This window comes from uncultured Ruminococcus sp. (assembly GCF_947301925.1).
Taxonomy (GTDB): domain Bacteria; phylum Bacillota; class Clostridia; order Oscillospirales; family Ruminococcaceae; genus Ruminococcus.
This window is the reverse complement of sequence record NZ_CAMYUE010000004.1, coordinates 57,672-114,032: the sequence shown is the minus strand read 5'-3', so window position 1 is coordinate 114,032 and position 56,361 is coordinate 57,672. Positions and strand designations below refer to the sequence as shown.

The window sequence follows — 56,361 nt, the reverse complement described above, 5'->3', positions numbered from 1 at the left end:
AATGCTCACGGGCAGTATCACCTATGAGGGGATATCCACGGCTTTTGACGTTAAAATGTCCGTGCTGCTGCTGGGCGGATACGCCGTTCAGAGCTCCGCGGAGGAATTCCTTTGCAGAGGCCTCGTTTTCGGCTCACTGAAGGACAAGGTGTCTCTTCCGCTTGCTGTGGCAGCAAATACATTTGCGTTCATTATCCCCCACCTTTCAACGCTGAGCGCCTCGGAGCCCGTGTATATGATCTCGGGGATACTCTGCCTTATTGTCATATCATGCGTTTTCTCGTTCATCACCCTGCGCACGGGGAGCATATGGGCAGCCTGCGGACTGCACACTCTCTGGAATTACTTCCTTGCCTGCGTTCTGGGACTCGATCTCAGCGGAAGTCAGGGAACAGCGTCATCGGTAATAAATATGCGTACAGCGGGCGAAAGCCTTCTCAACGGCGGCAGATACGGCATAGAGGCAAGTCTGCCCACCGCCGCTGTGACAGCTGCTGCGGCTGTACTGCTGTGGTATTCATGCAGAAAGAACAATACAGAAAGACAGGAGGGGTAAAAATGGAATTCAACAACAAGCTTTACGAACTCAGGAAGCAGAAGGGCTTTTCACAGGAGGAGCTGGCAAACCGTCTGAACGTGTCAAGGCAGACCGTCTCCAAATGGGAGGTTGGCGATTCCACCCCCGATATGGAAAAGCTGGTGGCTATAAGCGATCTTTTCGGCATATCCCTTGACGAGCTGGTGCTGGACAAGGCTCCCGAAAAAGCCCCTGAGCCTGCCAAATCAGAGCTTTACACGGATATAAAGGAAAAGGTCCTCACGGATCAGAACAGGAAAAGAGCAAAAAAAGGCCTGAAGATAGCTGCGGCCGTTCTCGGCGGCATACTTCTTGTGGACCTTGTAACTATGATAGTATATTTCAGCCTTCACGGCTTTCCGCAGTAATAAATCCGCAAATAAATCATGACAGCGGCAGACCGCGCTGTCGGAAGAGGTGTGATCTATGGATCAGTATGTAATAGGAGTTATAGTAGCCAACGTATCGGGCGTACTTTCAAGAGTATCGGGTATGTTCACACGGCGGGGTTTCAATATCGACAGCCTTACGGTGGGCGAGACCGAGTCAAGCGGCTTTTCCCGCATAACCATAGCCTTTCACGGCGATGATGACATCAAGGAGCGCATACTCCAGCAGCTCCAGAAGCTCCACGACGTAAGGGAGGTAGAGGTGCTGGACAGCAAGGACACGGTCATACGCGAGCTCCTGCTCATAAAGGTGAGGAACAGGACGGAGATACGTCAGGATATAATGACGGCGGTGGAGATATTCCGCTCAAAGATAGTGGACTACTCTCCTACGGCGCTGGTCTGTGAGCTAACAGGCGAGACCTCCAAGATAGACGCATTTATCGAGCTTCTCAAGCCCTTCGGCATCATGGAGATGTGCCGCACGGGTATAGTTGCTATCGAGCGCGGCGAGAACTGCCTGAAAACAGTTAAATAACCTGCAAAGGAATGATAAAAATGGCAATGACAATGACGCAGAAGATACTTGCGGCTCATTCGGGCAGGGAGTCCGTCAGCGCAGGAGAGCTTATCCTGGCTGACCTTGATCTCGTTCTCGGCAACGATATCACCTCTCCCGTAGCTATAAAGGAGTTCGCAAAGCTCGGCAGGGACAGCGTGTTTGACAGAAACAAGATCACAATGGTCATGGATCACTTCGCACCAAATAAGGACATAAAGGCGGCGGAGCAGTGCAAGATGTGCCGTGATTTCTGCGCGGAAAAGGACATCACCCATTTTTACGACGTGGGAGAGATGGGCATAGAACACGCCCTGCTCCCCGAAAAAGGACTTGTCACCGCAGGAAATGTTGTCATCGGCGCAGACTCCCACACCTGTACCTACGGCGCTCTGGGAGCCTTCTCAACAGGCGTAGGCTCTACGGATATGGCCTGCGGCATGGCAACGGGCAAGGCCTGGTTCAAGGTGCCCTCTGCTATAAAAATCGAACTTACAGGCAGTCTACGCAGATATGTTTCGGGCAAGGACGTTATACTCCATCTTATCGGAAAGATCGGCGTTGACGGCGCTCTCTACCGCTCCATGGAGTTCACAGGCGAGGGGCTTGCCTCCCTCACTATGGCAGACCGCCTCTGCATAGCCAATATGGCCATAGAGGCAGGCGCCAAGAACGGCATATTCCAGGTGGACGATATCACTCTCGGTTATATCCGCGAGCACGGCGGCGCAGAGCCCGTCATATACAAAGCTGACGAGGACGCAGACTACGACGAGGTCATAAACATCGACCTCTCGCAGACAGAGCCCACCGTGGCTTTCCCCCACCTCCCCGAAAACGCCAGAACATTCGGTGAAATAGGCGATATCAGAATAGATCAGGTAGTTATCGGCTCCTGCACCAACGGCAGACTTGAGGACCTTATCTCGGCTGCCGAGATAATGAAGGGCAGAAAGGCCGCGAAGAACGTCCGCGTCATAGTTATCCCCGCAACTCAGCAGATATACCTTGACGCAATGGAAATGGGACTTCTCCGCACCTTCATCGAGTTCGGCGCAGTTGTGTCCACACCTACCTGCGGTCCCTGTCTCGGCGGATATATGGGCATACTTGCCGCAGGCGAGAGAGCTCTGACCACCACCAACCGCAATTTCGTGGGACGCATGGGACACCCCGAGTCGGAGGTATACCTTGCCAGCCCTGCAACTGCCGCAGCAAGTGCGATAACAGGCAGGATAACAAGTCCATGGGAGGTAATGGAGATATGAAATACACAGGAAACGTTATAAAATACGGCGACAACGTTGATACCGACGTTATCATACCTGCGCGTTATCTCAACACCAGCGACCACAAGGAGCTTGCCGCCCACTGTATGGAGGATCTGGACAAGACCTTCGTAGCCCGCGTAAAGCAGGGAGATATCATCACCGCAGGCCTGAATTTCGGCTGCGGCTCCTCCCGCGAGCACGCTCCCATAGCCATAAAGGCCAGCGGAGTCTCGCTTGTCATCGCCAAGAGCTTTGCGCGTATATTCTACAGAAACGCCATAAACATAGGCCTTGCCATTGTGGAGTGCCCTGCGGCTGCGGAAGAGATATCCGAGGGAGATACCGTGGAAGCCGACCTTGACAACGGCATTATCCGCAATATCACCACGGGCAGGGAGTACAGAACAGCTCCTTTCCCCGAATTTGTACAGAAGATAATCGAAAACGGCGGACTTATGGAGTCTATTGTGAACGGAGCTTTCTGAGGCGCAGGAAATGACAGCAAAAATAATCGTAAAATGTATCATATACAACCCGAAGCTCAACAGGTTCCTTCTGATAAAGCGCTGTAAAAATGACGATATCGGAGCTGATTCATGGGAGAATGCAGGCGGAAACATCGAAAGCGGCGAAACTCCCGAGGACGCTGTTATGCGCGAGATACAGGAAGAAACAGGCATTACGGATATCAGGATAGGAAATATCGCTTATGTTGCCGTTCTGGAACGGGAGCTCCCCGACCTGCTCATAGTATATCTGTGCGAAACCCCGACAGAAGCCGTAAAGCTGAGCTTTGAACATCAGGAATATGTATGGGCGGACGAACAGCAATGCAGGTCGCTCCTGCCAAAAGCGATAGTCCGCGATTTTGAAAAGAACAGTATATTTGATATCCTGCACCGTATGGAGAAATGAAAATGCAGATCAGAAAATACAATACAGCCGATCTTGAACAGATGATCGCAATATGGAACGAAATAGTTGAGGAGGGCATTGCTTTTCCCCAGGAGGAAACGCTGACCCCACAGACAGGAGAGCAGTTCTTTGCGTCACAGAGCTACTGCGGAATTGCCGCAGACGATAACTCCGAGGTCGTCGGACTGTATATCCTTCACCCCAATAATGTAGGGCGCTGCGGACATATATGCAATGCCAGCTATGCCGTATCCTCCGCCTGCCGCGGACAGCATATCGGCGAAAAGCTCGTAATGGACTGCATACGGCAGGCAAGAGAAACAGGCTTCAGGATATTGCAGTTCAACGCCGTTGTGGAGACCAATATCCACGCAAGACATCTTTACGAGAAGATAGGCTTCAGACAATTAGGTGTGATACCCGGAGGGTTCAGAATGAAGGACGGACACTACGAGAATATCTGCCCGTATTATATAGAATTATGAATCGAAACAGAAAGGCGGTATTATGGAACTTAAAATAGCACTGCTGAAGGGCGACGGCATAGGTCCCGAGATAGTGGACAGCGCCGTTGCCGTTCTTGATAAGATAGCCGATAAATTCGGCCACACATTCGACTTCACACCCTATCTCATAGGCGGCTGCGCCATAGACGAGACAGGTATCCCCCTCCCCCGTGAAACTGTGGAGGGCTGTCTGGCTTCCGACAGCGTTATACTGGGAGCCGTGGGCGGTCCGAAGTGGGACGGCATGGCAGGGGATATGCGCCCCGAAAAGGCTCTGCTGGGCATACGCTCCGCCATGGGACTTTTCACCAACCTCCGCCCTGCGAAGCTATATCCCGCCCTGCGAAACGCCTCTCCCCTGAAGGACGAGATAGTGGGCGACGGCTTCGACCTTCTCATAGTAAGGGAGCTCACAGGGGGCATATACTTCGGCGACCGCGGCTACCGGGAGGGTAAATACGGCACCGAAGCCTTCGACACCGAGGCCTACAGCGTCACCGAAATAGAGCGTATAGGCAAGGTGGCCTTTGAAGCGGCCATGAAGCGCAATAAGCGCCTTTGCAGCATAGACAAGGCAAACGTGCTGGAGTCCTCACGGCTCTGGCGCAGGACCATGCACGAGCTGGCAGAGCAGTACCCCGACGTGGAATACAGGGATATGTTCGTGGACAACGCCGCCATGCAGCTGGTACGCGATCCCAGACAGTTCGACGTAATAGTTACCTCCAATATGTTCGGGGATATACTGTCAGATGAAGCCTCACAGATCACAGGCTCCATAGGTATGCTGGCTTCGGCCTCGCTGGGAGCCTCGAAACGCGGCCTGTATGAGCCCATACACGGCTCCGCCCCGGATATAGCAGGGAAGAATATGGCCAATCCCATAGCCACCATACTCTCGGGAGCAATGATGCTGCGCTACTCCTTCGGCCTTATACAGGAGGCCGAGACCATAGAGAAGGCAGTTGACAGCGTGCTGAATTCAGGCCTGAGAACCGCCGATCTTATGGGCACGGACAAGGGAACTCCCCTCAGCTGCACGGAAATGACGGAGGCTATATTAAAGGTTATATAAACCTAAGCGGAGTTCATATGAACTTCACAGAAAGTTTAATTTTTACTTCTTGACTTTGTGCGGAAAAAATATTATTATAAACTCGTAAAATATTTGCGCAATTAAAACCGCAAAAAATCAGGAGGTATAAAATGAAAAAAGGATTATTGGGACTTTCTGCATTCATCTTTGCAGCAGCGCTTGTGGGGTGCAGCGCTGACAAGGACAAGACCGACGACAAGGACGGCAAGTCTGCAAAGACAGAGGCCACAACAGTAGGCGACACAACTGCCGAAAAGGAAACCGGGTCAGAAACTGACAAGGACTCCGATCCTGCCGATAGCCTTTCCCTCAAGGAGCTGGCAGGTCCCTACCACAAGACAGGCCATATGGCTATGGGCGAATATCCCGACGAGCTTAGCCCCGACAATATCGAGGAGACTCTGAAAAACGACCCCATGACCATATCCGAGGACGGTACTCTCCACTTCTGCGGCAAGGACTACAAGCTCATCGCAGAGGGCATGGACGGAGAGGACACCGTATTCAGCGTTGAGGGAAGCGGCTTCGATATGGATAAATACAAGAAAAGCTCCTTCTCATGCAGCGACAAGGACTATGAGGGACCCTGCATGTTCTTATGCACTGTACAGCATATGACAGTAAATGACGAGGATTACCCTTATACCCAGTATAATGTTTATCTTACCAGCAAGGGCAATGAGTCGTACTTCGGCTACATCTCGGTAGATCAGGGCGAGGCCGACGAAGATGACGACCGGAGCTTTGACGACCGGGACCGGGACGACGAAGAGACCGACGAACAGGCCTGAAGCTGAAAAAAACATCAAGGAGGAAAAAATCATGATAAAGATACACACAGAAAAGGCTCCTGCCGCAGTAGGCCCCTACTCGCAGGCCATAGTTTCAAACGGTATGGTATATACCAGCGGACAGATAGCCATTGACCCAGTTACAAACACTGTAAAAGGCACTACCATTGAGGAGCAGACCGAGCAGGTCATGCAGAACCTGGGAGCTGTTCTCGGCACGGCAGGCTCTTCCTTCGAGAAGGCTGTAAAGACTACCTGCTTTCTTGCGGATATGAACGATTTTGCCGCATTCAACGAGATATACGGCAAGTACTTCACCTCGCTCCCTGCAAGGAGCTGCGTAGCGGTAAAAACACTTCCCAAGGGCGTTCTTGTGGAGGTAGAGGTCATCGCGGAAAGCAGTATCTGACTTATGACATGAAAGCTCTGCTCTTAACGGGCAGGGCTTTTCTTTTTATCTTGCAATATCATCGCATATGTGGTATAATTGATAAAATGGGTAAATTATAGTTTTGCGCAGCTAATCTTGATTTGCGAAAGGAGATCATTATGACAGTACGTGAATTACAGGAAAATATACTAAAGCTCAAAAAGGAAACAAATACCGCTATCCTCGCCCACTGCTACCAGGCAAGGGAGATCTGCGAGATAGCCGACTTCGTAGGCGACAGCTACAAGCTCAGCGTTGACGCCAAGAATATCTCACAGGAGAACATCCTCTTCTGCGGCGTTCACTTCATGGCCGAGACCGCTAAAATGCTCTCCCCTCAGAAGCGTGTATTTCTCTCCAACAAGAATGCAGGCTGTCCCATGGCAGAGCAGATGGACAAGGACCTGATAGGCGCTGTCCGCTCACAGGATCCCACACGCACTGTTGTGGCCTATATAAATACCACGGCTTCACTGAAAACAGTATGCGACGTCTGTGTTACCTCGTCAAGCGCCCTGCGTATCGTAAAGGCTCTTGAAAATGACAGGATACTCTTCATTCCCGACTGCAATCTGGGAGACTATATAAAGAGACAGTGCCCCGAAAAGGATATAAAGCTCCTTCAGGGCGGCTGCCCCACTCACGCAAGGATAACTCCCAAGGAGGTACTGGCTGCAAAGGAGGAGCACCCCGGCGCTCTGTTCCTTGTACACCCCGAATGTACTCCAAAGGTGGTAGAGCTGGCTGACTATGTGGGCTCCACCACGGGCATAATGGACTACGCAAAGAAGTCAGACAGCAAGGAATTCATCATCGGCACGGAGAACTCCATCGTGGAGCATTTACAGTACGACTGCCCCGAAAAGAAGTTCTACCCCGTAAGCCGCGACCTTGTCTGTCATAACATGAAGCTCACCACGCTTCCCGACGTATACAATACCCTTGTGGGCATAGGCGGCGGAAACGGCGACGCCTTTGAGATACTCATGGACGACGAGCTCATCGCACAGGCAAAAAAATGTATAGACGAAATGATAAGGCTGGGCGGCTGATATGACGGAAACAGTCGAAAAGCTTTACAATACGGGCGACCTTCCCGACGGAGAGCTGAAAGCCCTCATAGAGACCGATGACGAAGCCGCCGCGGAGCTCCTCCGCAGATATGCCGACGAGACAAGGCAGAAAAACTACGGCAAAAAGGTGTTCCTCAGAGGCCTCATAGAGGTGTCCAGCTATTGCAGGAACGACTGCCTTTACTGCGGTATCCGCCGCAGCAACAGGGACGCGGAGCGCTACCGCCTGTCCCGCGAGGATATACTAAGCTGCTGCGAAAACGGCTACGGACTGGGCTTCCGCACCTTTGTCATGCAGGGCGGCGAGGACAGCTTCTTCACCGACGACTTCATGTGCTCAGTCATATCCGAGATAAAGGAAAAATACCCCGACTGTGCAGTCACACTATCACTCGGCGAGCGCTCCTTCGAGAGCTACAGGCGCATGAGAGAGGCAGGCGCCGACAGATACCTGCTCCGCCACGAGGCTGCGGCAGACGAGCTTTACAGGAAGCTCCACCCCGAGGAAATGAGCCTTGCAAACAGAAAGGAATGTCTTTTCGCCCTGAAGGAGCTTGGCTATCAGGTGGGCGCAGGCTTCATGGTGGGAGCTCCCTTCCAGACCGCGGAGCATATCATTGCAGACCTGCGGTTCTTGCAGGAGCTCCAGCCACAGATGATAGGCATAGGCCCATTCGTGCCCCATCACAACACTCCCTTTGCGGAGGAAAAGGGCGGAACTCTCGGCCTTACGCTGAGACTTCTGGGTATACTGAGACTGATGTTCCCGAAGGTGCTGCTGCCTGCCACAACTGCACTGGGCACTATCGCACCAAACGGCAGGGAGCTGGGACTCCGGACGGGCTGCAACGTTGTAATGCCCAATCTGTCGCCTGTAAGGGTAAGAAAGAAATACGACCTTTACGACAATAAGATATGCACAGGCGAGGAGGCTGCGGAATGCCGCGGCTGCCTGCAAAGAAGAATAGAGTCCGCAGGCTACGAGATAGCCTCGGAGCGCGGAGACTGCATAGGATAAATCAATATTCAGCTTCGCTGTATACGGTCATTTACAATACCCCCCGCGCCTGCGGACGGCCAATGGCCGTCCCTACAGATATAAATTATGGTTTATTTCAAGAAAAAACGTTATATAAGGAGAATAAAAACATGAGAGTACGTTTTCACCTTCCCGATTTTTCAGGGAACTACAAGCTTAATCTCCTCTTTGCGGAAATGCTGAAGCACCGTCCCGAATTCTTCCGCGAGGGCGTTGAGATAGCTTCATTCTACGGCGTTTTCCCGCCCTCCATATGGAACGGCGGCAGAACTCAGGGCGGCGTCTGTGACAAGAACTTTGTCAGGAGCGTCATAAAGTCCTTCAACGAGAGAGGCATACCCCTGCGTTTTACCTTCACCAATCCCGCGCTGGAAAAAAAGCACCTCAGCGACCAGTTCTGCAATATGGTGCTGAATATGGCCAACAACGGTCTCAACGAGGCCATTGTCATGTCACCCCTCCTCGAGGACTATATCCGCAGGAATTTCCCCGATTACAAGCTGACCAGCTCCACCTGCAAGCGCCTGGATACTCTGGAAGGCCTTCTGGCAGAGCTGGACAAGGATTACCATATAGTGGTCATGGACTACGACCTGAACAATCGCTTCGACCTGCTGGAGCAGATACCCATGGAAAAGAGAGCAAAGATAGAGTTCCTTTCCAATGCCTGCTGCGAGCCCGGATGTCCCAGGCGTTCAGCCCATTATCACTCCATAGGCGTCCAGCAGATAGCCTATAACGAGCATATCAGGAAGTACCCCAATCTGCCCTTCAACGTCGAGAAGTACGATCCCGACCACTTCCGCGACTGTCCCTTCTCCCAGAGAGGCATATTTGAGATAAGAAATCTCCGCACACATATCTCCCCCGAGGATATCTGGGAGAAATATGTGCCTATGGGCTTCGAGCAGTTCAAGATAGAGGGAAGGACTGCAAGCCCCATAAATGTACTGGAAACATATATGTATTACATGGCAAAGCCCGAGTGCCGCGACGAGGCAAGGTTCACCCTGCTGAAGTCCATGGAGAACTCAGGTGCGCTGTCATTCAAGTAAGGAGGATTTTCATGCGAGTAAGATTTCATCTCCCCGATTTTACGGAGCATTTCCGCTTCAATCTGGTTTTTGCACATATGCTGAAGAACCGCCCCGATTACTTCCGCGAGGGCGTTGAGATAGCCTCATTCTACGGAGCCTTCCCCCCTTCTATCTGGAACGGCGGAAGAACTATCGGCGGGCAGTGCGACGACAGCTTTATAAAGGGCGTCGTAAAGACCTTCAACGATCTGGGCATACCCCTGAGATTTACATTTACCAATCCCGTGCTGAAGGAGGAGCATCTCTACGATCCCTTCTGCAACAAGGTCATGCAGCTTGCCAACAACGGCTTCAACGAGGTAATAGTCAATTCTCCCCTGCTGGAGGACTATATCCGCAAGACCTATCCCGATTACAAGCTGACCAGCTCCACCTGCAAGCGTCTGGACACCGCAGACGGCTTCCTTGAGGAACTGAAAAAGGACTATCACATCGTGGTTATGGACTACGACCTGAACAATAAGTTCGATATACTTGAAAGAGTACCCGTGGAGGACAGACCCCGCATAGAGTTCCTGTCAAATGCCTGCTGCAACCCGAAATGTCCCAACCGCAAGCTGGAATACGACCTCATCGGCGAGCAGATGATATACTACAACAAGCACCTGAAGGAGCACCCCGAGCTTCCCTTTGACATCAACGACTATACAGAGCGCAATGTCAACAAGCTCATAAACTGCCACTGCCGTCAGCGCACACTCTACGAGATAAAGGATCTGCCCACACATATCTCTCCCGACGCTATCTGGAACAAGTACGCCCCCATGGGCTTCGAGCAGTTCAAGATAGAGGGAAGAACGGCAGGCAATCTCTACCTCATAGATATCTATATGTACTACATGACAAAGCCCGAATGCCGCGACGAGGCGAGAATGATGTTCTTCTACAACCTCGATTCAAACGGCGTTATACAGTACGAAAGCTAAGGAGGTCCTATCATGAGAGCAAGATTTCATCTTCCGGGACTTACAAAGAATTTCTCCTTCAACTACATCTTCGCACATATGATGAAGAACTGTCCCGATTACTTCCGCGAGGGCGCAGAGATAGCCTCATTCTACGGCACCTTCCCCCCTGCGGTATGGAACGGCGGACGCTCGGTTACGGGCAGATGCGACGAGAGCTTCATAAAGCAGGTGATCGGCGCCTACAACGGTCTGGGCATACCCGTCAGATTTACCTTCACCAACCCCTGCATAACCGACGAGATGCTGAAAGACCCCTTCTGCAACAGGATACTTGAGCTGGCCTACAACGACCTCAACGAGGTGATCGTCAATTCCCCCCTGCTGGAGGACTATATCCGCGACAAGTACCCCAATTACAAGCTGACAAGCTCCACCTGCAAGCGCCTTGACACCATCGACGGCCCCATAGGCGAGCTGAGCAAGGATTACCATATAGTGGTTCTGGACTACGACCTGAACAATCAGTTCGACCTGCTGGAAAAGATCCCGCGGGAGGAAAGAGGCAGATGCGAGATCCTCTGCAACACCCTGTGCAACCCCAAGTGCAAAATGCGTAAGGAGCATTACAGGCTCATCGGCGAGTATTCCATCGCATACAACGAATATGTCAACAGCGGCAAAACCACTCCCTTCAACATTGACGACTATTACAAGGTGAACGAGAATAACGTCATAAACTGCGGCTGCTTCACAAGGAACGCCTACGATATCAGGAAGCTCCCCACCCATGTGAGCCCCGACGATATCTGGAACAAGTACTTACCCATGGGCTTTGAGCAGTTCAAGCTGGAGGGCAGAACGGCAGGAAGGATATTCCTCACCGAGAACCACCTCTACTACATGGTCAAGCCCGAATGCCGCGACGAGGCGCGTCTCATGCTCCTCTACAATCTGGAGCGCAACGGCGTTATCCGCGTTGACAAATAAGAGGTAGGACTATGAAAGCAAGATTCCATCTCCCGGGCATAGCCACTCATTTCAGGTTCAACCTCATATTCGCCACCGTGCTGGAGCAGTACCCCCAGTACTTCCGCGATATAGAGATAGCCTCCTTTTACGGAGCCTTCCCCCAGTCCATATGGAACGGCGGCAGGACTCAGGAGGGACTTTGCGACAAGAATGACGTCAAAGCGGTGCTGAAGGCCTTCAACGACAAGGGCATACCCGTAAGGTTTACCTTTACAAACCCTGCGCTGGAAAAGAAGCACCTCAACGACAAATTCTGCAATATGGTCATGAGCCTGGCAAACAACGGCCTCAACGAGGTCATAGTGGTATCGCCGATACTGGAGGAGTATATAAGGAAATACTATCCCGATTTCAAAATAACCAGCTCCACCTGCAAGCGCCTTGACGACGGCGAAAGACTTGCCCGGGAGCTTGAAAAGGACTACAATATCGTGGTGGTGGACTACGACCTGAACAATAAGTTCGATATACTTGAAAAGCTTCCCCACAAGGAGAAGTGCGAGTTCCTGGTCAACTCAAACTGCCGCCCCGCCTGTCCCAACAGGAAGCAGCATTACTACAATGTGGGCGTTCAGCAGATAAACTATGCCAACCATATGCGCAAGTACCCAAATCAGCCCTATGATCCCATAATCTTCGGCGACGGCGCCAATCAGAACTGCCCCTTCTTCACCAGAAACCTCTTTGAGATAAGAGACCTTAGCACCAACATAAAGCCCGATGATATCCGGGACAAGTACCTGCCCATGGGCTTTAACCAGTTCAAGATCGAGGGCAGGACAGCCTGGCTGTTCAACCTGATAGAGACCTATGTCTACTATATGGCAAAGCCCGAATATGCAGATATAGCAAGATACACACTCATCGACTTCTGTCATGAGAACAACGTCCTTACAGTCAATGAATAAAAGGAGATAAGATACTATGAAAGCTGCTGCTGTTTTCAGCGATAACATGGTGCTCCAGCGAGGCAGGAACGTCCGCATATTCGGCACCTGTACAGACAACGAGAAGATAATAACGGTAACTGTACGCGCAGATGACCTTACGGTATCCGCACGCGCCGTCATAAAGGACGGCCGATGGGAGGCTGTGCTGCCGCCTATGAAGGAGTGCAGCGAATGCAGCCTTGAGATATGCTGCGGCGCCATAAAGAAAGTGTTCCGCAATGTGGCCATAGGCGAGGTATGGCTGGCAGGAGGCCAGTCAAATATGGAGTATGAGCTCCGCAACGACAAGAACAGCGTCCGCGAGCTGGTAAGCTGCTCAGAGGAGAACGTAAGATTCTACTATACCCCCAAATGCACCATGGCCGAGGAAGTGGCCGAAGCCGAAAGGGGTACCTGCTGGAGTCTTCCCTCGGCAGACAATTCCGCTTCATGGTCGGCTGTGGGCTATTACTTCGCAAAGGAGCTCAGCCGCAGACTTGGCGTCACTGTGGGCATCATCGGCTGCAACTGGGGCGGCACCTCCGCCTCTGCATGGATGAGCCGCGAATACCTTGAACAGGACAGCCGCCTGCGCCCCTATACCGACGAATACGACAAGGCGACCGAGGGCAGGTCCCGCGAGGAAATGATAGCCGAGTACGACGAGTACGTCTCCTATCAGGCAGGCTGGGACAAGCGTGTGGCTCAGTGCTACGCCGAACAGCCCGATATCAAATGGGACAGGGTACTGGAAAAATGCGGCGAGAACCGCTATCCGGGCCCTATGGGCATAAAGAACCCCTTGCGTCCCTGCGGCCTCTACGAGACCATGGTCAGCCGCATATCACCCTATACTCTCCGCGGAGTGCTCTGGTATCAGGGCGAATCCGACGAGCACCGCCCCCGCACCTACGGGCATCTGCTGAAAGCTCTTATCGAAAACTGGCGCAGGGACTGGAAGGACGACGAGCTGGCCTTCATGATAGTACAGCTCCCCATGTTCAGATACGAGGATGTCCCCGACGATATGAGCTGGGCATATATCCGCGAGGCTCAGGAGAAGGTGTTCCGCACCGTGAAGAATACAGGTCTTGCGGTATGTCTGGACTGCGGCGAATTCAACAATATCCACCCCGTTTCAAAGGAGCCCGTAGGTCACAGACTGTACCTTCAGGCCATGAGCGAGGTCTACTCACAGATGAGCAGAGGAGAATCCCTGCCCCCTATGTACGACAGCTTCGAGGTGAAAGACGGCACCATGCTCATACACCTTGAAAACTGCGAAAGAGGCCTTGGCGGCAAGGACGAGAACTGCCTTGAGGGCTTCGAGATCGCAGGAGCGGACGTAGTTTACCACCCTGCAAGGGCTAAGGTGGCTCTGCCATATATTGAGCTCAGCTGCGACGAGGTGCCCTGTCCTGCCGCAGCACGGTTCAAGTGGACAAACTATGCCGATGTGGGGCTTTTCGGCGTCAACGGACTGCCGCTGCCGCCCTTCCGCACCGAAAAAGACTGAATCTGCGGGCTGAAAAAGCGCCTGCGGTCAGCTGAATAATATATAAAAGGAGTTTTAATATGCTTTTAGCAGTAGATATCGGTAATACAAATATAGTTTTCGGCTGCGTCGATGATAATGACAAGGTAGTCCTCTTTGAGAGGATAAGCACCGATCATAACGCCACAGCTGCCGAATATGCCGTACTCATCAAGACCATACTTGAAATGAACAGCTTCGACCTGTCGGATATACACGACGCCATAATGTCATCGGTAGTTCCCTCGGTGACCGCAACGGTAAAAGAGGCCATACGCAAGCTCTTCGGCGTTGAGGTCATGCTGGCAGGCCCCGGAGTAAAAACAGGCCTGAATATACTCATAGACAACCCCGCTCAGCTGGGAAGCGATCAGGCTGTTGACGCAGTTGCTGCCATAAATCAGTATCCCGTGCCCCTTATCATCATAGATATGGGCACAGCCACAACCCTTTCCGTTGTGGACAGCAGCAAGAATTACCGCGGCGGCCTTATCCTCACAGGCATGAAGGTGGCAGCAGACGCCCTTACCGCAAGGACAGCGCAGCTCCCCAAGGTAAACTTTGAGGTTCCTTCCCACGTTATCGGCACAAACACCGTAGACTGCCTGAAAAGCGGCATACTCTACTCCAACGCCAGCGCTCTGGACGGCATAATCGACCGTATAGAGGACGAGCTGGGCGAGAAGTGTACCGCAGTAGCTACAGGCGGACTTTCCGAGCTGGTAGTCCCCCTTTGCAGGAGAGAGATAATCCTCGACAATAACCTTCTCATCAAGGGTCTGGCTATCATATACAAAAAGAACAGGAAGTAAAAGCAAAGCTCCTCAGATGTTCATGTCTGAGGAGCTTTTTTCAGTTTTTCTTCTTGTCCTTATCCTTTTCCTCTTCCTTTTTCTTGTCAGCCTCGGTGTTGAAGCTGTCTGTGGTATTGAGGAAAAGCTCGGGATCGAGGCATATGCCCAGGTGTCTAACCTCGAAATGGCAGTGTGAACCGTAGGAATTGCCTGTATTTCCCACCAGACCTATGAGCTGGCCTCTTGACACATACTGTCCCTCGTCAACGAGAACAGCGCTCATATGGCCGTATACCGTCTGATACTCGTCGGTATGTCCGATCTGCACAAAATAGCCGTATCCGCCTGTATTCCAGCCTGCGGAAACTACCTCGCCGTCGGCAGCCGCATATATCTCCGTACCCGTAGAGGCCGCGATATCCATACCCTTATGGTTTCTCTCGCCGCCGAAGCCGTCGCTTACCCAGCCGCCGTCAACAGGCCAGCCGAACTCGCCCGAGCCCGTGAGTATAGTGCTGGGACTGTCAGGTCTTGCGGCATAGATGCCTATGCCTATCTTTTCAACCACAGGCTCCTTGGTGATCTTGGAGCTTATGGTCTTTCTTGAGTATTCCCTGCCGTCGACGTAGGTTATCTCGATATGGCTGGTCTTTTCACCTCTCCTGCCTCTTACGAGAACGTCCCTGACGCCTACGTTGAGGGAGCTGGTCTCCACCTCTATGGTCTCATAGTCCAGGAAGGTAATGGGATCCATCTCGCGGATATACTGTATAGGCAGATAGCTCTCGGTCTCGATGACATTTACCAGCATACCCTTTCTGCACTTCTGGGATATGCCTTTGTTGAGCTCCTCCAGCTTGTCAAGATCCATATTGTACTTCTGGGCTATAGTAACGGCGGTATCGCCTCTCTGAGCGATGTACACCGCATTTTTCTCCTTTGACGAGGTCAGCAGGTCTATGGCGGCCTTGGTGTCCATTACGCTGCTTGCAAGGTATACGCCGTGGGAATACTCGATATTGTTCTTGTAGGATATATCCTTTACAACGCCGTCAACGCGGTAATTGAGTATCCTCTCGTTGAGGGCGTCCTGAACAGGGGACTTGTCCTTTACTGCGCCTATGAACTTGCCGTCGATGTAGATGCCGTAGGCCTCCGTCAGAGCCTCGTCCGAGGCGGCCAGCATCTCGTTGGCAAGCTGTGACGCGGACACCACCTTGTCGTTCTCGTTTATGATACGCAGGGAATACTTTGCGGACAGGTCTATATTCACATCGCTGTCCGCATAGGCTATTCTCTGCTGGACCTCCTGCTCGGCGGCCTCAAACTCGGCCTCCGCGGTGATAATGCCTATCTCTCTGCCGTTGTACTCCACGCTGAGGCCGTATTCAAGTCCCGAGCCGTAGCGTATGATACCTATAAGGAATGCAAAGGATATGACGGGAAGAACGTAATTGAAGGCGGTGTAGAACACTCCGTCCTCGCCGAACAGGTAGGAGAACCAGAACTCAAAGAGCGCCTTGTTGTACTCCTCCCTGCCCTCCTTGCGGGCCTTGAAGACCTTCTTCTGCATATCCTTGTTTATATTGAAGCGGTTCCTCAGCGGAGACGTCAGCTCCCTGAGCACCCACAGGAGCGCCTTCAGCAGGGATACGGCAAGGTCAAGTATCTCGGCAAATATGAACTTTGCGCCCTTGATGAGGCCCAGCAGCAGGGCAGCTCCCACCTTTACGGAGAAATGTCCCGCTCTTGCGAAGAAGTTCAAACCTCTGCCGTCCGTATGCGGAACGGAGGCACCGGCGGTTTCCCTGCGCTCAGTATCTTCCGTATCCATAGCAACGCTCCTTTCTCTCATGATCTCAGTGCGGTCTGCGGCTGCGAACCAACATATAATATTATATCAAATATTTGTGATAATACAACGAAAAAATCCCCTCAAATCGGTTTTTGAGGGGGTATTTCATCACTATGCACAAAATTATGCTCAGTTTTTATCAAAATGCCATGTATAATCAAGCATCTCAACTGTATAGTCCTGAAGCTTTTCAAGCAGCGGGACCACGTCCTTCTTTGCGGAAGCAAGATCATGCTCGCGGTAGTTTCCGCACTCCACCTCTGTACAGCCGGGGATCTCGTCATTATAGTCCCTGATGAAGGTGTAGGCGTCCTTTACCAGCTTTATGGCGTTCTCGTGGGAAAGGCCTCTTGTGAGGAGATAAAATCCCGTGCGGCAGCCCATAGGTCCTACATATACGATATTTCCGCCGAACTCGGAATTTCTTGCGAAGGTGGCGAAAAGGTGCTCGATTGTGTGCATTGAGGGAGTCTCGAGGTATACGCCGCCGTTGGGCTTCACCATGCGGACGTCATATGTAACGATATCGCCGTCTATGCGCGAGATGTACATACCTACGCTGAATTTTGTGTGGTCTACCTGAAAGCTTGCTATTTTTTCCATATTGTACCTCCTGTTGGAAATAATTCTCTGATATCCTCGGGGATCTCCGAGGATACGGTGACGGGCTCTCCCGTAAGCGGGTCGCTGAAGCTCAGTCTGCCGCAGTGCAGAGCCTGTCTTGATATATCATCACGGAGCCCTCCGTAGAGGTCGTCTCCTGCAAGGGGAGCTCCGATATGAGCAAAATGCACCCTTATCTGGTGGGTACGTCCCGTTTCAAGGTCTATCTCCGCAAGGGAGTACCTGTCGTTGCACAGCAGCCGCCTGTAATGTGTGACGGCACGCTGTCCGTCTCCGCGGACGCAGCGCAGGATTATGGACTCCCGCTCCCTTGCTATGGGCGCGTCGATGGTGCCCTTTTCGGGTATGACACCGTGAACCGCCGCATAGTACACCTTTTTGCAGCTCCCCTGTAGGAGCTTTGCCGCAAGGGCGTCCTTGGCGATGATACACAGTCCCGAGGTATCGCGGTCAAGTCTGTTGACGGGACGGAAGGTGAGCTGAGGATAGAGATATGCGAAGTAGTTGCCAAGAGTGTCCCCCTGATGCTTTATTGAGGGATGAACAGGCATACCGCCTGCCTTGTCGAAAACCACAAGGTTGTCGTTCTCAAAGGCCACGGGAACGCTGAGACTTCCGTTGGGCTCAAGGAAGCTGTCGTCCTCCAGGCTGAGGACTATGACGTCGCCCTTTTCCACTTTGTCTATGCTCCGTATGGTGCAGCCGTTCCGCGTCATGCCGCCTTCGCAGCGTTTAAGCCTTGTCAGCAGCCGCCTTGACACGCCCTTTTTTCCCATGAGGAAGCGTTCCAGCGTTACGGGCTTTTCCGAGTCCACTGTCAGCTCTATCTGTTTCAAGGTATTCGTCCTCCCTGATGAAAATATCCGTACTCAGCGACATGGCGGTCATAAGGCCTGTCAGCCCCTGAGGCAGCAGCACTATGGTCAGCAGCGGCGGCAGATACACTGCCATAAGTCCCAGGAATACCCGCTTTCTGCCCCTCATGAAGCCCACAGAGCGTATCACCGTGCGGAAGGCCGTCTGCTGCGGATACCTTGCCAGCAGGAAGGGCACAGCCATGAAGCTGAGTCTCAGCGACAGCCACAGCAAAGCCGATACCGCCGTGAGGAACAGCGCATTTGCCGCAAGAAAGACCTCTGCGGTGCGGAGCCTTCCGCGGAGCAGCATATACGCCCACGCTCCGAAGAATATGACGGGCACCAGCCCGAGGAGTCCCAGAGCCCTTGTCCACAGGGCAGCGGAAATGCTCCGCCTGAAGGTGCGCTTTTTCAGCAATATGCGTGAAAACGGCACACTGCGCCTGCGGGGCTGCTCCGAGGTGATGACGTACAGCTCCTGAGCCGCCGCATACATCAGCGGAGCCGCCGTCAGCCATCTCAGCAGGGTGCATATCCCCGTGACGGCAAGCCGCAGGGCGCTGTCCGCCCCGAAGAGCTCCATAGGCTCCGCGCTGCCGAAATACAGCAGCAGGCTGAACACAGCCGCTTCCGCACAGCGGAAGAACAGCTCCGCTCCAAAGGGCAGCAGGCATATCATCATTGTTCTTGCACGCCTGCCCTTCAGCAGCCGCCCCGAATAGCGGATAAGCTCCCTTATTTTCATATCTGCGCCTCCGAAAAATCAGTTTTGCAGATATTATCGCCGCTTTTGCGGAGTTTATTCGTCCTCCCCGTTTTCCTCTCCGGGAAGTCTGTCGTAGGGGCAGTAGCCCAGTATCTCAAAGGCCTGGGAATTCAGCCACATCTGGGCGGTCGCAAGTATCTCAAAGCCCATGCCGAAATCACAGCTCAGCACCTTGGGGTCGTATTTCGGCATTCCGAAGCAGCTGAGCAGATTTGATATGATGCCGCCGTGAGTTATAACTGCACAGTGGGTGAGACCGTTCTCCATCATATCGGTTATGATGCTGTGTATGGCCTTATATGTGCGTGCAGTCATCTCCTCAAGGCTCTCGCCCTTTGGCGGTCTTGCGTCCTTGCCGCCTCTCAGCCATTTATTGTAGTCCTCACGCTTTGCCAGCTGGTCTATGCTCTTGTTTTCAAACTCGCCGAAATTCAGCTCTCTCAGGTCGTCCACCACGCACAGCTCAGTATCGGGGTAGAGTATATCCGCAGTCTCGGTACATCTGCGCAGGGGAGAGGAGTATACCCTGTGTACCCTGGGGTAGTCGTACTCGTCCGCCTTTGCTGCCAGCTCCGCGGCGCCCTTGTCGGAAAGGGGCAGATCGGTGCTGCCGATATATATTCCTTTTTCGTTTGCCTCCGTCATTCCGTGACGGAGCACGCTTATCCTGTAGCCTTTCATCGCGGCCTCCTTTTATGGTGATACACTGCAAAACACAGTATGATATAACGCTGAACATACAGATAGGATAATTTGCACAAATTTGCCGCCCGTTTTTTTAACTCTTAGTAAATTTCACGAAAAGAGCCGAAAAATTTCACTAATTCTTTCATACTTCTGCATATTTACAAATTATACTTATTGTATTATAATAGTATTAACGGATTATTTGATTTTTTAATCGGGAGGTTTTATCTATGAACTCAGATTTTGCAAGAATTATAACTTTACAGCGTAAGGAAAGACACATCAGCCAGAAGCAGGCTGCTACAGATCTGGGCATATCCCAGGCTCTGCTCTCTCACTACGAAAAAGGCATAAGAGAATGCGGTCTCAATTTCCTCGTAAAGATAGCAGACTACTATAATGTTTCCTGCGACTATCTGCTTGGAAGGACTCCCGAGCCCGAGGGAAAGACCATCACCATCGAGGATATTCCCGACGACGACGGCAACAACAGCATGAAAATGCCATCGCCCGAGATCATCAACTTCAACAGAAGGATAATCAACAACTCCATAAGCCTTCTCTTCAGTCTAGCGCAGAAGGCCAACAGCATAACCCTCATCAAGGAGGTATCGTCCTACCTTATGCTTTCGGTGTACAAGCTTTTCCGTATCGTATACAACGCAAATCCCCACAACGACCAGAAGCTCTTCCGTATACCCAAGGTCATAGCCAACGACAGTGCAAACGCTATCGTATCCATGAGCGAGGCCAATATAAAGGCTGCCTCCAGCGGTATTGCCCTTGACGGCAACGACTGCGTTGACAATTTCGATACTCTCTACGTTACCACGGCTACTCTCCAGAAGGATTTCGCCCAGTACTCATCGTCCCTGCTCAACCTTATAAAGCGCAGCGAGGAGAGCATTTCCCGCACCCGTGCAAAGTACAGGAGCGACATCAAGTAAGCCGTACACTCATTTATTATACCACTTTTTCACCCTGTTGAAAAGTCCTTTTTCACATTTTCTCTATACCGTTATCCTATTATCGGTTATAGAACCGAAAGCTGCAAAAGGTACTGCCAATATCTCCTGTTTTTTCGGATTTGCAACACTTTTCTTCCGCTCACCCCTCAGTTTTTCAGCATTTTGCGGATTTTTCCCCATTTCACTTGACATATTCTCCCGCATATGCTATAATTCACCATAGTAAACCGATGACGAAGAATAGTAGCACATTTCCGCGCATTTCAGAGAGCCTGCGGCAGGTGAGAGCAGGTATGCAGGGGTGGGTGAATGGACTTCCGAGGGCGAGCTGAAGGTGCAGAGCGGTCGGCTGTGAAGTCGGGCAGCGGTCAGGCTGAGAGGCTGGGCGGCGGTCGGGCTGTGAGGTCGGGCGGCGGTCGGGCTGTGAAGTCGGGCGGCGGTCAGGCTGTGAGGTCGGGCGGCGGTCAGGCTGTGAGGCTGGGCGGCGGTCAGGCTGTGAGGCTGGGCGGCGGTCAGGCTGTGAGAACAGGCAGGCGGCTATGGCGGCATGACGTTCGGGAAACACAAACTGACGGCATACAGTGCACTGTGTAGGCAAGACGCAGAAGGGTCTGCGTTAACAAAACCACTGTATATATGTACAGATCGAGTGGACGCTTAGCGTCAAGCAGGGTGGCACCGCAGAAGTTTTACGGCTTCTGTCCCGGCAGAAATAATGCTGGGACAGGAGCTTTTTATATTTCCGTCTCGGCATAGTACACACCGATCTAATTCTAACGAAAAGGAGAAATTACTATGTCAAATGAAAAGATCCCTTACAAAATCTATCTGGAGGAAAACGAGCTCCCCAAGCAGTGGTACAATGTACGCGCTGATATGAAGAAGAAGCCCGCTCCCCTCCTCAACCCCGCAACAGGCATGCCCTGTACTGCCGAGGACCTCAAGCACGTTTTCTGTGACGAGCTGGTAAATCAGGAGCTGGACGAGACAACTCCCTACATCGATATCCCCGGAGAGATCCAGGACTTCTACAAGATGTTCCGTCCCTCTCCTCTGGTAAGAGCTTACTTCCTTGAGAAGAAGCTGGGAACTCCCGCAAAGATCTACTACAAGTTCGAGGGCAACAACACCAGCGGAAGCCACAAGCTCAATTCCGCCATCGCTCAGGCATACTACGCAAAGAAGCAGGGACTCAAGGGCGTTACCACCGAGACAGGTGCAGGCCAGTGGGGTACAGCTCTGTCAATGGCCTGTGCGTACTTCGACCTTGACTGCAACGTATACATGGTAAAGGTAAGCTACGAGCAGAAGCCCTTCCGCCGCGAGGTAATGCGTACCTACGGCGCAAACGTTACTCCCTCGCCCTCTGTGACTACCGAGGTCGGAAGAAAGATCCTTGCCGAATTCCCCGATACAAACGGAAGCCTCGGCTGCGCTATCTCAGAGGCAGTTGAAGCAGCTACCACAAAGGAGGGCTACCGCTACGTTCTCGGAAGCGTTCTTGCACAGGTACTCCTTCACCAGTCGATCATCGGCCTTGAAGCAAAGGCTGCAATGGACAAGTACAACATCAAGCCCGATATCATCATCGGCTGTGCAGGCGGCGGTTCAAACCTGGGCGGTCTTATCTCTCCCTTCATGGGTCAGAAGCTCCGCGGAGAAGCAGATTACCGTATCATCGCAGTTGAGCCCGCTTCATGCCCCAGCCTCACAAGAGGTACATACGCTTACGACTTCTGCGACACAGGCAAGATCTGTCCTCTCCAGAAGATGTATACTCTGGGCAGCGGCTTCATGCCCTCACCCAACCACGCAGGCGGTCTCCGCTACCACGGCATGAGCTCCATACTCTCCGAGCTCTACGATCAGGGTCTCATGGAGGCTACATCTGTTGAGCAGACAGCTGTATTCGAGGCGGCAGAGATGTTCGCAAGAGTCGAGGGTATCCTTCCTGCTCCCGAGAGCAGCCACGCTATCCGCGCAGCTATCGACGAGGCACTCAAGTGCAAGGAGACAGGCGAGGAAAAGACTATCCTCTTCGGTCTCACAGGTACAGGCTATTTCGATATGTACGCTTACGGCGCATACAACGACGGCAAGATGAGCGATTATATCCCCACAGACGAGGAGATCGCAAAGTCTCTCGCAAACCTCCCCAAGATTGAAGGCTGAAAATAAAAAAGTGTGTTCATGAATAATAGACGGGTCTGCATACGCAGACCCGTTTCTGTATCCCGATTTTCAGCCCGATATCATGGCTATATATACTAAAAATCCCGTAAAACAGAGCGAAGTTCGTGAAATTTCACTCTTGAAAATCCTGCCGAAAATGTGTATCATAAATATAAACATACAAACTGCCAACTAAGAAAGAAGGTTTACCATGAAAGGAAGAATACTCTCATTAATGCTGGCTTCCGCTGTTATATGCGGAGCTCTTGCGTCCTGCACAGTCGAAACATACAACGGAACATCTTCACGCTCTGCACAGCAGTTCAACATAGACATCACGCCTGTGACCGATCCTCCACAGGGACAGGAACCTGAAGGAACAAAGGCTCCCGATGCTCCCACAACAGCTAAGCAGACGGCAAAGCCCCCCGAGAGCAAGGCTCCCGAGATCACGGCTCCTCCTGCTGCCGAACAACCTCAGAACAACGGAGTATCTCCCGAATACATAAGCGCAGCAAGAACCATAATGGCTAACCTCAACGACATAGATATGATAGACGGCGGCGCTGTCAGCACCAGCGGCGAGACCATGGACGACGGTATGTACAGGTACTCAAAGGTGACGGACGGACGCTTCGGCTCTATGTGGGACGTTCAGAACTACGTGGAGTCCCGTATCTGCGGCGATCTGCTCTACAGATACAATGAGATATACACAGGTGACGTTCCCATGTTCAAGGAATTCGACGGCGGGCTCTACTACCTTCAGGGCGGCAGAGGCTGCGGCTTCAATTACAAGGGCGATCCCCAGGTGAGCGATATCACGGGAGGCTCCTTCACCTTCACCATAGGCGTTGACTACTTCGGCGCCCAGCAGACCTTTGTCATAGACGCCGTGAACGACGGCGGCGTATGGAAAGCCTGCTCCCTTGACCGTCAGTAACAAAATACCCGTAAGCGGTATATCATCGCTTACGGGTATTATTTTTTATATTGAGTCCAGAGCCTCTGTGACCTGCCTGTACATATACAGCGAGCCCAGAGCTATCAGCGGTATGCCGTGAGCCGCAGCATAGTCCCTTGCCGCAGCCACGCCCTGCACAAGGTCTGTGAAGGCAGTGGAGGGAAGTCCGCGCTCCGTAAGAGCCTCCGCAAGTACGGCGCTGTCAAGGGAACGGGGATTATCGGGAGTCACCGCAAAGGCGGTCTCCGCCAGCTCTCCCAGCATATCTGCATAGAGTCCGTACTCCTTGTCGGCCATGACGCCTATGAGGAGAGCCACCTTGCTGCCGCCGAAATACCGCCTGATACTGTCAGCCGCACAGCGTATGCCGTCGGGATTGTGGGCGCCGTCATAGATGATAAGAGGCTCTCGTGAAAGCACCTCGAAGCGGCCGTGCCACTTTACATTGGCCAGTCCCTCGCGGACGGCACTGTCGGGTATATCAAGTCCGTTTTTCCTGAGAATACCAATACAGCTCAGCACATTCACCGCATTTTCGGGCTGGTATGTGCCCAGAAGCGGTATATGAAGCCGTTCTCCCATATATGTGATATCCGTGCCCTCTGTGGTACAGCATTCATCTGTCCATGAAAAGCGGGAATAATCGGGGATAAACAGCTCTGCTCCTGCTTTTTTCGCAGCGTCGGCGATGATCTCGTAGGCCTCCTCGCTGTCGCCGCCGAAATACACGGGACGCCCCTGCTTTATGATGCCTGCTTTGTGGGAAGCTATCTCCCCTATGGTATCACCGAGAAAAGCACTGTGATCCTTCTGCACATTTGTTATAACAGACAGCAGCGGAGCCTTTATGACGTTGGTGGAGTCAAGATCGCCGCCCATGCCGCACTCCACAACTGCGATATCACAGCCGCGGCGCACAAAGAGCTCAAAAGCCGCCGCCGTAAGGACTTCAAACTCCGTGGGCTTTTCGTCCATACTCTCGCACAGGGGAGCTATATCGCCGATAAGGTCGGCAAATTCCTGCTCTGATATCTCCTCGCCGCCTATGCGGAAGCTGTCCGTGATCTTTGTGATAGCGGGAGAGGAAAAGCCCCCGACTATATAGCCTGCACTTTTCAGCACCGAGGTCAGCATAGCCCCGAAGGAGCCCTTGCCGTTGGTGCCGGAGATATGCACCGTCTTTACTCTGTCCTGGGGATCGCCCATTATACGGAGGAGCTCCGTTATGCGCTCCAGCCCCAGCACGCTGCCTCTTTCGGCAGCCTTTTTCATATACTCAAGTGCTTCCGTGAAGTTCATTTTCTCTTTATCTTCTCAAGCTGCGCCGCAAATGCCTTGTTATTCAGGAGCATATAGATAATAGATGTCTCGATAACAGCCATAACGAGACAGGTAACAGGTCTCCAGATAAGCTGGGGTCTCATTGCGGGGAACAGGAAATAAAGCCCTGTGGTGTTTATTGCAAGTGAGCCGATAATCCTCGCGATCACAACTGCACAGGCAACTCTCGGGAGCGGCTTGCTCTTGAATATATAATTGTAGGAAAGACCTGCGAAAAAGCCTGTAGCCGCAGCTCCTACTGTGATAAGGGGCATAGGCGTCATGCCTGTGACAAGGCAGCCGATGAGGTCTGCGCCTGCACCTACTGCCGCACCGATGAACGGTCCGAAGAAAATGCCTGCCATGAGTATGGGCAGAGTCTCAGCGCTGATCCTGATAACGCTGAATATATCAACTCTCAGGGATTTTCCCACTACGCTGATTGCAATGAGCAGCGCTGCGAGAACCAGTACCTTTGTGCTGCCGAAAAGCCTGATATCGGACTTTATTGCAGCTGTTTTGTTGTTTACAGCCATAAAAATAACCTCCTTTTCCTCACTCATACGACAAGAAAAGAAGGCATAGTTTCTTTTTAGTTGTCCTATGAAGCGGGATGCAAAATACGAACCGTAAGCCGAAGCTTTTCGTTTGACCGACAACTCCCCGTTCGGTCAACACTGGAACATCAAAAGATGTAACGAACGTATTCTTACTCTTCAAAATATTGCAGTACCTTACTGCACCTATATTATACAGCGCAGCACCCTCTTTGTCAATAGTCTGACACACGTTTTTTCGCTGTTTTGCACTCTTTGTCAATTTGCTCTAAATGGTTCTGCACTTCAGGTTAATTTAGGTAAAAAAGCCGAAAATACATAAAACCCTTGACAAAGCCTCATAATAGTGATAAATTATAGTTAGCACTCAAAGAGTTAGAGTGCTAATGAGATCGTCAGAAGACCCGGAAAAGGAGGGAGTATCGTGGATGAAAGAAAACTGAAGATACTCGCTGCCGTGGTGGACGAATACGTCAGGACGGGCGAGCCCGTCGGTTCAAAATCGATCTCAAAGCTGGATAATATCAATGTTTCTTCCGCTACTATCCGCAACGATATGGCGGCTCTGGAGCAGCTGGGATACCTTGAACAGCCCCATACCTCGGCAGGCCGCGTGCCTACCTTCAAGGGCTACCGCCTGTACATCGACGAGCTCATGACTCCTCACGACCTTCCCGAAGAGGAAAAGCAGAGGATAGACGAGATGCTGGGCGACAGGGACACTCCCGAGGAGCTTCTGGTGCAGAACGCCGCAACGGCTCTCACAGAGATAACACAGTGCGCTGCGGTGGTCACCAATTCCGTTCCGAGATTCTCGGTAATATCAAAGGTGGAAGTTATCCCCACAGGAAAACGCCTCTACGTTATCCTGCTCATAACCTCCAGCGGAAACATCAAGAACAAGGCTTGCAGACTCGAATTCGACCTCAGCCATGAGCAGCTGGATTTCTTTACACATTATATAGAGGAAAACCTCAGCGGAGTCTCCGTAGACGAGCTCTCAGAGGAAATGATGGATAAGATGATAGCCGCGGTGAGCGCCTATATGGTATCGCTCTCGCCCCTCGTAAAGGGCATATGCGAGCTCTCCGAGGATCTCCGTCAGCAGGAGCTGACAGTCAGCGGAGGCGAAAAGCTCCTGTCCTGCGACGAGCTGGATAAAATGGAGGTCGTCAAGTTCATCGAACACAAGGACGGACTGTCGGAGCTGCTGGAAAACGCATTCAGCGGCATACAGGTGAAATTCGGATCCGAAAACGACAGCTTCGCCATAGGCAATTCAAGCCTGATAGTCTCCAAGTACCGCAAGGGCGGCAAGGAGGCAGGCTCTCTGGGAGTCATAGGCCCCATGAGAGTGGATTATAAAAAGATAATCCCCTACGTCGAGTACCTGACCCAGAAGATCTCTTCTCTCATGGACGGCGACGATGACATAATAAACGCTCCCGACAATATGCAGGAGCCTTAGAAAGGAGCAATGACCGATGGAAAAGAATGAGAAATTCTCCGAGGAGCTGGAAGAGCTGGAAGAGCTTGCAGGCGATACGCCCGACGCTCCCGAGGGTGAAGATACAGACGAGCTGGAAGAGGCCGATGCGGTCAGCGAGTACAACGATACCGCAACTCAGTTCTCAGAGCTTGAGGATGCACTGGCAGAGGCCAACGACAAGTACCTGAGACTGTTCGCGGAGTACGACAACTACCGCAAGAGAACAGCCAAGGAAAAGACGGAGACCTATCAGAACGCTTCGGTGCAGTGCGTGGAGAAGCTCCTCCCTGTACTGGACAGCTTTGAAAGATCTCTTGAGGCCGAGTGTTCTGACGAGAACTTCAAGAACGGCATGGGCATGATATACAATCAGCTCAAGGGCTTCCTCACACAGATGAATGTCACTGAGATAGAAGCTCTCGGCGCAGAGTTCGACCCCAATATCCATAACGCCATACAGCAGCAGGACGGCACGGACTACGCCGCCAACCATGTCTGCGCGGTATTCCAGAAGGGCTATATGCTTGGCGACAAGCTGGTAAGGCCTGCTATGGTGGCAGTGGCTGTTTAGTGCATAGCACCCGGCAGCAGTTATTAAGGTAATCACATAATTCTATTATAAAGATTTCTTTAGGAGGAAATTATTATGGGAAAAATCATTGGTATCGATCTTGGTACAACAAACTCTTGCGTAGCTGTTATGGAGGGCGGTAACGCTGTAGTTATCCCCAACAGCGAGGGCGCAAGAACAACTCCTTCCGTTGTTGCCTTCACAAACAACGGCGAGCGTCTCGTAGGCCAGGTGGCTAAGAGACAGGCTATCACAAACCACGACAGAACAGTTTCTTCTATCAAGAGACATATGGGTTCTGACTATAAAGTTTCTATCGACGGCAAGAACTACACTCCCCAGGAGATCTCCGCTATGATCCTTCAGAAGCTGAAGGCTGACGCAGAGGCTTACCTCGGCGAGCCCGTAACTGAGGCTGTTATCACAGTTCCCGCTTACTTCACAGACTCACAGAGACAGGCTACAAAGGACGCAGGCCAGATCGCAGGTCTTACCGTTAAGCGTATCATCAACGAGCCTACAGCAGCTGCTCTCTCCTACGGCATCGACAAGGAAGAGGAGCAGACCGTAATGGTATACGACCTGGGCGGCGGTACCTTCGATGTATCCATCATCGAAATGGGTGAGGACGTTCAGCAGGTACTTGCTACAGCAGGTAACAACCGCCTCGGCGGCGACGACTTCGACCAGCGTATCATCAACTGGATCGTTGAGGAGTTCAAGAAGACAGAGGGTATCGACCTTTCAGCCGACAAGATGGCTGCTCAGAGACTCAAGGACGCAGCAGAAAAGTCCAAGATCGAGCTCTCATCCACAACAACATCAAACATCAATATCCCCTTCATCACTGTTGATGCAAGCGGCACTCCCAAGCACCTGGACCTCACACTTACACAGGCTAAGTTCAACGAGCTCACAGCTGACCTGGTAGAGTCCACAATGGGACCTGTAAGACAGGCTCTCAGCGACAGCGGTCTCCAGATCTCAGAGATCAACAAGGTCCTCATGGTAGGCGGTTCTTCAAGAATCCCCGCTGTACAGGAAGCTGTAAAGAAGCTTATCGGCAAGGATCCCTTCAAGGGCATCAACCCCGATGAGTGCGTAGCTCTCGGTGCTGCATACCAGGGCGGCGTTCTCGGCGGCGACGTCAAGAACGGACTCCTCCTTCTCGATGTAACTCCCCTTTCACTGGGTATCGAGACAGCAGGCGGCGTTTGCACAAGAATGATCGAGAGAAATACAACTATCCCCACAAAGAAGTCACAGGTATTCTCAACATACGCAGACAATCAGCCTGCCGTTGATATCAACGTGCTTCAGGGTGAGCGTGAGTTCGCACGCGACAACAAGCAGCTGGGTACGTTCCGTCTCGACGGCATCGCTCCCGCTCCCAGAGGAATCCCCCAGATCGAGGTAACATTCGATATCGACCAGAACGGTATCGTTCATGTATCCGCTAAGGACCTCGGCACAGGCAAGGAGCAGAACATCTCCATCACAGCTTCCACAAATATGTCCAAGGACGATATCGACAAGGCTGTAAAGGAAGCCGAGCAGTACGCTGCCGAGGACAAGAAGCGCCGTGAACAGGTCGACAACAAGAATGAGGCCGAGAACCTTGTATTCCAGTGCGAGAAGGCTCTCACAGACTTCGGCGACAAGGTATCTGCCGACGAGAAGTCCAATATCGAGGCTAAGTGCACAGCTCTCAAGTCTGCTATCGCAGCTGAGAACTACGACGAGATCAAGACCCTGAAGGAGGATCTCCAGAAGGCTTTCTACGACCTCTCTGCAAAGATCTATCAGCAGGCAGCTCCCAACGGCGCTCAGGGCATAGATCCTTCACAGTTCGCTAATATGGGCGGTGCAGCAGATGCAGGCGCTCAGGGCGGAAACGACGACGGAGTAGTTGACGCAGACTTTACTGAGGTCTGATAATGGATCACAATAAATGGCTGAAAAAGCTCGTTATAATAATCATTCTGTGTGCTATAGCCTTTATAGGTCTGAAGCTGTTCAATGAATTTGCTAAAGACGACCTGGGCGATTACGACGGCAACAGAGGCGAGTATATAGACGAGATAGAAAACGGCTGATTTTTAGGGCGGAAAACCTTCCGCCCTAAAGGTGTATATAGTTGATTGACGGGCGCGGCAAAAAATACCGGTTTAATACATTGATAACGCGAAAACGGGAGCGGAGGCTCTCCGCCCGCCCTAAAGGTGTATTATTTAGTAAGTAGTAAATTTCTCACTTCTGCGTGACTTATCCCTACTTACTACTTACTAATAAGGAGTATAATCTATGGCTGAAAAAAGAGATTACTATGAAGTCCTCGGTATACAGAAGGGTGCTTCCGAGGATGAGATAAAAAAGGCCTTCCGTAAGAAGGCAAGAGAGAACCACCCCGACCTTCACCCCGACGACCCGTCTTATGTCGAGAAGTTCCAGGAGATAAACGAGGCCAACGAGGTACTCTCTGATCCCGAAAAGCGTGCGAGATACGACCAGTTCGGCCATGCAGGCGTTGATCCCTCCTACGGCGGAGGCGACGGCATGGGCGGCTTCGGCGGCTTTGCCGATATGGACGATATCCTGGGCAGTATCTTCGGAGGCTTCGGCTTCGGCGGCGGCACAAAGCGCTCCAGCGCAAACGCTCCCAGAAGAGGAGCCGATATACAGGAGACCGTATCCATAAGCTTCATGGACGCCTGCACAGGCAAGAAACAGGATATCAGGGTCAACCGTATGTGCGTCTGTGATAACTGCAAAGGCTCCGGCGCAGAGGCAGGCTCTACCCCCGATATATGTCCCGACTGTCAGGGCAGAGGCTCTGTCAAGACCACTCAGCGCACTCCCTTCGGCGCTATCTCCTCATCAAAGCCGTGTCCTCACTGCGGAGGCAAGGGCAAGATCATCAAGAATCCCTGCTCAAAGTGCCGCGGCGTAGGCAGAGTAAGAGTACAGAAGACCGTATCCATAGATATCCCCGCAGGTATCGACGACGGACAGACACTGCGCATAGGCGGTCAGGGCGACTGCGGTATCAACGGCGGCCCCAACGGCGACCTCCTTGTAGGTATCGACGTTAAGTCCCACCCGATATTCAGGCGCGAGGGCTTCGACATACACTGCGATATACCCGTTACTTATATGGAAGCCGTTCTCGGCGCGGAAATAACCGTTCCCACCATTGACGGCGACGTGAAGTACAACATCAGCGAGGGTACCCAGACAGGCACTATATTCCGCCTCAAGGGCAAGGGCGTACAGAGGCTCCACCGCACAGACCGCGGAAACCAGTACGTAAAGATATACGTTGAGGTGCCCAAGAACCTCTCAAAGAAGCAGAAGGATCTGCTGAAGCAGTTTGAGTCCTCGCTTACGGAAAAGAATTACGCCAAGCGCCAGAGCTTCTTCGAGAAGCTCCGCTCAAAGCTGGATTTTTGACAAATGACACAGACCTGATGCCTATAGGCGCAGGTCTGTTTTTATACCGGAAGGAGGCTTTCAATGTTTGAACAGGACTATATCATGCGGCAGATCAAAGAGATAACCGCAATTATCGCAAAGGTAGTATTCGGTGCAAAGGTGGAACAGTCCTTTTATATGCTCCAGGAGGCCGAAAGACAGAAGGCATACGCTCTCATCGAACAGATGCGAAACGGCGAGCCTCTTGAAGCTGTAAGGGAGCTTGATGAGCTCTCTGAAAACAACACCAAGGAAAACCTTATGATCGGACTTGAGTTCTACGCACAGCTCAGCGACACTGACGAGGAATTCCTCAACGAAAACGGATACAGCTTAGTAAGAGCAAGAGATGACTTCCGCCGCTTTACGGAGAAATTTGGTATGCAGCAGATGACGGAGCTCTACTTCGGCAATGAAAACGATGATAAATAAGTATAAAACCTCCCCGAGCGGGCATAATAACCGCAAAGGGAGGTGTTTTTTATGGTAGAACAGGACACTGTAAAGCTCCTGAGAGAATGTGACGCAGGAGTAAAGATGGGCATATCCTCCATCGGCGACGTACTGGATTATGTGAGCAGTCCTCAGCTTAAAAAGCTGCTTCAGGACAGCTCCGAGGAGCACGACGGCCTGAAGGCCGACCTTCAGGGACTTCTCGGAGAGTATCACGACGAGGGCAAGGAGCCTGCCGCCATGGCAAAGGGTATGTCATGGCTGAAAACCAACGTCAAGCTCACGGTAAACGAGTCCGACAGCACAGTTGCCGACCTTATGACGGACGGCTGCAATATGGGAGTCAAGTCCCTGAGCCGGTACCTTAACAAGTATCAGGCTGCCGACGAGCGCTCAAAGGACATGGCAAAGCGCATAATCAGCGCCGAGGAGCAGCTTTCAAAGGATATGAGGGCTTTCCTGTAAAAGCAAAGGCTTCCGGGTGATCGGAAGCCTTTATTATCATCTTATGTCAGGTCTTGCAGGAGCACCCCACTTATTGGGGCCTGTGCTGGGACGGCAAAGGAATATTATCAGGATTATTATATATATTAGCAGGAACAGGAATGAGAAGCACATAACTGCGCCGAGAGTTTCCACATCTCCCGAAAGTGCCGTTACAAGCATCAGCGCTACGACACCGATAGTAATGAACACCGTTCCTAATACCCACCAGCCGGATTTGCCGGCATCATGGAGTCTTCTTACCTGTGACGAAAGGTTAGGCAGGAAGAAAACGAGGGATTCCGCTATGCTGATGATGCTTGTTATTATCTTTGCATCAGAGCCCAATGTCATCTGAAGAGCCGATGTAAGCATGCTTACACCGATATCTACCAGGAATACGAACAGATATGCGAACCAGTATTCGCTTCTTGTGGAACGTCCACTGAAGTTGACATAGTTCTTGAAGTAAAGCTTTATAGCCTCTCCGAAGCCCACATATTTAGGGCTCCCATCGGACATATTGTATACGCCGGTATCAAGTCCGAAAATGGGACCGTTATATCCCTGACCGTAGCCGTTGGGGCCATAGCCGTAGCCGTTAGGCTGACCGTAGTTGTTATAGTTGCCGTAGTTGTTGGGCTGACCGTAGCCGTTGGGCTGGCCGTAGCCGTTAGGCTGACCGTAGCCGTTAGGCTGACCGTAGCCGTTAGGCTGGCCGTAGCCGTTGGGCTGGCCGTAATTGTTGGGCTGGCCGTAGCCGTTGGGCTGGCCGTAGCCGTTGGGCTGGCCGTAGTTGTCCGGCTGTGAAGCGTTAATGCCGCTGTCAGGCTGTGAAGCATTATCCTGCTGTACGGGAACTGCTCCCATTACATCGTCCATTGCCCCCGACGATGCTTCAAGAGAAGCTCCGCAGTTTTCACAGTACCTGTCGCCCTCGCGGTTTTCGTAATTACAGTATCTGCATTTCATGGCAGTTACCCCCTTTATCATTGATAAGTATATTTTATCAGAAAAGCTGCTGTTTGTCAATATATATTATAAAGCGCAGCCCTGAAAACACAAAAAAGCTCCCCACGGGGAGCTTCTGTTTTATTCGATCGTAACAGAGACCTTCTGGTCCTTCTTAGCTGCGCCTGCGCGCATGATAGTACGGAGTGCCTTTGCGATCCTGCCCTGCTTGCCGATAACTCTGCCCATATCGTCGGGAGCAACGTTAAGGTGGAATACGATAACGCCCTCCTCGTCGGGCTCGTCCTCGGTAATATTTATAGCGGACTTATCTTCAACGAGGCCTGCTGCGATAGCATAAAGTAAATCTTTCATTAGTAAAACCTCCGTTAAGCTTGCGGACAGAGGCAGAGACCATATGTCTCTCCTCCTCCATTAAGCTTCAGCTCAAAGAACTCCCTCTTTCTTGAGGATAGCCTTTACTGTGTCAGTAGGCTGTGCGCCCTTAGCGATCCAGTCCTTAGCCTTGTCTGCGTCGATCTTGACAACAGAGGGCTCCTTAGTAGGATCATAGTAACCGATCTCCTCAACGAAACGACCGTCTCTGGGGTATCTGGAGTCAGCTACGACTACACGGTAGAAGGGAGCCTTCTTAGCGCCCATTCTTCTCAGTCTGATCTTTACTGCCATTGTATTCACCTCCATATAAGGAATAATATATTCAAGCGGCGGGAGACCGCATTGAAAGCTTGTTATTGAAGTATCGCGTCGATTATAACCGACGCAGCATAAAGCAGCAGTAGACCTGCCATCACCGCAACTGCCATTGGATTATCTTTTTTTCTATCCTCGGGAGACATTCTCATTACCTTGATAAGGCATAGTATAGAAGCTCCGCAGAAGATAAAGAACAGTGTCTTTCCTATAGCTGTTTCATGGTGAAAACCGTGATGATGCCTTAATGCTAATTCCTGAACATATACGTACATAACAATTGATTTTAAGATCAGAACGGCAGATTGCCGCCGCCCTTGCCTGTGTACTTGTCGAAGTTCATGCCTGCAAGGTTCTTTCTTGCCTTTCTCAGCGACATCTTGCCGCTCTTTCCTGTGAACTTCTTCATAACTGCCTGCATCTGGTCGAACTGCTTGAGGAGCCTGTTGACGTCCTCCACCTTTGTGCCCGAGCCCTTTGCGATACGCTTCTTTCTGGACGGATTGATGATAGAGGGCTTTGCACGCTCGGCCTTTGTCATGGAGGTTATCATAGCCTCTATCCTGCCCAGCTGGCTCTCGTCAATATCCGCGTCCTTGATCTTGTCGCCTACGCCCGGGAGCATACCCAGTATGGACTTCATGGAGCCCATGCGCTTGATCTGCTTCATCTGATCCAGGAGATCGTCCATATCGAACTTGTTCTCCTTGAACTTCTGTGTGAGCTTCTCGGCGTCCTTCTGGGACATAACGTTCTCGGCCTTTTCGATAAGGGTAAGAACGTCGCCCATTCCAAGTATTCTGGAAGCCATTCTCTCGGGGTGGAACTGCTCGAAGTCGTCAAGCTTTTCGCCCATACCAACGAACTTGATAGGCTTACCTGTAACAGAGAGTACGGACAGAGCCGCACCGCCTCTGGTATCGGAATCCAGCTTTGACATGAGCACGCCTGTGATGCCTACCGCCTCATCGAAGGCCTTGGCGACATTTACAGCGTCCTGACCTGTCATGGCGTCAACTACCAGCATTATCTCGTCGGGCTTTGTCTCGTTCTTGATATTGACAAGCTCATCCATGAGAGCCTCGTCGATATGGAGACGTCCTGCCGTATCTATTATGAGTATATCGTGACCGTAGTCCTTTGCGTAGGCAAGAGCCTTCTTTGCAATGACAACGGGATCTGTCTGACCCATCTCAAAGACCTTTACGTCAGCCTTTCCTCCTACTACCTGTAACTGGTTGATAGCCGCAGGACGGTAGATATCGCAGGCTGCCAGCAGGGGACGGTGTCCCTCCTTTTTAAGGAGCTTGGCCAGCTTTGCGGCGTGGGTGGTCTTACCGGAGCCCTGAAGTCCGCACATCATGATGACCGTGGGCGGCTTTGAAGCCATATTTATACGGGCGTTGCTGTTACCCATAAGGGAGACCAGCTCTTCGTTAACTATCTTTATTACCTGCTGGGCGGGAGTAAGGCTTGCCAGCACTTCCTCGCCTACAGCACGCTCTGTAACGCTCTTTACGAAGTCTTTTACGACCTTGTAGCTTACGTCGGCCTCAAGCAGCGCAAGTCTTACCTCACGCATAGCCTCCTTTACGTCGGACTCTGTAAGCTTTCCTCTTGATTTCAGCTTTTTAAAGACGTTGTTCAGCTTTTCGGAAAGTCCCTCGAATGCCATGCCGAACCTCCTTTATATCATCACAGCAGCTCCGCGATCCTTGCAGTCTCGGAGAGTATGGTATTTCGTGTATCCTCGTCAGTGATATGCTCTGCGGCAGCCTCTATCCTGCCGAAGCACTCCCTCATCATGCCCAGCTTTTCCGCGAAGCCCAGCTTTTCCTCATAGTTGAGGAGTATATCCTCGGTGCGCTTGATAATGCTGCGCACGGCCTGTCTTGTGATATTCATGGGCTGACCGATCTCCGCAAGAGAGAGGTCCTCGCAGTAATACATCTCCATAAGGCTGCGCTGGTGGTCTGTGAGCAGGTCGCCGTAGCAGTCCAGGAGCATTACGAATTTAAGTTCCTTAGCCATTTCCGGGCACCTCGCTGGGGTGTAATGCAAAATCACTTTACACATTGTACCACATAACGGGATTTTTGTCAAGGGGCTGAGCCCATTTTTTCAGGATTTGGGACATTGTGATAAAAAAGCGCCGCATTGCGGCGCTTTATCCGTCATTCGGCAGTGGTTGTGACAGCGTCCTGCTGCTCCGACATATCCGAATAGGTTATGCTGACCAGATCCACAACGTCGTCCTCGTTAAAGGAAACGGTAATGGAATGGCTTCGGAGTATGCCCTGCTCGTCCTTGCCCAGCATTATGCCGTAGCGGTAGGTATGGGTGAAGGGCTTTTCCAGCTTCTCCTCGTTATCGGGCTTTCCTATGAGCCTTTCCACGTCCTCAACGGTGGATACCAGCGGTACTATGCCGTAGATATCGCTGTCGGAGGTCTTGATGGTTATGCTGTACATTACGCTCTCCTTCTGATTCTTGGAGTAGCAGTTTTCCAGCATTACCGTACCCATGTCCGTGCCCTTGTAGTACAGGGTGGCCATGGCGCTGCCCTCCTTGAGGCCGTAGGCCTTCCTGTCGTAGAACTTGAAGGACCAGTCCTTGCCCAGCTTCTTCAGATACTGGGGCAGGTCGAAGTGCTGACCCTTGATGTTTATATTGCTTCTTACAGCGTCCACATCGAATACGCCCTCCTCCACGGTGTAGGGCTCTGCTATGGGAGGTATCTCGATATGAGGCACCGATATATCGTCCTTCTTTGAGCAGCCTGCAAGAGCGCATACCAGCACGCAGGCAAGCAGCAGTGACAGCTTTTTCATGTTATTCTCCTCTTTCTCTTTACCGGCAGCTTTCGCCGATCTTTTCGCCGTACTTCACCACGGTCTCTATGCCCTCGGCGGAGTTGCGGAGTATATCCTCGTCGGGACGTATACTGTCCCTGCCGAAAAGCATTACTATGGTGGAGCCGCCGAACTCGAATCTGCCCTTTTCCTCGCCGCGGCAGAAGGCCGCCTCGCCGTGGTGGTTCACTATGCGTCCCACCATCATGGCGCCCACCTCCACCTGCACCACATCGCCGAAGTTATCGGTGTGGAGCACGGTATACTCGCGGCTGTTGCGCTTGTATATGTTATACCTTTCCAGAGCCACGGGGTTGACTGTGTGGAGTTCTCCCGCAATGAAGGTATTGTCGGTCTTGGTGCCGTCGTCTATATAGCAGTAGCGGTGGTAATCGTCCACCTCCAGCCTGAATATAAGGCAGTAGCCTCCGCAGAAGCGGTTTGCAAGGAACTCGTTCTTCAGCAGATCCCTTACCCTGTAGCGTGAGCCCTTAATGCGGAATATGCTGTTCCTGCCTATCTTATGCACCGTCAGCTTTGAATCGCAGGGGCTTATAAGGTGGCGCGGATCGTTGTCTATGGGGCGCTTTCCGGGCTTTATGACGCGGGTGAAGAAATCGTTATAGGAGCGGAAGCGGTACATGACATAATCCGAGGTGTCTATGCCGCTGCGCTTTATGAAGGGCTTTATCAGCAGGGTGGAAGCTCTTGAATCCATGAAACGCCCTGCTATATGTGATATGGCTGGAGCGGTCAGAGACTTCAGCAGCACCCTTCCGGGTACGCTGCCGTAGAGCTTTTTCAGCAGCCTGTTCTGTCCCTCATTTGTGACGATAGTCTCGCCTGTTCTGGTCTTTATCATGGATAAGCTCCCTCCCTTCGGCTCTGCGCGGCTTACAGCCTTGCATTGGCAAGCATGAGCTTTATGCGGTTCTCCTGGTTTACTCTTGTGGCGCCGGGATCGTAGTCGATAGCGACTATATTGGCGTTGGGGTTGTCCTGCTTGATGGCGCGTGACATACCCTTTGCGACTATATGGTTGGGCAGGCAGCCGAATGGCTGTGTGCAGATGATGTTCTCCACTCCCGACTTGGCAAGAGCGGCCATTTCTGCGGGTATGAGCCAGCCCTCGCCCATAACAACGCCCTGATTGATGTACTTGTCCGCCAGCCTTCTAAGGTGCTCGAAGTCGTGGAGGGGCTCAAAGCTGCCCTGCTCCTTCATTACCTTTATGAGCTCCTTCTGCTTGGCGTAGATAAGATCGTAGCCTATCTTGTTGAATATGGACTCCTTGGTGGTGTGGTCGTATATCTTTGCGTCGTTAAAGTTTCCTGCGGCGCAGTACATTACGAACTCCAGAAGCGAGGGCACAACGGGCTCGCAGCCCTCGGATATGAGGAAGTCCTCAAGGTGATTGTTTGCAAGGGGAGAATACTTGACGTAGATCTCGCCCACTATGCCCACTCTTATCTTCTTCTCGCTGCTGAGAGGAATGGAGGCGAAATCGTCAAGGATATCCCTGTACACCTTCTTTGTCCTCAGGTACATCCTGCTGCCCTTCAGGAAGATATTGCACAGTCTCCTGTGCCATTTTGCCAGCATTTTCTTCGAGTCGCCCTTGTTTATCTCATAGGCTCTGCACTTGTTGTAGCAGGTCATGAGCAGGTCGCCGTAGAGCACGGCGTACAGCATTTTCAGGAACATGGGCGCTGTTATCTTGAAGGCGCTGTCCTTTTCCAGTCCGCTGAAGTTCAGGGATACCACAGGTATCTGGGGATAGTTCTTTGCAACTGCCTTTCTCAGCAGGTGTATGTAATTTGACGCACGGCAGCCGCCTCCGGTCTGGGTTATGAGGAGAGCCGTCCTGTCGGGGTCGTACTTTCCGCTTTTGAGGGCGTCCATGAACTGGCCTATTACCAGCAGAGCGGGATAGCAGGCGTCATTGTGTACGTTCTTGAGTCCCTCGTCAACAACTGCGCGGGAATCGTTGCGCAGCAGCTCCAGCTTATAGCCCTTGGCCTCAAAGATGGATATGAGCATCTTGAAGTGTATGGGCAGCATATCGGGAACGAGGATAGTATGGGTCTTTATCATATCCTCGGTAAACTTTGCATATTCAGGCATAGAAACCTCCGTATCGTAAATGCTATTGTCTGTGATGTCACACAGGCTGTACCTGCGGCTTTTTCGCAGGCTCGGGACTTGTCTGCTCCATAGCGGCAACAAGGCTCCTGAGTCTTATCCTTGCGGCGCCCAGGTTGTTTATCTCGTCTATCTTCAGCTGAGTGTACAGCTTTCCGCGGCTCTCCAGTATGGAGCGCACCTCGTCGCCCGTAACGGCGTCAATGCCGCAGCCGAAGGACACCAGCTGTATGAGCTGCATATCGGGCTGTGTGGTGACGTATTTGGCGGCGCGGTAGAGCCTTGAATGGTATGTCCACTGGTTCAGCACGCCCAGCTTCGGAGTGGAAGCAAAGGCCGCAACGCTGTCCTCGGTGATGACAGCCATTCCCAGACTGGATACCAGCTTGTGTATGCCGTGGTTTATCTCCTTGTCGATGTGGTAGGGACGGCCTGCGATAACGATTATCTTGCGTCCCTCCGCCCTTGCCTGGGAGATTATCTCCATGGCCTTCCTTGAAACGGAGTTGCGGTAGCTCTTCAGGGCTTCATAGGCCTTGTCCACAGCGTCGGGTATCCTGCCCTTTACGTTGTATCTTCCGAGGGCCTGTCCCAGCACCTTTATGACGTTCTTCCTGATATTCAGGTCCATATAGGGGTGAATGAAGTTCTTGCTGTTGAGCCTGGGATTGTTTGCCATGAGAAGCTCGGGATAGTAGGCTACTACGGGGCAGTTGAAGTGGTTGTCGCTGTCGCCCTCGTCGATGTTGTAGCTCATGCAGGGGTAGAATATGAAGTCCACGCCCTTGTCAAGAAGGTTCTCGATATGTCCGTGAGCCAGCTTCGCAGGATAGCACACCGTATCCGAGGGTATGGTATGCTGTCCCAGATAGTACATATCACGGGAGCTCTCGTCGGAAATAACTGTCCTGAAGCCCAGGGAGGTGAACAGCATATGCCAGAAGGGCAGCTGCTCATAGAAGCCCAGCGCAAGGGGCAGTCCCACTGTTCCGCAGTAACGCCTGGGCTGGTGGGTCTTTACGGTGTTGAGTATGCTGTCGTACTTGAACTCATAGAGATTGGGAACCGTGTTCCTGTTGGCGACTCCGCCGCCCTTTTCGCAGCGGTTGCCCGATATGAAGCGGCGTCCCTTGCCGAAGCTGATGATATTCAGCTGACAATGTGCGGTACAGCCGCCGCAGTTTACCGAACGGGAGGTATAGCTGAAGTTTTCCAGCTCCTCTGCGGAAATAAGCTGTGACGGTGCGTCTCCCGCACGCTCCTTTGCGTAGAGAGCGCAGCCGAATGCGCCCATGAGTCCCGATATGGCAGGACGGATAACGTTCCTGCCCAGCTCCTTCTCGAAGGAGCGGAGGACGGCGTCATTGAGGAAGGTACCGCCCTGAACGACGATGTTCTTTCCCAGATCCTCGGGAGAATTAGCGCGTATTACCTTGTATATGGCGTTCTTGATGATGGAGGAGGACAGACCTGCGGAAATATCCTCCACAGTAGCGCCGTCCTTCTGCGCCTGCTTTACCGAGCTGTTCATGAACACGGTGCAGCGCGAGCCCAGGTCAACGGGGTGCTCCGCAAAGAGACCCAGCTTTGAGAACTCGGCGATATCATAGCCCAGCGCCATGGCGAATGTCTGTATGAAAGAGCCGCAGCCCGATGAACAGGCCTCGTTGAGCATGATGCTGTCGATGCTCTTGTTCTTTATCTTGAAGCACTTGATGTCCTGTCCGCCGATATCTATGATGAAATCAACGTCGGGGCAGAAATAAGCCGCCGCCTTGAAGTGCGCCACGGTCTCGACTATGCCGTGATCTATGGAGAGACCCGACTTTATAAGGTCCTCGCCGTAGCCTGTAACGGCAGAGCCCTTTATGGTTATGGCAGGATTCATCTCGCTGTATATGCGCTTTACCTGATCGGCGATCTTGTCAAGGGGCTGACCCTGATTTGAGGAGTAGTGATGATAGAGTATGCGGCCGTCGTCGGTTATGAGCACCAGCTTTGTGGTGGTGGAGCCTGCGTCTATGCCGAGGTAGGCGTCGCCCTTGTAGGTATGTATATCCGCATAGCCCAGATCAAACTTCTTATGACGGTCAATGAAGCCCTCGTACTCGGCCTGCGAGCGGAAAAGGGGCTCTCCCGTCACTATATCGTCGGAGGCCTTTGCCGTCCTGATCTTTTCGATTATATCCCCGATGCAGAAGGCCTTCTCGGCAGTTGCCGCATAGAGTGCGCAGCCGTAAGCCACGAAAACAGGAGCCTCCTGCGGGAACACGGCGTGCTTGTCATCAAGTCCGAGGGTCTTTTTGAAGGCCTTTTTCAGACCGCTGAGGAAGAACAGCGGACCGCCGAGGAAAAGCACCTTTCCCTCGATAGTACGTCCCTGAGCAAGTCCCGATACCGTCTGATCCACCACAGCCTGGAAGATACTTGCGGCAACGTCCTCACGTCTTGCGCCCTGATTGAGAAGGGGCTGTATATCCGATTTTGCAAAAACTCCGCAGCGCGAGGCTATAGGATAGACCTTCTGGGCGTGGAGCGACAGCTCGTCCAGCTCGTCGGCGGTTATGCCGAGGAGGGTGGCCATCTGGTCGATGAAGGCTCCCGTACCGCCTGCGCAGGTGCCGTTCATACGCTGCTCAACGCCGCCTGTGAGGAATATTATCTTGGCGTCCTCGCCGCCCAGCTCAATAACAGCGTCGGCGTCGGGCTGCTTCTGCTTTACCGCCAGAAAAGCGGCATGGACCTCCTGGACGAAGGGTATATCCGCAGAATTAGCCAGTCCCAGACCTGCCGAGCCTGTGATGCAAACGGTGAACTCCTCATCGGGATAGTCCGCCTGAATGATCTTCAGCTGGTCCGTGACGGTCTCCTTGACCTTTGAAAGATGACGCTGATACTTGGAATAAACGATATTTCCGTCAGCGTCGGTTATAACAGTCTTTACCGTGGTAGAGCCCACGTCAATGCCGAGAGAATAATTATTTGCCATTGTACACCTCAGAAGAAGTTATATTTTTACGGAGAAAGCTCCGTCCGTTATCGGTATCTTCTTATTATACCACATTTTATATATAAAAGTAAAGAGGTAAAAAATATATGAGACTGCCGCCTTGTTTTTCAGTGCTGTCTGCGCAACAGTTGCCGTATCCGCCGTAAAATGTTATAATAACGTATGTTCAGTATATCACGAACAGACTGTTATGTCAATTTAAAAAATTTTTCAGAAAGTCTGTAACGAACAGGCTTTCCGTGTAACTAATAAGTGAACGTTCAAGGAGAGGAGGCGGCAGAGTGTCATCGGATATGGAAAAATACTACAGAGAGAACGGCAGGAAGGTATTCCTCTATCTCATGACTCTCTGCGGCGAAGCCGACACCGCCGAGGAGCTTACTCAGGAGACCTTTTACCGTGCGCTCCGCTCCCTGAAGAAGTACAAGGTTGAGAGCTCGGTATACACATGGCTGTGCAGCATCGCGCGTAACTGCTGGCTGGAGGAGCTCCGCAAGCGAAGAAAGCACAAGGGCGAGGAGATAAGCGAGCTCACAGAGGATACAGCGCCCCGTCCCGACGAGGCTGCGGAGAGCTCCGACAGCAGGCTGCGGCTGCTGAAAAGGATACACTCCCTGCCCGAGACAGAGAAGGAGATAATACTGCTGCGTGCCTCCCAGGAGCTGAGCTTCCGCGAGATAGGGGAGATATTCGGCAAAACCGAGAACTGGGCGCGTGTGACCTACTACCGCGCAAAGCAGAAATTAGCCGATTGACCTGTAGGGGCGGGCGCCCCTGCAAAAAGGAGTGATCTTATGAAATGCAATATAATCAGAGACCTTTTGCCGCTGTACTGCGACAAACTTACCTCTCAGGACAGCAACGAGGAGATAGAAAAGCACCTCCATGAGTGCGGGGAGTGCAATGCCGTCTATGAGAGCATGAACAAAAAGGAAGATATCATAAAAGCGCCCGATAAGGACGTAAAACCGCTGAAAAAGGTGAAAAAACGCACCAAACTCAAGATAATTGCCACTGTACTCGGTACAGCCGTGGTGCTGTTCGGTGTGTTCATGTTCGTATTCTGGGGAGTTATCCCCATAAGCTCGGATAAGCTGCATTATACCGTAAAAGCCAGAGAAGTAAAGCGCTATACCGTTTACGGAACAGACGAGAATGGAAACAACTATCAGAAGGACATCTCCGATTTCATGGACAATTTCTATCCCGTCCCCGATAATGCAGAGGTCAGAACAGAACGCGAGCTGTGGCTGGATTTCACTGCCGATTGCAGCTGCATCACTCATCGCGTCAAACGGGAGATTGAAGACCATATCATGGAGGACGGAAAACATCATGACCTGATATTCCATGACGAGCTCTGGATATATCCCGTGCTCAGGATACCCTTCGACGACCGCGGCGAGCACCCGAACCAGTATTCATGGGGCTATATCAATGTCAAGGAGGGCGATACCCTCACTATCCACTACCGCGACAAGACCGAGACCTTAGACCTCTGGGAGCTCTATCAGAAAACAGTTGAAAATTAACCTCATCCGGACGGCAATTGCCGTCCGTTTTTCTGTGAAGGCTAAATTCACGCGCATATATTGACAAATATTGACACATTATGTATAATAAAAGCAGTATGCAAAGGAAAGGATAATTTCATGTTTAAACGCAACCATGTTGTCAGGCTGGTACTGATATTCACCCTTATCATGGGAGTTTCCTCCCTTACCGTCATGATAGGCGGCATGATGAGGGCAAGGAACAACAGCTACATCACCATAGACCCCGATACCATGAAGCTCATACAGCTTGAGGAGCCGAAGGACGGCGACCCCATCGCTGTGGTGGACACTACCCTCGGCGAGATAAGGTTCAGGCTCTTCCCCGAGAAGTCCCCAAACGCCGTGGCAAACTTCACAGAGCTGGCAGATTCGGGCTACTATAACGGAACATATATATTCCACTCGGAGAGCGGAGTTTACTCCGCGGCAGGCGCTCCCAACAAGAACGGCTCCGCAAAGGACAACTCCCACGAGCTGGTGGAAAGGGAGCTCGATCAGGACCTCTGGCCATTCAGGGGAGCTGTCTGCATGATGACCACCACCGTCAAGCAGAGCTTCAAGGAGAAGATACTGGGCGGCGGCACATACTACAACGGCAGCCGCTTCCTCATGCTGAATACGGTGAAGTTCGACGACGAGTTCACGGAAGAGCTGAAGTCCTCCTCCGAGAGCGAGGCTCTTGCGGACGCCTTTATCGAAAAGGGCGGCGTTCCCAACTTCTCGCAGCAGATGACTGTCATCGGCCAGATATACAGCGGAATGGACGTAGCCGAGCAGCTTGCCTCACTGGAGACCACCGATATCGGCGCATATAAGTTCCCCAAGCAGGATATCATGATAAATTCCGTCACCATCAGTACCTATTCTTCGGAAGAAAATATGACTGAGCCCGCCGAAAAGGACTGATTTTTCATTGAAGTTTCAGATAAAAACCGCCTTTCAAGGCAAAAGCTTTGTCTTTCAGCAACAAAAATATCAGGAAACTATTTACAAATCAAATTTTTTGATGTATAATATATAAGTTGAAGTATAATTACTCATAATAATCACAGGATATATTTTTCCGAGGAGTGATATATAATGCTCAGAAAGATCCTTGCAGGACTTTTCTGCATTACCGTTGCGGCTTCGGCTTTTACCTCCTGCTCAAAGAAGGACGGCGGCGGTTCCGGTGCCGAAAGCACCTCGGCTGCTACCGAAGCTCAGACAGAAGCTGTCACCGCACAGCCTGCGACTGCCGCGAATGTGGATATCGCAAACTTTACCGCCCCCGAAAAGGGCGATACCATCATAACGATGGATATAAAGGACTACGGCACCGTGAAATTCAGGCTCTTCCCCGAATATGCGGACAAGGGCGTTGAAAACTTCATCGAGCTGGCAAAAAAAGGATACTACGACGGCCTGAAGTTCCACAGAGTCATCAACGACTTTATGATACAGGGCGGCGACCCTCTGGGTGACGGCACAGGCGGCGAGTGCATCTGGGGCGGCAAGTTCGAGGGCGGTACCGATCCTCACCTCATACACGCTGCGGGAGCTCTCTGCTACGCCAACAGCGGCGGCACCAACACCGACGGCAGTCAGTTCTATGTGGTGACGGGTACTCAGTACAACGACGAGAAATTCAGCGATCTGGAGCAGAAGGGCTACGCCTTCTCCGACAGCGCAAAGGATATATATAAGAAAATAGGCGGCGCACCGTGGCTGGACGGCAATTACACCGTGTTCGGCCAGGTCATAGACGGCCTTGATGTTATCTTCAAGATACAGAACGTATGCGTGAATCTCCAGAACTATATGCCCCTGAAGGACGTCATCATGGAGTCCGTAAAGGTAAGCGAGTACAACGGCGAGGATATACACTGGTATCTTGACGAGTACGAGCCCTTCGACCCCGAGGAGATCAGACAGGCCTCGGGCAGGGAAAACATTGATATAGCAAACTTCACAGCCCCCAGAGATGGTGAGACCATAGTCAGCATGAAGCTCAAGGGCTACGACGGAGAAGTAAAGATCAAGCTCTTCCCCGAATATGCCGAAAAGGGAGTTGAAAACTTCATAACCCTTTCTGAACAGGGCTATTATGACGGCCTTACCTTCCACAGGGTCATAAAGGACCTCCTCATCGAGGGCGGAGACCCCAACGGTGACGGTACAGGCGGCGAGTCCATATACGAAAAGGGCTATGAGGGCGGCACAGACCCCCACCTTATCCACGCGGCAGGCGCCGTGGCCTACTCCAATGAGGGCTCTACCAATACAAACGGAAGCCGCTTCTTTATTGTTACAGGCGAAGATGTAACTCAGGGCATGATCGAAGAGATGGAGTCCTACGGCTACGCCTTCACCGAAAGCGAAAAGGAAGCATATTCCGCTCACGGCGGCGTACCGTGGTTCGACGGAAGCTATACCATATTCGGACAGGTCTTTGACGGACTTGATATCATCTACGATATCGAAGGTCAGGAAGTGGACGAGGATCAGAAGCCCAAGAAGGACGTGGTCATCGAAAAGATGACGGTCGAAAAGTACGATGGCGGCGAGATCCGCTGGGATCTTTCAGATTACAAGTGATAATTTTTAAGCTGTAAGCTTATTGATTTATATGGTCGGCGTCTTATGCCGAGGAACAAAAGAAAGAAATTCGGGAACAGATACAAATAACCCGAAAAATAAGGAGAGAAAATATTTGGATAAGTTTGTTGTTAAAGGCGGAAGACGCCTTGAAGGTGAAGTTACCATAAGCGGAGCAAAGAATGCAGCAGTTGCAATTCTTCCCGCAGTCATCCTTTCGGACGAGCCCTGCGTTATCGAGAACGTGCCCTACATCAGCGATGTAAGGATCTGTATCCGTATCCTCAAGGAAATGGGTGCAGAGGTCACAAATATCGGCAAGGACGCATACAGGATCGATCCCACAACTATCAATAAATTCTGCGTCCCCTACGAGTACGCAAGGAAGATGCGTGCCTCCTATTATTTCTTAGGAGCGCTCCTGGGCAAATTCAATAAGGCAAGGGTTTCCATGCCCGGCGGATGTCCTCTCGGAGACCGCCCCATCGACCAGCATTTAAAGGCTTTCACAGCCATCGGCGCTGAATACACTCTCAGCCAGGGCATGATAGACCTTACCGCAGAAAAGCTCTCCGGCAACCAGATATTCTTCGATGTTGTCACCGTAGGAGCTACCATGAACGCCATGCTGGCTGCCGTAAAGGCAGAGGGACTCACAGTCATCGAAAACGCGGCAAAGGAGCCTCACATCGTTGACCTTGCAAACTTCCTCAACTCCATGGGCGCAAATATCATGGGCGCAGGTACCGACGTTATCAAGATCAGAGGCGTCGAGCACCTCCACGGCACCACATATGCCGTTATCCCCGACCAGATCGAGGCAGGTACATTCATGGTGGCAGTTGCTGCCACAAAGGGCGACGTACTTATCAAGAACGTTATCCCCAAGCACCTTGAGTCAATTACAAAGAAGCTTGAAAAGATCGGCGTAAACATAGAGCAGTTCGACGACAGCATAAGGGTATGGGTAGACGGTCCCCTTGTAAAGACCAATGTAAAGACCGCTCCTCACCCCGGATTCCCCACGGATATGCAGTCCCAGATAGCTACCCTCCTGTGTCTTGCAGAGGGCACAAGCATCATTACCGAGAACATCTGGGAGCAGCGCTTCCGCTATGTTGATGAGCTCAGAAGAATGGGCGCCGATATCACCGTAAACGGCAAGGTCGCTCTTATCGAGGGCACAGGCAAGCTCATGGGAGCTCCCGTAAAGGCCTGCGACCTGAGAGCAGGAGCTGCACTTATAATCGCAGGACTTGCTGCAAGCGGAGTTACCGAGATAGAGGATATATACCATATCGAGCGAGGCTATGACTGCATGGAGGGCAAGCTCCGTGCACTTGGCGCAGACATCGAAAAGGTCAGCGTCCCCGACAAGGCTGAGGAAACAAAGCCCGAAAGCGATAAGGCTGCTGTTTAATAAGCAATATGGCTGCTGCACATATGTGCGGCAGCTTTTTCGTCGCATCACAGGTAACGACCTTCCCTACAGAAATAAAGGAGATATATGCAGAAAAACAAAGATCTATACAAAAAACTGTTCACCATTGTGGCGCCCATCGCCTTCCAGTACCTTATGTCATCGCTGGTATCGGCCTCGGACGCCTTTATGCTGGGCTTTCTCGATCAGGACTCACTGTCCGCCTCATCTCTGGCAGGACAGATAAGCTTCGTATCGGGACTGTTCATCTGGGCGTTCGTGACTGGCTGCGGAGTCCTTGCGGCTCAGTACTGGGGCAAAAAGGATCAGCGCACCGTTGAGGAGGTACTGGCGGTATCCATGCGCTATTCCCTGCTCATAGGCACCGTATTCACACTGGCGGCACTGATATTCCCCCAGTATCTCATGCGCTTTTTCACATCCGATCCCGAGCTGATACGCCTTGGCAGCATCTATCTGCGCACCGTCGCCCTTTCATACATTCTGGGCGGCTTCTCACAGGGATACTTCGGTATCATGAAGATATGCGACCACGCAGGTCTAAGCTCCCTTATCGGCAGCCTTGCCGTGGTGCTGAATATACTGCTGAACGGCTGTCTCATATTCGGCCTTGGCCCCTTCCCCGAAATGGGCATAGCGGGAGCAGCTCTTGCCACGGTGATCGCCAGGGTATTTGAGTGCGTATTCATCATAGCCGTAATGATACAGGGCAAATGTCCTCCTCTCAGGATAGGAAAGATGTTCAGGCTCAACAACAAGCCCCTGCATATGGACTACATAAAGTACACCACGCCCCTGCTGCTGAATCAGCTGGGCTGGGGAGGCGGAGTCACCATGTATTCCGTTATCATGGGACATCTCGGCACCGACGCCACTGCCGCAAACTCCATAGCAGGCATAGTCCGCAGCATGATAGCAAGTCTCTGCTGGGGCATAGCCGCAGGCGTAAGCATAATTATCGGCGGTATGCTCGGCAGGAATGAGAAGGAGGAGGCAAAGAAAGCAGGCGGCAGCTTCGTCAGGTTCTCACTGGTTATAGGTGCAGCCTCGGGAGTTGTGATACTTGCCGTAACTCCGCTTATACTGAAAGTGATACACCTGAACGATCAGGCGCAGTTTTACCTGAAGTACATGATGCTGATGGCAGCTTACTACATCATCGGAAACTCGCTGAATTCCACTGTCATCGGCGGAATATTCCCTGCGGGCGGCGATACGAAATTCGGCATGATATGCGATATCGTAACGCTGTGGTGCGTGGTAGTGCCGATGGGTATGATAGCGGCCTTCTGGCTGAAGCTCCCCGTGCTCGCGGTAGCATTCATCCTGACGCTGGACGAGTTCGTGAAGATACCTGCGGTATACAGACACTACGTCAAATATAAATGGGTGAGCAACATCACACGATAAGAAAAGGCAGTCCTTACGGACTGCCTTTTTTTATTCATTTCAATTCCTTTGGTTTATTTTCATGCTGAGCGATAATAAGCCTGATGGAGTTATAGAGATAGGGTTTGAGCTTTGCAAGGGAGCAAGGCTCCTTATAGAGTATAGCGGAATAAATGGTAGAGCTTACCAGCTCGATTATCATGAAGAGCATGATCTCGGGATCGCGGAAGCCTGTGGGAGACTCGTCCAGCATTTTCTGGTATATCTCCGCAAAATCCACATCGTCGTCGGTGACGGGGGTAGTGATGGCATTCTTGAATATGCCCCAGCTCAGGTTCTTGGAGATAAATGTCAGCAGCGACTGGTTCTCGTTGAGCTGATTTATGATATTATCGATTATCCTGATGAGCTTGTCCTCGAAGGGAAGCCTGTCCAGCTCGTCGCCAAGCTCGCTGACAGCGGCCTTGAAAAGCTGGCTGGACTTATGCGAGACGAGCTTGTTGCGGATATCGTACTTATCCTTGAAATAGAGGTAGAATGTCCCCTTTGCCACGCCTGCCTTTTCCACGATGTCGGTTATGGAAGTCTTGCTGAAGCCCTTGGTGGTAAAGAATTCAAAGGCTGTTTTCAGCAGCGAATTCTCCTTGAGCTTCTTATTCAGATCCACCTTGCCCATCATTACACACCTTTCCGATAAATCAGAATTTGCATTGTAAGGGAGCCCGCCCCCGGGCTCCCGCCAAAATAATTACGTTCTACGCGGGAGGGCGAGGGAGCCCTCCACTACAGATATTCTAATCACTGAAATCATAATTTTGCTGCGCATAATTATGATTTATACTTATTATAGCCCGAAAAGCAGGCGGTGTCAAGGTGTTAAAAATGACTAACGGTCACATCAATGCACAGGCGAATTTGTGCAGGTTTACAAAAATATGACCGCAGGTCATTTTTCTTCCTCAAAGATGTTGACTATCGGTCATTTTTGTAATATACTATTTTATAACAAGTAAAACGGGCGCATATTGAATGTCCGCGGAGTCCCCCGAGCTTTTCTGTTTCCCATTCAGATCAGTCATATCTCTCCTAAAGGTATACCGGCAGTTTTCCCCTTCCCATGGACACTGCCCAGACAGACACGCGGACTTTCAATATGCGCCCGGCAGACAGAACAGAAGGGATGATATTATGCTGAGATTCGGAGAATGGATAGCAAAGCACAGAGCTTTCATACTCATTATCGCCGTGCTGCTGCTGATACCGTCGGCTATAGGCTATATCGGCACACGGGTAAATTACGATATACTCTCCTACCTGCCCAAGGACATAAACACCATGAAGGGACAGGACATACTGAAGGAGGACTTCGGTCAGGGCGGCTTTTCACTGGTAATGGTGGAGGGCATGAGCGACAAGGACGTGGCCGCCACCGCCGATAAGATATCCGACATAGACCATGTTTCCAACGTGGTATGCTACCAGTCCATGACGGACTGCACCATACCGAAGGAGATACTTCCAAGCAACATATACGACTTCTTCAACAAGGGCGACTCCACACTTATGGCGGTATTCTTCGACGATACCACCTCGGGCGACGGAACTCTCGCCGCTGTTGAGGAGATGAGGAACGTAACCTCAAAGCAGTGCTTCATCAGCGGTATGTCCGCAATGACCCTTGACATGAAGAACATCACCGAGAGCGAGACCCTCATCTACGCAGTCATCGCGGTTATACTCACAAGCATAGTCCTTATGGTGACTATGGACTCCTTCCTGATACCCGTATTCTTCATGCTGAGCATAGGCTTCGCGGTGGTATGGAACTTAGGCTCCAACATATTCCTGGGCGAGATATCCTTTATAACACAGGCTCTTGCAATGGTGCTCCAGCTTGGCGTTACAATGGACTACTCAATATTCCTGTGGCACAGCTACAAGGAACAGCAGAAGTACTTCCCCGACAGCAGGCAGGACGCAATGGCACACGCTATCGCGGCAACTATCACATCGGTTGTGGGAAGCTCATTCACAACAGTGGCAGGCTTCCTTGCAATGTGCTTCATGACATTCACCCTCGGCCTTGACCTGGGAATAGTAATGGCAAAGGGCGTTGTATGCGGAGTTATCGCCTGCGTCACAGTCCTTCCCTCCATGATACTCATATTTGATAAGGCTATCGGGCGCACCTCACACAGGGATTTCCTCCCCGCATTCAGGCGCACCTCCTCATTCATAGTAAAGCACTCATGGGCATTCCTCACAGCAGGCATAGTTCTTCTGATACCTGCGGTGTACGGCAACAGCCACTACGGCGTGTACTACAAGCTGGACAGCACACTCCCAAAGACCCTTGACAGCGTTATCGCAAACACGAAGCTGGAGGAGGAGTACAACATGAACAGCACCCACATACTCATGGTGGATTCGGCAATGAGCGCCAAGGACGCAAATAATATGCTCAGCGAGATGAAGAATGTGGACGGCGTTCAGTTCGCCGCAGGCTTCAATTCTCTGGTGGGCTCCGCTATCCCGGAAGAGGCTGTTCCCGACGAGATAAAAAGCGTCCTCAAGAGCGACAGATGGCAGATAATGCTCATAGGCTCCGAGTACGAGGTAGCCTCCGACGCAGTAAATCAGCAGGTTAAGGAGCTCAACGACATCGCCGTGAGATACGACTCCGAAGCAATGCTCATAGGCGAGGCTCCCGCCACAAAGGACCTCATCACTATCACCGACAAGGACTTCAAGGTGGTGAATTTCCTTTCCATAGCAGCTATATTCCTTATCATAGCATTCACCTTCAAGTCCATATCCCTCCCTGTGATACTTGTATCGGTCATCGAGCTTGCCATCATGATAAATCTGGGAACAGCCTGCTATACAGGCTCGAAGCTTTCGTTCATAGCTCCCATAGTAATAGGCACCATACAGCTTGGCGCCACCGTTGACTACGCGATACTCATGACCACAAGATACCGCACCGAGCGCAGCAGCGGCAAGGACAAAAAGGAGTCCGTCGGCATCGCCCTGGGCACCTCCATAAGATCCGTCATCACCTCGGCGCTGGGCTTCTTCGCCGCAACAGTCGGCGTTGCCCTTTACTCGGATATCGGACTTATCTCGGAGCTGTGTATGCTCCTGGCAAGAGGCGCTCTCATCTCCATGGTGATAGTAATAACCGTGCTGCCCTCTATGTTCATGGTATTCGACAGCATAATATGCAGGACCAGCGCAGGCTTCCTTCCGAAGAACAAAAAGCATACAAGGCACCATCACTTATTCGGAACAGTGTGATATAAAGGAGAGACAGATATGAAAAAGGTCAATAAGATAATGGCAGCTCTGCTTGCGGCAGCTGTTTCCGCAGGCGCAACAGGCTCTATAGCATACGCAAAGAACAGCGGCAGAACACAGGAGGCCCTGAAAAAGACCGCCGCCCCCCAATCGGGCAGCGAAGGCTCCTCCAGACAGGACAACGGAGAGAACGCCTACAAGGACGAGACCGTTTATGTCCTCTGCAACAGTGATTCCTCGGTAAAGAACGTAGTTGTCAGCGACTGGCTGAAGAATGCTCCCGCTCTGGGAAGCATATCCGATATCTCAGACCTCAGCAATATCGTCAATGTCAAGGGCGACCAGTCATTTGAGGTGAACGGCGAGAACCTCAGCTGGGACGCCGAGGGCAGCGATATCTACTACAAGGGCTATTCTGACAAGGAGCTCCCCGTGGACGTTACAATGGAGTATTTCCTTGACGGCAAAAAGGCAACTCCCGAGAGCATCAAAGGCAAAAGCGGTCATCTCGTTATCCGCTGGACATACAAGAACAACAAGAAGGTCACAAAGACCGTAAACGGCAGGGATAAGGAGCTGTACGTCCCCTTCATGGCAGCCAGCGCCGCAGTCCTCAGCACGGATAAGTACATCAACGTAGAGGTAACAAACGGCAAGGTCATCTCCGACGGCGAAAAGCTTATAGTTGTAGGCATGGCATTCCCCGGTCTGGGCGACAGCCTCGGCCTTGACAGCATAGAGGGCGTCGACGTGAATATCCCCGACAGCTTCGAGGTCTCCGCAGACGTTACCGACTTTGATATGAACACCTCAGTGACAGTTGTCTCCAACGAGATATTCTCACAGCTCGACGTGGATAACGCCGCAGACCTTGACGACCTCAAGGGCAAGCTGAAGGAGCTCAGCGACGGTGCGGAGAAGCTCTCCGACGGTACAGCCGCCCTCTATGACGGCATAAAGAAGCTTTCGGGCGGCACAGGAGATCTCACCGACGGCATCGACAAGCTCCTTGCAGGCTCTCTGGAGCTGAAAAACGGCGCCGCAGAGCTTGACGGCGGTGCAAAGAAGATCACCGACGGCGCAAAGACTCTCTCCGACTCCACAGGAACATTTGCGGCAGGTCTTGGCAGCGCAAAGGACGGAGCTTCACAGCTCAGAGACGGTCTGGGACAGCTCGGCGGCGGCGCAGATGAGCTGTCAAAGGGCATAGGCTCCGCAAAGGAGGGCTCCGCAGCTCTCGCAGGCGGCTTCGGACAGGTATCCGCAGGAGCTGAGGCTCTCAGCAGCGGCCTGAAGGACGCAAAGGCAGGCTCCGACGCCATGACCGCAGGCTTCGCACAGGTAAAGGATGGCTCCGACGCACTGAAAGCAGGTGCAGGCTCCTTGTCCCAGGGCGCAGGCGCTCTGGCCGACGGCAGCAGCAAGGTGAAGGAGGGCTCCGCACAGCTCTCACAGGGCGCGGCAGCAGTAAATGACGGCGCGGCAAAGCTCTCTGCCTCCGCAGGACAGCTTGCCGAGGGCATAAGCTTCGCAAAGAGCGGCGCAGACGCCATAACAGAGGGCGTTATCGCAGCAAAGGCAGGAGCAGACAGTCTCACAGGCGGCGCCTCAGCTCTCAGCGAGGGAGCTTCACAGCTCTCCGCAGGCATCACACAGGCAGGCACGTCGCTGGATACAACCATTGCCGCCAACGAACAGGCACTTGCGGCATTGCAGGCATTATACCAGCAGTCTCCCTCACAGGAGCTTGCTGTGGCTATAGGAACATTGCAGCAGACCATAGAGGGTCAGAAGCAGATCTCCGCGTCTATGGCGGAGGGCGGCGCTCTCAGCGCAGGTGCCGCTTCGGTACAGTCTGGAGCACAGCAGCTCAGCGGCGGTCTGGGTCAGCTCAGCGCAGGCCTTGAGTCGGCGCAGAACGGCGCGTCAGCCTTACAGAGCGGCCTCGGCACGCTCAGCGACGGCGGAAAGGCGCTCTCCGCAGGCACACAGCAGCTCTCCGACTCCACGGCACAGCTCTCAAAGGGCGCAGCAGACCTGAGCACAGGCGCAGCAGCCCTTGACAGCGGCATAGGTGATCTTACAGGAGGCAGCGGACAGCTCATAGGCGGTCTTGACGCCCTGTTCAAGGGCATCGACAGTCTCAGCAGCGGAAACGCTTCGCTGAATACAGGTCTGGGCAGACTGTCGGCAGGAGCTGTTGATCTCAGCGGCGGTATCGGTCAGCTCTCAGACGGAGCCTCGGCTCTGGACAGCGGCCTTGCACAGCTCTCGCAGGGCTCACTTACCATTAACGGCGGCATAGGAAAGCTCTCGGACGGCGCTGTGGCACTGGACGGCGGCCTTGCACAGCTTTACGGCGGCAGCTCACAGCTTACCGCAGGCACAAAGACGCTGTACGATTCCCTTATGCAGCTCAGCGCAGGCGCTTCAAAGCTTTCGGGCGGCTCGGTAGAGCTATATAACGGCATAGGCGCCATGAAGTCAGGCAGCGCCGAACTCATCGACGGCGTGGGCAGACTGGAAAGCGGCGCCAAGGAGCTCAACGACGGCATGATACGCTTCAATGACGAAGGCATATCAGTGCTGACAGGAGCAGTGGACGAGAAGCTCCCCGATATCATAGAGACCCTGAAGGCCATGAGGGACGCTTCAAGGGAGTACAACAGCTACTCGGGAATATCCGACAAGATGGACGGCAGCGTGAAGTTCATATATCTTGTGGACGGCACCAAGTGATCGGACAGTAAACAGCTATCAGTCAACAAGCCATAGTATCCTTTGTGATACTATGGCTTTTCTGTTATTATCTCCAGCAGTTGCAGAGCGCATTTTTTTGTGGTATAATGGCTATTGATATTTTTTTCTGAAAAAAGTGAAACCTTTTTTGCTGCTGAAGTGTATTATGGGTGTAAAGGTCCTTACGGACAGCATGAAACGTTTCAAGAAGGAAGACCATGATTATGACTGATGAAAAATTCATGTCAGCTTATGACAAGTTAAAAAACACGGTGTATTCCGTCATATTCAGCTATGTGCGGGATCACGACGACGCCTCCGAGCTGTCGCAGGATACCTTTATAAAGCTATACACATACGACGGCAGTTTTGACTCCGACGAGCACATGAAGGCATGGCTCATCAGAGTTGCAATAAACAGCTGCAACAACCATTTCCGAAGCAGGAAACATATCTCCTCCTCGCCTATCCCCGAGGATCTTCCCTCGGAGGAGCACCATGAGCTCAACGAGCTCCTTGCAGAGGTGATGAAGCTTCCCGAGAAATACAGGGTGCCCCTTCACCTGTTCTACTATGAGGATTACAGCATAACGGAGATAGCAAAGGTTCTTGACCTGCCCGACGCCACCGTAAAGACAAGGCTGAAACGCGGCAGGGACAAGCTGAAAAAGACGCTGAGAAAGGAAGACTGGCTGTGAAAAACACTGAGTACAGAAAAGCAATGGACGACGTATGTGATAAACATTTCACCCTGACGGCTGAGGAAATGCTGAAAAAGGCAAAGTCCTCTCCCGGTACAGAAAGGAATATCACTATGACAGGAACAAAGAAAAGAAATATAATAGGCAAATTCATCGGAGCTGCTGCTGCCTGCGTTATCATCTCGGGCACAGCCGCATCGGCTATGGGCTACGGTCCTCTCGGAGACAGCTTCCGCAGGTTCTTCGGCAAGGACGAAGTCACCGCAGAAATTATCGACCAGGGTCACTACTGCGAGATCGGTCAGGATCAGTCCGACGGCGCCTTCACGGTGCTGCTTGACTCCGTAACAGGCGATCAGTCTGCGCCGAAGCTCCTCTTTGAGGTCACCGTCAACGACGAGGAGCTGGCCGAGAAGAACGACAGGCTCCACCTCTTTGCATACGTTCTGGACGAGGACACCTACCTGAACCGCCTTGACGAATACGCTATGTGTGACGGCTGGGGAGAAAAGGATCCCGACGTAAACAATATGTACCACGTCTGCATGGACGGTCCCTCGGCATTCATGATAAACGAGGAGGAGGTAATTGCTGCGGTAAAGCAGATAAGCTTCGAGTCAGATCCCGCCAACAGGCAGTTTGACTATGACGTGAATATGGAATTCCGCTTCACAGTGCCTCATCAGGCACTGAAGGAGACACACTCCGAGTATTACTACGGTATAGACCTTCTGGACAACGGCATAGACTACGACCTGTTCTATGCGGATTTCGGCGCATATGAAACTCTCCTCAAGGTGAAGTACGACTTCCTCGGC

The 56,361-nt window shown here is 52.0% G+C and carries 58 protein-coding genes and 1 riboswitch (2 of these 59 running past the window's edge); of the genes, 39 read left to right on the top strand and 19 right to left on the bottom strand.

Annotation, left to right across the window (positions count from 1 at the left end):
- The 18 genes from Q0Y65_RS07330 to Q0Y65_RS07245 form a co-directional block, all read left to right on the top strand.
- Positions 1–556, top strand: partial view of a CPBP family intramembrane glutamic endopeptidase gene (locus Q0Y65_RS07330; protein ID WP_297958543.1) — the 3' portion only. Its footprint begins 374 nt before the window's first position; 556 of the gene's 930 nt are visible here — the last part of the coding sequence; its start codon lies off the left edge, out of view; the stop codon is at positions 554–556.
- A gap of 2 nt (positions 557–558) precedes the next feature.
- The gene (locus Q0Y65_RS07325; protein WP_297958542.1) at positions 559–945 is read left to right on the top strand and encodes a helix-turn-helix domain-containing protein; all 387 of its coding nucleotides are present in this window, start codon (positions 559–561) and stop codon (positions 943–945) included.
- Between the two features lie 58 nt (positions 946–1,003).
- Positions 1,004–1,504 carry an acetolactate synthase small subunit gene (gene ilvN / locus Q0Y65_RS07320; protein WP_297958540.1) on the top strand — a complete coding sequence of 167 codons (501 nt, stop codon included), beginning with the start codon at positions 1,004–1,006 and terminating at the stop codon, positions 1,502–1,504.
- Positions 1,505–1,524: 20 nt separating this feature from the next.
- A complete protein-coding gene (gene leuC, locus Q0Y65_RS07315) occupies positions 1,525–2,793 on the top strand; it encodes a 3-isopropylmalate dehydratase large subunit (RefSeq protein ID WP_297958538.1) in 1,269 nt (422 codons plus the stop codon).
- Positions 2,790–3,281 carry a 3-isopropylmalate dehydratase small subunit gene (gene leuD / locus Q0Y65_RS07310; RefSeq protein ID WP_297958537.1) on the top strand — a complete coding sequence of 164 codons (492 nt, stop codon included), beginning with the start codon at positions 2,790–2,792 and terminating at the stop codon, positions 3,279–3,281. The genes leuC and leuD overlap by 4 nt, the downstream gene beginning before the upstream one ends.
- 10 nt (positions 3,282–3,291) lie before the next feature.
- Positions 3,292–3,711 carry an NUDIX domain-containing protein gene (locus Q0Y65_RS07305; RefSeq protein WP_297958535.1) on the top strand — a complete coding sequence of 140 codons (420 nt, stop codon included), beginning with the start codon at positions 3,292–3,294 and terminating at the stop codon, positions 3,709–3,711.
- Positions 3,708–4,196 (top strand): GNAT family N-acetyltransferase, encoded by a 489-nt coding sequence (locus Q0Y65_RS07300; protein WP_297958533.1) that lies wholly within the window; start codon positions 3,708–3,710, stop codon positions 4,194–4,196. The genes Q0Y65_RS07305 and Q0Y65_RS07300 overlap by 4 nt, the downstream gene beginning before the upstream one ends.
- A 22-nt stretch (positions 4,197–4,218) precedes the next feature.
- Positions 4,219–5,292, top strand: a complete 1,074-nt coding sequence (gene leuB, locus Q0Y65_RS07295) for a 3-isopropylmalate dehydrogenase (protein WP_297958532.1) — start codon at positions 4,219–4,221, stop codon at positions 5,290–5,292.
- Positions 5,293–5,423: 131 nt separating this feature from the next.
- Entirely contained in the window at positions 5,424–6,104 is a 681-nt protein-coding gene (locus tag Q0Y65_RS07290; RefSeq protein ID WP_297958530.1) for a hypothetical protein, read from the top strand.
- Positions 6,105–6,135: 31 nt separating this feature from the next.
- Positions 6,136–6,513 carry a RidA family protein gene (locus Q0Y65_RS07285; RefSeq protein ID WP_297958528.1) on the top strand — a complete coding sequence of 126 codons (378 nt, stop codon included), beginning with the start codon at positions 6,136–6,138 and terminating at the stop codon, positions 6,511–6,513.
- A gap of 140 nt (positions 6,514–6,653) precedes the next feature.
- The gene (nadA, locus tag Q0Y65_RS07280; protein ID WP_297958527.1) at positions 6,654–7,586 is read left to right on the top strand and encodes a quinolinate synthase NadA; all 933 of its coding nucleotides are present in this window, start codon (positions 6,654–6,656) and stop codon (positions 7,584–7,586) included.
- A gap of 1 nt (position 7,587) precedes the next feature.
- Complete coding sequence (gene hydE, locus Q0Y65_RS07275) at positions 7,588–8,625, top strand: [FeFe] hydrogenase H-cluster radical SAM maturase HydE (RefSeq protein ID WP_297958524.1); 1,038 nt, start codon at positions 7,588–7,590, stop codon at positions 8,623–8,625.
- A gap of 131 nt (positions 8,626–8,756) precedes the next feature.
- Complete coding sequence (locus Q0Y65_RS07270; RefSeq protein WP_297958522.1) at positions 8,757–9,701, top strand: hypothetical protein; 945 nt, start codon at positions 8,757–8,759, stop codon at positions 9,699–9,701.
- A gap of 11 nt (positions 9,702–9,712) precedes the next feature.
- Positions 9,713–10,669, top strand: coding sequence for a hypothetical protein (locus Q0Y65_RS07265; RefSeq protein WP_297958521.1), 957 nt, complete (start codon positions 9,713–9,715; stop codon positions 10,667–10,669).
- A gap of 12 nt (positions 10,670–10,681) precedes the next feature.
- Positions 10,682–11,638: a hypothetical protein gene (locus Q0Y65_RS07260; protein ID WP_297958520.1), complete on the top strand. Its 957-nt coding sequence runs from the start codon at positions 10,682–10,684 to the stop codon at positions 11,636–11,638.
- A gap of 11 nt (positions 11,639–11,649) precedes the next feature.
- Positions 11,650–12,588: a hypothetical protein gene (locus tag Q0Y65_RS07255; RefSeq protein ID WP_297958518.1), complete on the top strand. Its 939-nt coding sequence runs from the start codon at positions 11,650–11,652 to the stop codon at positions 12,586–12,588.
- A gap of 16 nt (positions 12,589–12,604) precedes the next feature.
- Positions 12,605–14,125, top strand: a complete 1,521-nt coding sequence (locus Q0Y65_RS07250; protein WP_297958516.1) for a sialate O-acetylesterase — start codon at positions 12,605–12,607, stop codon at positions 14,123–14,125.
- A 59-nt stretch (positions 14,126–14,184) separates the two neighbouring features.
- Positions 14,185–14,955, top strand: a complete 771-nt coding sequence (locus Q0Y65_RS07245; RefSeq protein WP_297958515.1) for a type III pantothenate kinase — start codon at positions 14,185–14,187, stop codon at positions 14,953–14,955.
- Positions 14,956–14,995: 40 nt separating this feature from the next.
- Here the strand turns inward: Q0Y65_RS07245 and Q0Y65_RS07240 are convergent, their stop codons facing one another.
- The 5 genes from Q0Y65_RS07240 to Q0Y65_RS07220 form a co-directional block, all read right to left on the bottom strand.
- Complete coding sequence (locus tag Q0Y65_RS07240) at positions 14,996–16,771, bottom strand: M23 family metallopeptidase (protein WP_297958514.1); 1,776 nt, start codon at positions 16,769–16,771, stop codon at positions 14,996–14,998.
- Positions 16,772–16,921: 150 nt separating this feature from the next.
- A complete protein-coding gene (locus tag Q0Y65_RS07235) occupies positions 16,922–17,395 on the bottom strand; it encodes an S-ribosylhomocysteine lyase (RefSeq protein WP_297958512.1) in 474 nt (157 codons plus the stop codon).
- On the bottom strand, positions 17,383–18,252 hold the full coding sequence (locus tag Q0Y65_RS07230) for an RluA family pseudouridine synthase (protein ID WP_297958510.1): 870 nt from the start codon (positions 18,250–18,252) through the stop codon (positions 17,383–17,385). The genes Q0Y65_RS07235 and Q0Y65_RS07230 overlap by 13 nt, the downstream gene beginning before the upstream one ends.
- Positions 18,149–19,018, bottom strand: a complete 870-nt coding sequence (locus tag Q0Y65_RS07225) for a hypothetical protein (protein ID WP_297958509.1) — start codon at positions 19,016–19,018, stop codon at positions 18,149–18,151. The genes Q0Y65_RS07230 and Q0Y65_RS07225 overlap by 104 nt, the downstream gene beginning before the upstream one ends.
- 54 nt (positions 19,019–19,072) lie before the next feature.
- Positions 19,073–19,720, bottom strand: a complete 648-nt coding sequence (locus Q0Y65_RS07220; protein ID WP_297958508.1) for a histidine phosphatase family protein — start codon at positions 19,718–19,720, stop codon at positions 19,073–19,075.
- A gap of 236 nt (positions 19,721–19,956) precedes the next feature.
- Between Q0Y65_RS07220 and Q0Y65_RS07215 the strand changes: the two genes are divergently transcribed.
- The gene (locus Q0Y65_RS07215; RefSeq protein WP_028521673.1) at positions 19,957–20,673 is read left to right on the top strand and encodes a helix-turn-helix domain-containing protein; all 717 of its coding nucleotides are present in this window, start codon (positions 19,957–19,959) and stop codon (positions 20,671–20,673) included.
- 63 nt (positions 20,674–20,736) lie between these two features.
- On the opposite strand, the gene Q0Y65_RS07210 is transcribed toward Q0Y65_RS07215, so the two are convergent.
- Positions 20,737–20,886, bottom strand: a complete 150-nt coding sequence (locus Q0Y65_RS07210) for a hypothetical protein (RefSeq protein WP_297958507.1) — start codon at positions 20,884–20,886, stop codon at positions 20,737–20,739.
- A gap of 117 nt (positions 20,887–21,003) precedes the next feature.
- Between Q0Y65_RS07210 and Q0Y65_RS07205 the strand changes: the two genes are divergently transcribed.
- The 3 genes from Q0Y65_RS07205 (at position 21,004) to Q0Y65_RS07195 (ending at position 23,809) form a co-directional block, all read left to right on the top strand.
- The gene (locus Q0Y65_RS07205) at positions 21,004–21,288 is read left to right on the top strand and encodes a hypothetical protein (protein WP_297958506.1); all 285 of its coding nucleotides are present in this window, start codon (positions 21,004–21,006) and stop codon (positions 21,286–21,288) included.
- Between the two features lie 201 nt (positions 21,289–21,489).
- Complete coding sequence (locus tag Q0Y65_RS07200; protein WP_297958505.1) at positions 21,490–22,866, top strand: TrpB-like pyridoxal phosphate-dependent enzyme; 1,377 nt, start codon at positions 21,490–21,492, stop codon at positions 22,864–22,866.
- A gap of 211 nt (positions 22,867–23,077) precedes the next feature.
- Complete coding sequence (locus Q0Y65_RS07195) at positions 23,078–23,809, top strand: hypothetical protein (RefSeq protein WP_297958504.1); 732 nt, start codon at positions 23,078–23,080, stop codon at positions 23,807–23,809.
- Between the two features lie 45 nt (positions 23,810–23,854).
- Here the strand turns inward: Q0Y65_RS07195 and Q0Y65_RS07190 are convergent, their stop codons facing one another.
- Both Q0Y65_RS07190 and Q0Y65_RS07185 read right to left on the bottom strand, forming a co-directional pair.
- On the bottom strand, positions 23,855–25,129 hold the full coding sequence (locus tag Q0Y65_RS07190) for a folylpolyglutamate synthase/dihydrofolate synthase family protein (protein ID WP_297958503.1): 1,275 nt from the start codon (positions 25,127–25,129) through the stop codon (positions 23,855–23,857).
- On the bottom strand, positions 25,126–25,686 hold the full coding sequence (locus Q0Y65_RS07185) for a folate family ECF transporter S component (protein ID WP_297958502.1): 561 nt from the start codon (positions 25,684–25,686) through the stop codon (positions 25,126–25,128). Before Q0Y65_RS07185 ends, Q0Y65_RS07190 begins: the two co-directional genes overlap by 4 nt.
- A 68-nt stretch (positions 25,687–25,754) precedes the next feature.
- A riboswitch (THF riboswitch) is annotated at positions 25,755–25,869 on the bottom strand.
- Between the two features lie 262 nt (positions 25,870–26,131).
- On the opposite strand from Q0Y65_RS07185, the gene hrcA reads away from it, so the two are divergent.
- From hrcA to Q0Y65_RS07150, 7 genes are all read left to right on the top strand, one after another.
- Positions 26,132–27,175: a heat-inducible transcriptional repressor HrcA gene (hrcA, locus tag Q0Y65_RS07180; RefSeq protein WP_297958501.1), complete on the top strand. Its 1,044-nt coding sequence runs from the start codon at positions 26,132–26,134 to the stop codon at positions 27,173–27,175.
- A 16-nt stretch (positions 27,176–27,191) separates the two neighbouring features.
- Positions 27,192–27,767 (top strand): nucleotide exchange factor GrpE, encoded by a 576-nt coding sequence (gene grpE / locus Q0Y65_RS07175; protein ID WP_297958500.1) that lies wholly within the window; start codon positions 27,192–27,194, stop codon positions 27,765–27,767.
- 75 nt (positions 27,768–27,842) lie between these two features.
- Complete coding sequence (dnaK, locus tag Q0Y65_RS07170; protein WP_297958499.1) at positions 27,843–29,702, top strand: molecular chaperone DnaK; 1,860 nt, start codon at positions 27,843–27,845, stop codon at positions 29,700–29,702.
- 2 nt (positions 29,703–29,704) lie between these two features.
- On the top strand, positions 29,705–29,863 hold the full coding sequence (locus tag Q0Y65_RS07165; protein ID WP_297958498.1) for a hypothetical protein: 159 nt from the start codon (positions 29,705–29,707) through the stop codon (positions 29,861–29,863).
- Positions 29,864–30,071: 208 nt separating this feature from the next.
- Positions 30,072–31,217, top strand: coding sequence for a molecular chaperone DnaJ (gene dnaJ / locus Q0Y65_RS07160; RefSeq protein ID WP_297958497.1), 1,146 nt, complete (start codon positions 30,072–30,074; stop codon positions 31,215–31,217).
- 63 nt (positions 31,218–31,280) lie between these two features.
- Complete coding sequence (locus Q0Y65_RS07155) at positions 31,281–31,670, top strand: DUF6483 family protein (RefSeq protein ID WP_297958496.1); 390 nt, start codon at positions 31,281–31,283, stop codon at positions 31,668–31,670.
- Between the two features lie 51 nt (positions 31,671–31,721).
- A complete protein-coding gene (locus Q0Y65_RS07150) occupies positions 31,722–32,156 on the top strand; it encodes a hypothetical protein (RefSeq protein ID WP_297958495.1) in 435 nt (144 codons plus the stop codon).
- 36 nt (positions 32,157–32,192) lie between these two features.
- On the opposite strand, the gene Q0Y65_RS07145 is transcribed toward Q0Y65_RS07150, so the two are convergent.
- The 10 genes from Q0Y65_RS07145 to Q0Y65_RS07100 form a co-directional block, all read right to left on the bottom strand.
- Positions 32,193–33,146: a DUF805 domain-containing protein gene (locus Q0Y65_RS07145; RefSeq protein ID WP_297958494.1), complete on the bottom strand. Its 954-nt coding sequence runs from the start codon at positions 33,144–33,146 to the stop codon at positions 32,193–32,195.
- Between the two features lie 120 nt (positions 33,147–33,266).
- The gene (locus Q0Y65_RS07140; protein ID WP_019679907.1) at positions 33,267–33,500 is read right to left on the bottom strand and encodes a KH domain-containing protein; all 234 of its coding nucleotides are present in this window, start codon (positions 33,498–33,500) and stop codon (positions 33,267–33,269) included.
- A 72-nt stretch (positions 33,501–33,572) separates the two neighbouring features.
- Complete coding sequence (gene rpsP, locus Q0Y65_RS07135) at positions 33,573–33,815, bottom strand: 30S ribosomal protein S16 (RefSeq protein ID WP_019679906.1); 243 nt, start codon at positions 33,813–33,815, stop codon at positions 33,573–33,575.
- A gap of 62 nt (positions 33,816–33,877) precedes the next feature.
- Positions 33,878–34,114: a hypothetical protein gene (locus Q0Y65_RS07130; protein WP_297958493.1), complete on the bottom strand. Its 237-nt coding sequence runs from the start codon at positions 34,112–34,114 to the stop codon at positions 33,878–33,880.
- A 17-nt stretch (positions 34,115–34,131) separates the two neighbouring features.
- Complete coding sequence (ffh, locus tag Q0Y65_RS07125) at positions 34,132–35,514, bottom strand: signal recognition particle protein (RefSeq protein ID WP_297958492.1); 1,383 nt, start codon at positions 35,512–35,514, stop codon at positions 34,132–34,134.
- A 20-nt stretch (positions 35,515–35,534) separates the two neighbouring features.
- The gene (ylxM, locus tag Q0Y65_RS07120) at positions 35,535–35,870 is read right to left on the bottom strand and encodes a YlxM family DNA-binding protein (RefSeq protein WP_297958491.1); all 336 of its coding nucleotides are present in this window, start codon (positions 35,868–35,870) and stop codon (positions 35,535–35,537) included.
- A 143-nt stretch (positions 35,871–36,013) separates the two neighbouring features.
- Positions 36,014–36,670, bottom strand: a complete 657-nt coding sequence (locus Q0Y65_RS07115; RefSeq protein ID WP_297958490.1) for a hypothetical protein — start codon at positions 36,668–36,670, stop codon at positions 36,014–36,016.
- A 19-nt stretch (positions 36,671–36,689) separates the two neighbouring features.
- Positions 36,690–37,553: a phosphatidylserine decarboxylase gene (locus tag Q0Y65_RS07110; protein ID WP_297958489.1), complete on the bottom strand. Its 864-nt coding sequence runs from the start codon at positions 37,551–37,553 to the stop codon at positions 36,690–36,692.
- A 32-nt stretch (positions 37,554–37,585) separates the two neighbouring features.
- Positions 37,586–38,815, bottom strand: coding sequence for a 2-hydroxyacyl-CoA dehydratase (locus Q0Y65_RS07105; RefSeq protein ID WP_297958488.1), 1,230 nt, complete (start codon positions 38,813–38,815; stop codon positions 37,586–37,588).
- A gap of 37 nt (positions 38,816–38,852) precedes the next feature.
- A complete protein-coding gene (locus Q0Y65_RS07100) occupies positions 38,853–41,822 on the bottom strand; it encodes an acyl-CoA dehydratase activase (RefSeq protein ID WP_297958487.1) in 2,970 nt (989 codons plus the stop codon).
- Between the two features lie 302 nt (positions 41,823–42,124).
- On the opposite strand from Q0Y65_RS07100, the gene Q0Y65_RS07095 reads away from it, so the two are divergent.
- The 6 genes from Q0Y65_RS07095 to Q0Y65_RS07070 all read left to right on the top strand — a co-directional run bounded on the left by Q0Y65_RS07095 (position 42,125) and on the right by Q0Y65_RS07070 (position 48,827).
- Positions 42,125–42,598 (top strand): RNA polymerase sigma factor, encoded by a 474-nt coding sequence (locus tag Q0Y65_RS07095; protein WP_297958486.1) that lies wholly within the window; start codon positions 42,125–42,127, stop codon positions 42,596–42,598.
- Between the two features lie 39 nt (positions 42,599–42,637).
- On the top strand, positions 42,638–43,375 hold the full coding sequence (locus tag Q0Y65_RS07090; protein ID WP_297958485.1) for a zf-HC2 domain-containing protein: 738 nt from the start codon (positions 42,638–42,640) through the stop codon (positions 43,373–43,375).
- A 120-nt stretch (positions 43,376–43,495) separates the two neighbouring features.
- On the top strand, positions 43,496–44,305 hold the full coding sequence (locus tag Q0Y65_RS07085; protein ID WP_297958484.1) for a peptidylprolyl isomerase: 810 nt from the start codon (positions 43,496–43,498) through the stop codon (positions 44,303–44,305).
- A gap of 174 nt (positions 44,306–44,479) precedes the next feature.
- Positions 44,480–45,976, top strand: a complete 1,497-nt coding sequence (locus tag Q0Y65_RS07080) for a peptidylprolyl isomerase (protein ID WP_297958483.1) — start codon at positions 44,480–44,482, stop codon at positions 45,974–45,976.
- Positions 45,977–46,091: 115 nt separating this feature from the next.
- Positions 46,092–47,396 (top strand): UDP-N-acetylglucosamine 1-carboxyvinyltransferase, encoded by a 1,305-nt coding sequence (locus Q0Y65_RS07075; protein WP_297958482.1) that lies wholly within the window; start codon positions 46,092–46,094, stop codon positions 47,394–47,396.
- A gap of 87 nt (positions 47,397–47,483) precedes the next feature.
- Positions 47,484–48,827 (top strand): MATE family efflux transporter, encoded by a 1,344-nt coding sequence (locus Q0Y65_RS07070; protein WP_297958481.1) that lies wholly within the window; start codon positions 47,484–47,486, stop codon positions 48,825–48,827.
- 34 nt (positions 48,828–48,861) lie between these two features.
- On the opposite strand, the gene Q0Y65_RS07065 is transcribed toward Q0Y65_RS07070, so the two are convergent.
- Positions 48,862–49,485 carry a TetR/AcrR family transcriptional regulator gene (locus Q0Y65_RS07065; protein ID WP_363293529.1) on the bottom strand — a complete coding sequence of 208 codons (624 nt, stop codon included), beginning with the start codon at positions 49,483–49,485 and terminating at the stop codon, positions 48,862–48,864.
- Positions 49,486–49,994: 509 nt separating this feature from the next.
- Here Q0Y65_RS07065 and Q0Y65_RS07060 point away from each other — a divergent pair.
- The 4 genes from Q0Y65_RS07060 to Q0Y65_RS07045 form a co-directional block, all read left to right on the top strand.
- The gene (locus Q0Y65_RS07060; RefSeq protein ID WP_297958480.1) at positions 49,995–52,103 is read left to right on the top strand and encodes an RND family transporter; all 2,109 of its coding nucleotides are present in this window, start codon (positions 49,995–49,997) and stop codon (positions 52,101–52,103) included.
- Positions 52,104–52,121: 18 nt separating this feature from the next.
- Entirely contained in the window at positions 52,122–54,842 is a 2,721-nt protein-coding gene (locus Q0Y65_RS07055) for a hypothetical protein (protein WP_297958479.1), read from the top strand.
- A 224-nt stretch (positions 54,843–55,066) separates the two neighbouring features.
- The gene (locus Q0Y65_RS07050; protein ID WP_297958478.1) at positions 55,067–55,540 is read left to right on the top strand and encodes an RNA polymerase sigma factor; all 474 of its coding nucleotides are present in this window, start codon (positions 55,067–55,069) and stop codon (positions 55,538–55,540) included.
- Positions 55,537–56,361, top strand: the 5' portion of a protein-coding gene (locus Q0Y65_RS07045; protein WP_297958477.1) for a DUF4179 domain-containing protein. The gene runs 267 nt beyond the window's last position; the window shows 825 of its 1,092 coding nt (coding positions 1–825); the start codon lies at positions 55,537–55,539; its stop codon lies off the right edge, out of view. Before Q0Y65_RS07050 ends, Q0Y65_RS07045 begins: the two co-directional genes overlap by 4 nt.

What these genes read in the sequence shown, in the direction of transcription:
- Q0Y65_RS07325 (WP_297958542.1), top strand. Translation starts at nt 559, where the DNA reads ATGGAATTCAACAACAAGCTTTACGAACTCAGGAAGCAGAAGGGCTTT.
- ilvN (WP_297958540.1), top strand. Translation starts at nt 1,004, where the DNA reads ATGGATCAGTATGTAATAGGAGTTATAGTAGCCAACGTATCGGGCGTA.
- leuC (WP_297958538.1), top strand. Translation starts at nt 1,525, where the DNA reads ATGGCAATGACAATGACGCAGAAGATACTTGCGGCTCATTCGGGCAGG.
- leuD (WP_297958537.1), top strand. Translation starts at nt 2,790, where the DNA reads ATGAAATACACAGGAAACGTTATAAAATACGGCGACAACGTTGATACC.
- Q0Y65_RS07305 (WP_297958535.1), top strand. Translation starts at nt 3,292, where the DNA reads ATGACAGCAAAAATAATCGTAAAATGTATCATATACAACCCGAAGCTC.
- Q0Y65_RS07300 (WP_297958533.1), top strand. Translation starts at nt 3,708, where the DNA reads ATGAAAATGCAGATCAGAAAATACAATACAGCCGATCTTGAACAGATG.
- leuB (WP_297958532.1), top strand. Translation starts at nt 4,219, where the DNA reads ATGGAACTTAAAATAGCACTGCTGAAGGGCGACGGCATAGGTCCCGAG.
- Q0Y65_RS07290 (WP_297958530.1), top strand. Translation starts at nt 5,424, where the DNA reads ATGAAAAAAGGATTATTGGGACTTTCTGCATTCATCTTTGCAGCAGCG.
- Q0Y65_RS07285 (WP_297958528.1), top strand. Translation starts at nt 6,136, where the DNA reads ATGATAAAGATACACACAGAAAAGGCTCCTGCCGCAGTAGGCCCCTAC.
- nadA (WP_297958527.1), top strand. Translation starts at nt 6,654, where the DNA reads ATGACAGTACGTGAATTACAGGAAAATATACTAAAGCTCAAAAAGGAA.
- hydE (WP_297958524.1), top strand. Translation starts at nt 7,588, where the DNA reads ATGACGGAAACAGTCGAAAAGCTTTACAATACGGGCGACCTTCCCGAC.
- Q0Y65_RS07270 (WP_297958522.1), top strand. Translation starts at nt 8,757, where the DNA reads ATGAGAGTACGTTTTCACCTTCCCGATTTTTCAGGGAACTACAAGCTT.
- Q0Y65_RS07265 (WP_297958521.1), top strand. Translation starts at nt 9,713, where the DNA reads ATGCGAGTAAGATTTCATCTCCCCGATTTTACGGAGCATTTCCGCTTC.
- Q0Y65_RS07260 (WP_297958520.1), top strand. Translation starts at nt 10,682, where the DNA reads ATGAGAGCAAGATTTCATCTTCCGGGACTTACAAAGAATTTCTCCTTC.
- Q0Y65_RS07255 (WP_297958518.1), top strand. Translation starts at nt 11,650, where the DNA reads ATGAAAGCAAGATTCCATCTCCCGGGCATAGCCACTCATTTCAGGTTC.
- Q0Y65_RS07250 (WP_297958516.1), top strand. Translation starts at nt 12,605, where the DNA reads ATGAAAGCTGCTGCTGTTTTCAGCGATAACATGGTGCTCCAGCGAGGC.
- Q0Y65_RS07245 (WP_297958515.1), top strand. Translation starts at nt 14,185, where the DNA reads ATGCTTTTAGCAGTAGATATCGGTAATACAAATATAGTTTTCGGCTGC.
- Q0Y65_RS07240 (WP_297958514.1), bottom strand. Translation starts at nt 16,771, where the DNA reads ATGGATACGGAAGATACTGAGCGCAGGGAAACCGCCGGTGCCTCCGTT.
- Q0Y65_RS07235 (WP_297958512.1), bottom strand. Translation starts at nt 17,395, where the DNA reads ATGGAAAAAATAGCAAGCTTTCAGGTAGACCACACAAAATTCAGCGTA.
- Q0Y65_RS07225 (WP_297958509.1), bottom strand. Translation starts at nt 19,018, where the DNA reads ATGAAAATAAGGGAGCTTATCCGCTATTCGGGGCGGCTGCTGAAGGGC.
- Q0Y65_RS07220 (WP_297958508.1), bottom strand. Translation starts at nt 19,720, where the DNA reads ATGAAAGGCTACAGGATAAGCGTGCTCCGTCACGGAATGACGGAGGCA.
- Q0Y65_RS07215 (WP_028521673.1), top strand. Translation starts at nt 19,957, where the DNA reads ATGAACTCAGATTTTGCAAGAATTATAACTTTACAGCGTAAGGAAAGA.
- Q0Y65_RS07210 (WP_297958507.1), bottom strand. Translation starts at nt 20,886, where the DNA reads ATGTCAAGTGAAATGGGGAAAAATCCGCAAAATGCTGAAAAACTGAGG.
- Q0Y65_RS07205 (WP_297958506.1), top strand. Translation starts at nt 21,004, where the DNA reads ATGGACTTCCGAGGGCGAGCTGAAGGTGCAGAGCGGTCGGCTGTGAAG.
- Q0Y65_RS07200 (WP_297958505.1), top strand. Translation starts at nt 21,490, where the DNA reads ATGTCAAATGAAAAGATCCCTTACAAAATCTATCTGGAGGAAAACGAG.
- Q0Y65_RS07195 (WP_297958504.1), top strand. Translation starts at nt 23,078, where the DNA reads ATGAAAGGAAGAATACTCTCATTAATGCTGGCTTCCGCTGTTATATGC.
- Q0Y65_RS07190 (WP_297958503.1), bottom strand. Translation starts at nt 25,129, where the DNA reads ATGAACTTCACGGAAGCACTTGAGTATATGAAAAAGGCTGCCGAAAGA.
- Q0Y65_RS07185 (WP_297958502.1), bottom strand. Translation starts at nt 25,686, where the DNA reads ATGGCTGTAAACAACAAAACAGCTGCAATAAAGTCCGATATCAGGCTT.
- grpE (WP_297958500.1), top strand. Translation starts at nt 27,192, where the DNA reads ATGGAAAAGAATGAGAAATTCTCCGAGGAGCTGGAAGAGCTGGAAGAG.
- dnaK (WP_297958499.1), top strand. Translation starts at nt 27,843, where the DNA reads ATGGGAAAAATCATTGGTATCGATCTTGGTACAACAAACTCTTGCGTA.
- Q0Y65_RS07165 (WP_297958498.1), top strand. Translation starts at nt 29,705, where the DNA reads ATGGATCACAATAAATGGCTGAAAAAGCTCGTTATAATAATCATTCTG.
- dnaJ (WP_297958497.1), top strand. Translation starts at nt 30,072, where the DNA reads ATGGCTGAAAAAAGAGATTACTATGAAGTCCTCGGTATACAGAAGGGT.
- Q0Y65_RS07155 (WP_297958496.1), top strand. Translation starts at nt 31,281, where the DNA reads ATGTTTGAACAGGACTATATCATGCGGCAGATCAAAGAGATAACCGCA.
- Q0Y65_RS07150 (WP_297958495.1), top strand. Translation starts at nt 31,722, where the DNA reads ATGGTAGAACAGGACACTGTAAAGCTCCTGAGAGAATGTGACGCAGGA.
- Q0Y65_RS07145 (WP_297958494.1), bottom strand. Translation starts at nt 33,146, where the DNA reads ATGAAATGCAGATACTGTAATTACGAAAACCGCGAGGGCGACAGGTAC.
- Q0Y65_RS07140 (WP_019679907.1), bottom strand. Translation starts at nt 33,500, where the DNA reads ATGAAAGATTTACTTTATGCTATCGCAGCAGGCCTCGTTGAAGATAAG.
- rpsP (WP_019679906.1), bottom strand. Translation starts at nt 33,815, where the DNA reads ATGGCAGTAAAGATCAGACTGAGAAGAATGGGCGCTAAGAAGGCTCCC.
- Q0Y65_RS07130 (WP_297958493.1), bottom strand. Translation starts at nt 34,114, where the DNA reads ATGTACGTATATGTTCAGGAATTAGCATTAAGGCATCATCACGGTTTT.
- ffh (WP_297958492.1), bottom strand. Translation starts at nt 35,514, where the DNA reads ATGGCATTCGAGGGACTTTCCGAAAAGCTGAACAACGTCTTTAAAAAG.
- ylxM (WP_297958491.1), bottom strand. Translation starts at nt 35,870, where the DNA reads ATGGCTAAGGAACTTAAATTCGTAATGCTCCTGGACTGCTACGGCGAC.
- Q0Y65_RS07115 (WP_297958490.1), bottom strand. Translation starts at nt 36,670, where the DNA reads ATGAAAAAGCTGTCACTGCTGCTTGCCTGCGTGCTGGTATGCGCTCTT.
- Q0Y65_RS07110 (WP_297958489.1), bottom strand. Translation starts at nt 37,553, where the DNA reads ATGATAAAGACCAGAACAGGCGAGACTATCGTCACAAATGAGGGACAG.
- Q0Y65_RS07105 (WP_297958488.1), bottom strand. Translation starts at nt 38,815, where the DNA reads ATGCCTGAATATGCAAAGTTTACCGAGGATATGATAAAGACCCATACT.
- Q0Y65_RS07100 (WP_297958487.1), bottom strand. Translation starts at nt 41,822, where the DNA reads ATGGCAAATAATTATTCTCTCGGCATTGACGTGGGCTCTACCACGGTA.
- Q0Y65_RS07090 (WP_297958485.1), top strand. Translation starts at nt 42,638, where the DNA reads ATGAAATGCAATATAATCAGAGACCTTTTGCCGCTGTACTGCGACAAA.
- Q0Y65_RS07085 (WP_297958484.1), top strand. Translation starts at nt 43,496, where the DNA reads ATGTTTAAACGCAACCATGTTGTCAGGCTGGTACTGATATTCACCCTT.
- Q0Y65_RS07080 (WP_297958483.1), top strand. Translation starts at nt 44,480, where the DNA reads ATGCTCAGAAAGATCCTTGCAGGACTTTTCTGCATTACCGTTGCGGCT.
- Q0Y65_RS07070 (WP_297958481.1), top strand. Translation starts at nt 47,484, where the DNA reads ATGCAGAAAAACAAAGATCTATACAAAAAACTGTTCACCATTGTGGCG.
- Q0Y65_RS07065 (WP_363293529.1), bottom strand. Translation starts at nt 49,485, where the DNA reads ATGATGGGCAAGGTGGATCTGAATAAGAAGCTCAAGGAGAATTCGCTG.
- Q0Y65_RS07060 (WP_297958480.1), top strand. Translation starts at nt 49,995, where the DNA reads ATGCTGAGATTCGGAGAATGGATAGCAAAGCACAGAGCTTTCATACTC.
- Q0Y65_RS07055 (WP_297958479.1), top strand. Translation starts at nt 52,122, where the DNA reads ATGAAAAAGGTCAATAAGATAATGGCAGCTCTGCTTGCGGCAGCTGTT.
- Q0Y65_RS07050 (WP_297958478.1), top strand. Translation starts at nt 55,067, where the DNA reads ATGACTGATGAAAAATTCATGTCAGCTTATGACAAGTTAAAAAACACG.